Annotated in this window: 44 protein-coding genes and 17 pseudogenes; 37 read left to right on the top strand and 24 right to left on the bottom strand. The window is 59.9% G+C overall.

Annotated elements, in window-relative coordinates; genetic code table 11:
- Positions 1 to 426 precede the first annotated feature (426 nt).
- The 7 genes from glmS to panB all read right to left on the bottom strand — a co-directional run bounded on the left by glmS (position 427) and on the right by panB (position 7189).
- Entirely contained in the window at positions 427 to 2250 is a 1824-nt protein-coding gene (gene glmS / locus NKJ93_RS31590) for a glutamine--fructose-6-phosphate transaminase (isomerizing) (RefSeq protein WP_352503068.1), read from the bottom strand.
- A gap of 817 nt (positions 2251 to 3067) precedes the next feature.
- Positions 3068 to 3379 (bottom strand): DUF2285 domain-containing protein, encoded by a 312-nt coding sequence (locus tag NKJ93_RS31585; protein WP_245278728.1) that lies wholly within the window; start codon positions 3377 to 3379, stop codon positions 3068 to 3070.
- A gap of 157 nt (positions 3380 to 3536) precedes the next feature.
- Complete coding sequence (locus NKJ93_RS31580) at positions 3537 to 3911, bottom strand: transcriptional regulator domain-containing protein (RefSeq protein ID WP_352593242.1); 375 nt, start codon at positions 3909 to 3911, stop codon at positions 3537 to 3539.
- Entirely contained in the window at positions 3908 to 4558 is a 651-nt protein-coding gene (locus tag NKJ93_RS31575; RefSeq protein WP_352458529.1) for an acyl-homoserine-lactone synthase, read from the bottom strand. Before NKJ93_RS31575 ends, NKJ93_RS31580 begins: the two co-directional genes overlap by 4 nt.
- Positions 4559 to 4651: 93 nt before the next feature.
- Positions 4652 to 5377, bottom strand: coding sequence for a LuxR family transcriptional regulator (locus NKJ93_RS31570; RefSeq protein ID WP_352474702.1), 726 nt, complete (start codon positions 5375 to 5377; stop codon positions 4652 to 4654).
- A 94-nt stretch (positions 5378 to 5471) separates the two neighbouring features.
- Entirely contained in the window at positions 5472 to 6332 is an 861-nt protein-coding gene (gene panC, locus NKJ93_RS31565) for a pantoate--beta-alanine ligase (RefSeq protein WP_352593239.1), read from the bottom strand.
- Entirely contained in the window at positions 6329 to 7189 is an 861-nt protein-coding gene (gene panB / locus NKJ93_RS31560) for a 3-methyl-2-oxobutanoate hydroxymethyltransferase (RefSeq protein WP_352593236.1), read from the bottom strand. The genes panC and panB overlap by 4 nt, the downstream gene beginning before the upstream one ends.
- 173 nt (positions 7190 to 7362) lie before the next feature.
- On the opposite strand from panB, the gene NKJ93_RS31555 reads away from it, so the two are divergent.
- The 11 genes and pseudogenes from NKJ93_RS31555 to NKJ93_RS33710 form a co-directional block, all read left to right on the top strand.
- Positions 7363 to 8331: an NUDIX hydrolase gene (locus NKJ93_RS31555; protein ID WP_352593251.1), complete on the top strand. Its 969-nt coding sequence runs from the start codon at positions 7363 to 7365 to the stop codon at positions 8329 to 8331.
- A 67-nt stretch (positions 8332 to 8398) separates the two neighbouring features.
- On the top strand, positions 8399 to 9373 hold the full coding sequence (nadA, locus tag NKJ93_RS31550; protein WP_352508058.1) for a quinolinate synthase NadA: 975 nt from the start codon (positions 8399 to 8401) through the stop codon (positions 9371 to 9373).
- On the top strand, positions 9370 to 10911 hold the full coding sequence (locus NKJ93_RS31545; protein WP_352593233.1) for an L-aspartate oxidase: 1542 nt from the start codon (positions 9370 to 9372) through the stop codon (positions 10909 to 10911). Before nadA ends, NKJ93_RS31545 begins: the two co-directional genes overlap by 4 nt.
- The gene (gene nadC / locus NKJ93_RS31540) at positions 10911 to 11765 is read left to right on the top strand and encodes a carboxylating nicotinate-nucleotide diphosphorylase (RefSeq protein WP_352518027.1); all 855 of its coding nucleotides are present in this window, start codon (positions 10911 to 10913) and stop codon (positions 11763 to 11765) included. The genes NKJ93_RS31545 and nadC overlap by 1 nt, the downstream gene beginning before the upstream one ends.
- A 95-nt stretch (positions 11766 to 11860) precedes the next feature.
- Complete coding sequence (gene bioB / locus NKJ93_RS31535; protein ID WP_352492869.1) at positions 11861 to 12859, top strand: biotin synthase BioB; 999 nt, start codon at positions 11861 to 11863, stop codon at positions 12857 to 12859.
- Positions 12856 to 13995: an 8-amino-7-oxononanoate synthase gene (locus tag NKJ93_RS31530; RefSeq protein ID WP_352492860.1), complete on the top strand. Its 1140-nt coding sequence runs from the start codon at positions 12856 to 12858 to the stop codon at positions 13993 to 13995. The genes bioB and NKJ93_RS31530 overlap by 4 nt, the downstream gene beginning before the upstream one ends.
- Before the next feature lie 11 nt (positions 13996 to 14006).
- Entirely contained in the window at positions 14007 to 14642 is a 636-nt protein-coding gene (gene bioD, locus NKJ93_RS31525) for a dethiobiotin synthase (RefSeq protein ID WP_031194973.1), read from the top strand.
- A complete protein-coding gene (locus tag NKJ93_RS31520; RefSeq protein WP_352593230.1) occupies positions 14642 to 15907 on the top strand; it encodes an adenosylmethionine--8-amino-7-oxononanoate transaminase in 1266 nt (421 codons plus the stop codon). The genes bioD and NKJ93_RS31520 overlap by 1 nt, the downstream gene beginning before the upstream one ends.
- A complete protein-coding gene (gene bioZ, locus NKJ93_RS31515) occupies positions 15904 to 16887 on the top strand; it encodes a 3-oxopimeloyl-[acyl-carrier-protein] synthase BioZ (protein WP_352593227.1) in 984 nt (327 codons plus the stop codon). Before NKJ93_RS31520 ends, bioZ begins: the two co-directional genes overlap by 4 nt.
- A gap of 60 nt (positions 16888 to 16947) precedes the next feature.
- Positions 16948 to 17256: pseudogene (locus tag NKJ93_RS31510) on the top strand (aspartate 1-decarboxylase); the annotation flags it as partial.
- Between the two features lie 29 nt (positions 17257 to 17285).
- Positions 17286 to 17491 (top strand): annotated as a pseudogene (locus tag NKJ93_RS33710) (NrtR DNA-binding winged helix domain-containing protein); the annotation flags it as partial.
- A 728-nt stretch (positions 17492 to 18219) separates the two neighbouring features.
- On the opposite strand, the pseudogene NKJ93_RS31505 reads toward NKJ93_RS33710, so the two are convergent.
- Positions 18220 to 18909: pseudogene (locus NKJ93_RS31505) on the bottom strand (S46 family peptidase).
- A 4-nt stretch (positions 18910 to 18913) separates the two neighbouring features.
- Entirely contained in the window at positions 18914 to 19057 is a 144-nt protein-coding gene (locus NKJ93_RS31500; protein ID WP_245278729.1) for a S46 family peptidase, read from the bottom strand.
- A gap of 610 nt (positions 19058 to 19667) precedes the next feature.
- Between NKJ93_RS31500 and groES the strand changes: the two genes are divergently transcribed.
- From groES to NKJ93_RS31475, 5 genes and pseudogenes are all read left to right on the top strand, one after another.
- Positions 19668 to 19964, top strand: coding sequence for a co-chaperone GroES (groES, locus tag NKJ93_RS31495; protein WP_352453535.1), 297 nt, complete (start codon positions 19668 to 19670; stop codon positions 19962 to 19964).
- A gap of 65 nt (positions 19965 to 20029) precedes the next feature.
- Entirely contained in the window at positions 20030 to 21685 is a 1656-nt protein-coding gene (gene groL, locus NKJ93_RS31490) for a chaperonin GroEL (RefSeq protein WP_352593224.1), read from the top strand.
- A gap of 167 nt (positions 21686 to 21852) precedes the next feature.
- Positions 21853 to 22128 (top strand): annotated as a pseudogene (locus NKJ93_RS31485) (ABC transporter permease); the annotation flags it as partial.
- Positions 22125 to 22283 (top strand): hypothetical protein, encoded by a 159-nt coding sequence (locus NKJ93_RS31480; protein WP_352492851.1) that lies wholly within the window; start codon positions 22125 to 22127, stop codon positions 22281 to 22283. The pseudogene NKJ93_RS31485 and the gene NKJ93_RS31480, both read left to right, overlap by 4 nt.
- Positions 22284 to 23109: 826 nt before the next feature.
- Positions 23110 to 24192 carry an HPP family protein gene (locus NKJ93_RS31475; RefSeq protein WP_352593221.1) on the top strand — a complete coding sequence of 361 codons (1083 nt, stop codon included), beginning with the start codon at positions 23110 to 23112 and terminating at the stop codon, positions 24190 to 24192.
- 1053 nt (positions 24193 to 25245) lie between these two features.
- Here the strand turns inward: NKJ93_RS31475 and NKJ93_RS31470 are convergent.
- The 3 genes from NKJ93_RS31470 to NKJ93_RS31460 all read right to left on the bottom strand — a co-directional run bounded on the left by NKJ93_RS31470 (position 25246) and on the right by NKJ93_RS31460 (position 26754).
- Positions 25246 to 25884 (bottom strand): hypothetical protein, encoded by a 639-nt coding sequence (locus NKJ93_RS31470; protein ID WP_352593218.1) that lies wholly within the window; start codon positions 25882 to 25884, stop codon positions 25246 to 25248.
- A gap of 33 nt (positions 25885 to 25917) precedes the next feature.
- On the bottom strand, positions 25918 to 26448 hold the full coding sequence (locus tag NKJ93_RS31465) for a DUF7931 domain-containing protein (RefSeq protein WP_352593215.1): 531 nt from the start codon (positions 26446 to 26448) through the stop codon (positions 25918 to 25920).
- Positions 26449 to 26514: 66 nt separating this feature from the next.
- Positions 26515 to 26754 carry a DUF6471 domain-containing protein gene (locus NKJ93_RS31460; RefSeq protein ID WP_352593212.1) on the bottom strand — a complete coding sequence of 80 codons (240 nt, stop codon included), beginning with the start codon at positions 26752 to 26754 and terminating at the stop codon, positions 26515 to 26517.
- A gap of 102 nt (positions 26755 to 26856) precedes the next feature.
- On the opposite strand from NKJ93_RS31460, the pseudogene NKJ93_RS31455 reads away from it, so the two are divergent.
- A pseudogene (locus tag NKJ93_RS31455) lies at positions 26857 to 27531 on the top strand (IS1595 family transposase); the annotation flags it as partial.
- A 362-nt stretch (positions 27532 to 27893) separates the two neighbouring features.
- On the opposite strand, the pseudogene NKJ93_RS31450 reads toward NKJ93_RS31455, so the two are convergent.
- Positions 27894 to 28618: pseudogene (locus NKJ93_RS31450) on the bottom strand (IS110 family RNA-guided transposase); the annotation flags it as partial.
- A gap of 178 nt (positions 28619 to 28796) precedes the next feature.
- Here NKJ93_RS31450 and NKJ93_RS31445 point away from each other — a divergent pair.
- The 3 genes and pseudogenes from NKJ93_RS31445 to NKJ93_RS31435 all read left to right on the top strand — a co-directional run.
- Positions 28797 to 29814: pseudogene (locus NKJ93_RS31445) on the top strand (IS5 family transposase).
- Positions 29811 to 30155: a hypothetical protein gene (locus NKJ93_RS31440; RefSeq protein ID WP_352593209.1), complete on the top strand. Its 345-nt coding sequence runs from the start codon at positions 29811 to 29813 to the stop codon at positions 30153 to 30155. Before NKJ93_RS31445 ends, NKJ93_RS31440 begins: the two are co-directional and overlap by 4 nt.
- Positions 30156 to 30175: 20 nt before the next feature.
- Positions 30176 to 30445 (top strand): annotated as a pseudogene (locus NKJ93_RS31435) (transposase); the annotation flags it as partial.
- On the opposite strand, the gene NKJ93_RS31430 reads toward NKJ93_RS31435, so the two are convergent.
- Positions 30390 to 32156 (bottom strand): DNA methyltransferase, encoded by a 1767-nt coding sequence (locus NKJ93_RS31430; protein ID WP_352593206.1) that lies wholly within the window; start codon positions 32154 to 32156, stop codon positions 30390 to 30392. The pseudogene NKJ93_RS31435 and the gene NKJ93_RS31430 overlap by 56 nt on opposite strands.
- A 44-nt stretch (positions 32157 to 32200) precedes the next feature.
- The gene (locus NKJ93_RS31425; protein ID WP_352593203.1) at positions 32201 to 32593 is read right to left on the bottom strand and encodes a hypothetical protein; all 393 of its coding nucleotides are present in this window, start codon (positions 32591 to 32593) and stop codon (positions 32201 to 32203) included.
- Positions 32594 to 33247: 654 nt separating this feature from the next.
- Here NKJ93_RS31425 and NKJ93_RS31420 point away from each other — a divergent pair.
- Positions 33248 to 34903: an MFS transporter gene (locus NKJ93_RS31420; RefSeq protein ID WP_352593248.1), complete on the top strand. Its 1656-nt coding sequence runs from the start codon at positions 33248 to 33250 to the stop codon at positions 34901 to 34903.
- A gap of 32 nt (positions 34904 to 34935) precedes the next feature.
- A pseudogene (locus NKJ93_RS31415) lies at positions 34936 to 35483 on the top strand (ABC transporter transmembrane domain-containing protein); the annotation flags it as partial.
- Here NKJ93_RS31415 and NKJ93_RS31410 read toward each other — a convergent pair.
- Positions 35458 to 36057: a cold-shock protein gene (locus NKJ93_RS31410; protein WP_352593200.1), complete on the bottom strand. Its 600-nt coding sequence runs from the start codon at positions 36055 to 36057 to the stop codon at positions 35458 to 35460. The pseudogene NKJ93_RS31415 and the gene NKJ93_RS31410 overlap by 26 nt on opposite strands.
- A 279-nt stretch (positions 36058 to 36336) precedes the next feature.
- A pseudogene (locus NKJ93_RS31405) lies at positions 36337 to 36553 on the bottom strand (3-methyl-2-oxobutanoate hydroxymethyltransferase); the annotation flags it as partial.
- A 147-nt stretch (positions 36554 to 36700) separates the two neighbouring features.
- Here NKJ93_RS31405 and NKJ93_RS31400 point away from each other — a divergent pair.
- The gene (locus NKJ93_RS31400; RefSeq protein ID WP_352593197.1) at positions 36701 to 37663 is read left to right on the top strand and encodes an NUDIX hydrolase; all 963 of its coding nucleotides are present in this window, start codon (positions 36701 to 36703) and stop codon (positions 37661 to 37663) included.
- A gap of 4 nt (positions 37664 to 37667) precedes the next feature.
- Here the strand turns inward: NKJ93_RS31400 and NKJ93_RS33705 are convergent.
- Positions 37668 to 38036: pseudogene (locus tag NKJ93_RS33705) on the bottom strand (transposase); the annotation flags it as partial.
- A 119-nt stretch (positions 38037 to 38155) separates the two neighbouring features.
- Here NKJ93_RS33705 and NKJ93_RS31390 point away from each other — a divergent pair.
- A complete protein-coding gene (locus tag NKJ93_RS31390) occupies positions 38156 to 38440 on the top strand; it encodes a hypothetical protein (RefSeq protein ID WP_352593195.1) in 285 nt (94 codons plus the stop codon).
- Between the two features lie 171 nt (positions 38441 to 38611).
- Here NKJ93_RS31390 and NKJ93_RS31385 read toward each other — a convergent pair whose 3' ends face one another.
- Positions 38612 to 39298, bottom strand: coding sequence for an isopentenyl transferase family protein (locus NKJ93_RS31385; RefSeq protein WP_352593192.1), 687 nt, complete (start codon positions 39296 to 39298; stop codon positions 38612 to 38614).
- Positions 39299 to 40032: 734 nt separating this feature from the next.
- Here NKJ93_RS31385 and NKJ93_RS31380 point away from each other — a divergent pair.
- Positions 40033 to 40373, top strand: a pseudogene (locus NKJ93_RS31380) (PIN domain-containing protein); the annotation flags it as partial.
- Positions 40374 to 40600: 227 nt separating this feature from the next.
- On the opposite strand, the gene hemN reads toward NKJ93_RS31380, so the two are convergent.
- The gene (hemN, locus tag NKJ93_RS31375) at positions 40601 to 41941 is read right to left on the bottom strand and encodes an oxygen-independent coproporphyrinogen III oxidase (protein WP_352593189.1); all 1341 of its coding nucleotides are present in this window, start codon (positions 41939 to 41941) and stop codon (positions 40601 to 40603) included.
- 956 nt (positions 41942 to 42897) lie between these two features.
- On the opposite strand from hemN, the gene NKJ93_RS31370 reads away from it, so the two are divergent.
- The 7 genes and pseudogenes from NKJ93_RS31370 to NKJ93_RS31340 all read left to right on the top strand — a co-directional run bounded on the left by NKJ93_RS31370 (position 42898) and on the right by NKJ93_RS31340 (position 50454).
- Entirely contained in the window at positions 42898 to 44058 is a 1161-nt protein-coding gene (locus NKJ93_RS31370) for a porin (protein ID WP_352593186.1), read from the top strand.
- Positions 44059 to 44072: 14 nt separating this feature from the next.
- Positions 44073 to 44281, top strand: a pseudogene (locus NKJ93_RS31365) (bifunctional hydroxymethylpyrimidine kinase/phosphomethylpyrimidine kinase); the annotation flags it as partial.
- Between the two features lie 403 nt (positions 44282 to 44684).
- A complete protein-coding gene (locus NKJ93_RS31360; protein ID WP_352593183.1) occupies positions 44685 to 46217 on the top strand; it encodes a Fic family protein in 1533 nt (510 codons plus the stop codon).
- A gap of 174 nt (positions 46218 to 46391) precedes the next feature.
- Positions 46392 to 46985 carry a hypothetical protein gene (locus NKJ93_RS31355; RefSeq protein WP_352593180.1) on the top strand — a complete coding sequence of 198 codons (594 nt, stop codon included), beginning with the start codon at positions 46392 to 46394 and terminating at the stop codon, positions 46983 to 46985.
- Positions 46986 to 47536: 551 nt separating this feature from the next.
- Positions 47537 to 48122: pseudogene (gene glyA / locus NKJ93_RS31350) on the top strand (serine hydroxymethyltransferase); the annotation flags it as partial.
- A gap of 54 nt (positions 48123 to 48176) precedes the next feature.
- Complete coding sequence (metK, locus tag NKJ93_RS31345; protein ID WP_352593177.1) at positions 48177 to 49352, top strand: methionine adenosyltransferase; 1176 nt, start codon at positions 48177 to 48179, stop codon at positions 49350 to 49352.
- Positions 49353 to 49461: 109 nt separating this feature from the next.
- Positions 49462 to 50454 carry an adenosine kinase gene (locus tag NKJ93_RS31340; protein WP_352593174.1) on the top strand — a complete coding sequence of 331 codons (993 nt, stop codon included), beginning with the start codon at positions 49462 to 49464 and terminating at the stop codon, positions 50452 to 50454.
- A gap of 32 nt (positions 50455 to 50486) precedes the next feature.
- Here NKJ93_RS31340 and NKJ93_RS31335 read toward each other — a convergent pair whose 3' ends face one another.
- Both NKJ93_RS31335 and NKJ93_RS31330 read right to left on the bottom strand, forming a co-directional pair.
- The gene (locus NKJ93_RS31335) at positions 50487 to 51164 is read right to left on the bottom strand and encodes a transposase (RefSeq protein WP_245274818.1); all 678 of its coding nucleotides are present in this window, start codon (positions 51162 to 51164) and stop codon (positions 50487 to 50489) included.
- A gap of 204 nt (positions 51165 to 51368) precedes the next feature.
- Positions 51369 to 51639: pseudogene (locus NKJ93_RS31330) on the bottom strand (transposase); the annotation flags it as partial.
- 67 nt (positions 51640 to 51706) lie between these two features.
- Here NKJ93_RS31330 and NKJ93_RS33700 point away from each other — a divergent pair.
- The 5 genes and pseudogenes from NKJ93_RS33700 to NKJ93_RS31310 form a co-directional block, all read left to right on the top strand.
- Positions 51707 to 51799: pseudogene (locus NKJ93_RS33700) on the top strand (IS5/IS1182 family transposase); the annotation flags it as partial.
- A 269-nt stretch (positions 51800 to 52068) separates the two neighbouring features.
- Entirely contained in the window at positions 52069 to 52305 is a 237-nt protein-coding gene (locus NKJ93_RS31325; RefSeq protein ID WP_352593171.1) for a hypothetical protein, read from the top strand.
- Between the two features lie 446 nt (positions 52306 to 52751).
- Positions 52752 to 54011 carry a tyrosine--tRNA ligase gene (tyrS, locus tag NKJ93_RS31320; protein WP_352593168.1) on the top strand — a complete coding sequence of 420 codons (1260 nt, stop codon included), beginning with the start codon at positions 52752 to 52754 and terminating at the stop codon, positions 54009 to 54011.
- 230 nt (positions 54012 to 54241) lie between these two features.
- Positions 54242 to 55483 (top strand): annotated as a pseudogene (locus tag NKJ93_RS31315) (MFS transporter); the annotation flags it as partial.
- Positions 55484 to 55696: 213 nt separating this feature from the next.
- Positions 55697 to 56530 carry a helix-turn-helix transcriptional regulator gene (locus tag NKJ93_RS31310; RefSeq protein WP_352593165.1) on the top strand — a complete coding sequence of 278 codons (834 nt, stop codon included), beginning with the start codon at positions 55697 to 55699 and terminating at the stop codon, positions 56528 to 56530.
- Between the two features lie 316 nt (positions 56531 to 56846).
- Here the strand turns inward: NKJ93_RS31310 and NKJ93_RS31305 are convergent, their stop codons facing one another.
- Together NKJ93_RS31305 and NKJ93_RS31300 are read right to left on the bottom strand one after the other, a co-directional pair.
- The gene (locus tag NKJ93_RS31305; protein WP_023679681.1) at positions 56847 to 56978 is read right to left on the bottom strand and encodes a hypothetical protein; all 132 of its coding nucleotides are present in this window, start codon (positions 56976 to 56978) and stop codon (positions 56847 to 56849) included.
- Positions 56979 to 57144: 166 nt separating this feature from the next.
- On the bottom strand, positions 57145 to 57671 hold a 527-nt coding region (locus NKJ93_RS31300), incomplete at its 5' end, for an ATP-binding protein (RefSeq protein WP_352593162.1).

Here is a 57671-nt window from a genome sequence, read left to right as displayed (position 1 = left end):
TTCATAAACATCTCCAAGAAGATGGGAGCGCCTGACAAATCGGGAGATTTCCTCCCCGACCCTGGCGCACACCCAGCAAATCAAAAAAATGGACGTCCATTCGGCCGGACCGGCCTCATCCATGGAATGGGCCACTTGAAATTGGCAGCCGGGTCGGAATATGGCGGCTCACCTGCTTCTGATCAAGTTCTAAGAACCTGCCCGCCATGAGATGGCCTGATCGGCTGTAGCGCATTCGACCTGCGATCCTACACGACTCATTCTCCCCGATGGCTTTCTTGAACAGCAACTCGAACTCTCACTGACGCCTCCAGTGGCTATTCGCGGCACCGTCCACCCAGCCTCGCGGACGCTGATACCTTCGACCAATTTCCACCGCCGATGCAGCGAAGATGGACAAGCATCGCCACCTATAAAGGTTCACAATCATTCGACCGTGACCGATTTTGCGAGATTGCGCGGCTGGTCTACATCTGTGCCCATGAAGAGCGCCGTGTGGTAGGCAAGAAGCTGTATCGGCAGCGAGAAGATCATCGGCGCGATAATCTCGTCGACAGCCGGCAGCACGAGCGTGTGCATGGTGTCGAGTTTCGATGCGGCTGCCCCTTTTTCATCGGTGATGAGGATAATCCGCCCTCCACGGGCAGCCACTTCCTGCATGTTGGAGACGGTCTTGTCGAAAAAGCGATCATGGGGCGCGATGACGATCACTGGCATGTTGTCGTCTATCAATGCGATCGGACCGTGCTTCAATTCACCCGCCGCATAGCCCTCGGCATGGATGTAGGAAATCTCCTTGAGCTTCAGCGCACCTTCCATGGCTAGCGGGAAACTGGTGCCACGGCCGAGATACAGGACGTCACGACACTTTGACAGTTCGCGCGACAGGAACTCGATCTCCGGCTGGATGCAGTTGAGTACCTGGCCCATGACGCGCGGCACTTCGGCGAGGCTCCTGACGAGCGCCTGCAGCTCGTCTTCGGTTACGGTCCCGCGGGCTCTGGCGGCGCCGATGGCGAGTGCGGCTAGAACGGCAAGCTGGCAGGTAAACGCCTTGGTGGAGGCGACGCCGATCTCCGGTCCGGCAAGGATCGGGAAGACCGCATCGGCCTCCCGAGCGATGGTCGATTCGCAGGCATTGACGATAGCGCCAATTTTCAGCCCACGCTCCTTGCAGTACCTCAACGATGCGAGCGTATCAGCGGTTTCGCCGGACTGCGAAATGAAAAGAGCCGCCGACTGCGGCGACAACGGGATCTCGCGGTAACGGAATTCGGACGCAACGTCGATTTCAACTGTCAGGCGCGCATAGCGCTCGAACCAGTATTTTCCGATCAGTCCGGCGAGATAGGCGGTCCCGCAGGCCGAGATCGCCAAGCTCGGGATCCTGGCGAAATCGATGCCAGAAACCGTGTCGGCGCGATTCTCTATGATGTTGCTATAGTGACGGAGAGCATGGGCGATGACTTCGGGCTGCTCGTAGATTTCCTTCTCCATGAAGTGGCGATGAGTGCCCTTGTTGGCCAGATCGGCCGCGGCCGTGGAGGTATGGCGCGGACGCTCGACGGGATGGCCGTCGAAATCGAAGATATGGGCGCCCGAATTGCCGACAACGGCCCAGTCGCCCTCGATGAGATAGGTAATTTCATTGGTGAAGGGAGCGAGCGCGATCGCGTCGGAGCCCAGGAACATCTCGCCGTCGCCGTGACCGATCGCCAGCGGTGGTCCGTTGCGCGCCGCCATGATGGTCGACGGATCATCTTCGAAGAGGACGGCAAGCGCATAGGCGCCCCTGACGCGTTTCAGCATGGCACGCATCGCCTCTTGCCGCCTCATGCCCTCCCGGCGGTGTCTTGCCAAGAGATGCGCGACGACCTCGGTGTCGGTATCGGTCTGGAACTCGGCGCCAGCCGCCGCCAATTCGTCCTTCAGCTCGGTGAAATTCTCGATGATCCCGTTATGGACGACGGCGACACCGTCGGTAAAGTGCGGGTGCGCATTGCGTTCCGTCGAGGCCCCATGGGTTGCCCAACGCGTGTGGCCGATGCCGATGTTGCCGCTCAGCGGCTCTTCCTTCAGTCTCCTCTCGAGATTGACGAGCTTGCCCTCGGCGCGCCGGCGGTGCAAGGCACCTTCGGTGATCGTCGCAACGCCGGCGGAATCATAGCCGCGATATTCCAAACGCTTCAATGCGTCGACCAACCGATCCGACACCGGCTGTTGCCCAACGATGCCAACAATCCCGCACATGTTCGTCTTCCCATTCTTGCCGGCAGCTTCAGCCCACGCGAGACGGATACCCATCCGGCCGCTTTCATTGGGGGATCTTCTAGTAGTATTGGGTAATATTGGTATAATTGATTGTAGGGATAGCTATCATCCACCCCATGGATAAGCCGCGTTTGGGGCCCTGATCTAACTTCCTCGTTGCGCCTGACGTCCTCATGACCGAACGCAAGCCCACACCCCGCGGCACGAAGGAACAATCGGCCATGCGCGATCATCCCGGCCACGCACCTGACCACGAACCGCCGCCGCTCGTGGTCACGCGGTGATCGGCATGATCACACAGCACTGTAGTTAGGCAGCATCAGCGACGCATGGTCGGCATCATCATCATCGGCAACGTCGGCGCCGTCGGCATGATTCACGTGTTCGTCACGTTGATCATAATCATCGTCGCCGCCGATGTAGTTTCTGATTGCCTGCCGCTTTGACGCGGCTTTCGCCGGTAGAGCTTAGCCCGCGATGGCGTATCAATACGCTGTTAGTCGGCATGGCCGAAACCGAGAGTCAGGCGGCGCAGGCCACAGAGCACGTTCAGCGACCGTTTCAGTCAGCGCCGGCTTTGTCGGGGTTGGTAACGGTCATCAGGATTCTCGGGGCATGAAATGCACTATCACGAAAACGTTGGTTCTCAGTGCTTCGTCCGTATTACTCAAACCCGATTCCCGCAGCGGAAGAACTAGGCGCGTGTCACGTCTTGTACAAGGCACAATAGCAGTGAGAAATGGAGATTGATGCCTGCGCGTTTTCGAATAAGACAATCACCAAGCTGTCACCCGAATTACATCAGGAACTGTCTATAGCCGCCGCCCATCAGGTAGCGGCCACGTTGGATGGCGCGACGCACCTGATCGCGAAGATGGCTACCTGGATGAGACCAATCTTCTTCGACACGGCGTCTCCCGAACAGGGCAATGGCGATCTCCTGATGAGATGCTCCCGCAAGCGAGCCATCCAAAGCCTGGAGCACGATACGCAGACGCGCTCCGCGGGGTTCCGGCGGAAAGCAAGCAGCTGCCAGGCGGCCGCAACCATTGATGTCGTTCAGGAACTGAAGGGCAGCGACATGGAACTTCAGGTGCTGCGGCTGCACGATCGCGTCGACATATAGCCGCAACGGGCGGAGAACGGATGCACCGGAAAGGGCGATCTGCAGACTCCGGCAGTCCTCCCTCAGCAGCACGTGCTGCACGCCGGCAGGTGTCAGCAGGATGTCCTTGCAGCATGAGAGCGAAGGGAGATCAAGCGGTTCAAAATCGTGGTCGAGCCCAACCGGCTCCGCGGCCGCTCGTAGAATACGGGCGCAGTCGCGCGGATCCCAAAAGACCCTTGCCGACGTAGCGTCCGACTGTGGCGCGTCCGCGAAAAAGGAGGCTCCAGTGTCTTAGGATAGATGATCCTATCGTCAACTCGATTATCTTCAGGTCGGCCTGGGCTCCGACAATGCAGGCGGACGGTGCCATTTTGGCGTGGTCGCGCTGGAATTGTGGATTGCGCCGAAGAAACTCCCAGGCCCAGGCAGTGCGTGGCAATCGTCTGGCGTAGTGGTAAGCTTCGTGACGACGCCAGTCCGGCCAGCATACAAGACCGACCGTCGCTTCCTTGGGCAGACCAGCATCCTTCACGGCTCAGGTGTCCACAATGCCGACGGGCCTAGAACCGGTTGCCACAGTACCGGTCCGCTCAGACGTCCCCTGCTGCGGATGCGCAAAAGGCTCGCGCGGGAAATCTCGAGAAACCCGGCCACCGCCTCCGTTTTGCCGACGGACTTGGGTTGTCCGATGCGCGACAATGGCCACGTCGCGAGGCGAAGGATCCGTTCCATGCGCGTGTCCGTCACCGTTACTATCCGGGTCAGATCCTTGGCCAAGCCGAACTCGATCATGCCCGCGAAGAGCTCGTAGGTTGCCTGGGCCAGTCCGCCCGCTGCCTTGGGCGCCGACGGAGGAAGATCGAGCGCGAAACGACTGCTCTCCCATATGTCGGAGGTCGAGGGCACGACGTCAGCACCCAGCAGCACCGGGAACGTGTCGCGCAACATTGTGGGTCCGGTGCTGGGCAAAAGACGCACGCAACCGCGAATTCGCCAGTCGGATCCCTTGAGGAGCAGATAGACAGGCTTCAGACCATCAAACGGGTCTGTTTCCATCTGGTCTTCGGTATCAACTTCCCAATCGAGCCTTTCCTTGAACACCCTAAACCTGAGCCCGTGCATCTCTTTGAGCTCGCTTGCGAACTCGTCGTAAAGGTCTGGTGTTATCAGCTGCATCATGGTCGCCTCCGTGCGGGATGTGTTCCCGCCATCGAAGGGCAAAGCCGGCAGCGATGCAGCCTGTAGAGGTTTACAGCTATCGTGGCCGACGAATCAGGATCTCGCCTGGCCGGAGGCAGCCAGTCGTGCAACGGCCTGGTTGATCGTTCGAACGCCAAGCTTTGCCTTGGCGTTTTCCAGATGAAAGGTCACGGTGCGCTTTGAGACGCCGAGAAGCTGGCTGATAACCCAAGCCGACTTGCCGCGCGCCGCCCATTTCAGGCACTCGAACTCCCGCGGGGTGAGCGTTACACCATCCACCACGCGATCGTCGGCGAGCCTGCGCCGGACATGGATATGAAAGTTGATGGCCACCAGCTGCAATGCTTTTTCGTAACGTGTCAGTGACCGCAACAGAGGCGGGCGGGACTCGTCGGAAGCAAAGGTCAGGGCAGCAAACCGGCCGCGATGATCATGCATGGATATCGTCAGGCCGCCGCGGATGCCAAACTCAGCCGCACTCTCCAGAATTTGTTGCTGCGAATTCGGCAGACAGTGCCGAGCGCGATCCACACCCCAATCAAAGGTATCCCAGCCTTGCAGCCCGCGCAGGATGACCGGATCAAGACTGTGGTACCGCTGTTGCAGATAACGTGATGTCCAGGATGAAGGATAGTTTGAAATCAATTGCGGGGCGTCGCCGGGGGCCGACGGGTAAGTGAAATAGGCGAATAGCGGAAAATCGAAGCCGGCTGCAGCGGATGCCATTGCCTCACGGAGATCGGCAGCATCAACACTTGCAGACAGTTGCTCGACGAAGTTCTCAAACACGCGATGCATTTGCGCTTTGCGTAACCTCCGTGATCGCTCGATGCCAGGCAGAGACCTTGTTTTAAACGATCCCGGACGGATACAGCGCGTGCCGAGAACCCCGTTAACGTGTTGAAACCCGTGATATTCTGACGTTGTCTATGAGCCGTGTGCCGCCGAGCCAGGCCGCGACAAGCAAGCGTGCAGGTCGGTCAAGGCTTGTCATGGGTCGCAGATCTGCCTCGTCGCGAAGTTCCAGGTATTCGACCTCGCGATAGCCCGCAGCCAGAATTGCTGCGCGCGCTTCGGCAAGCGTTGGCAGGACGGGCGAGCCGCGGGCAAGCCGCTCAGCCGTCTCGAGCAAGACCGATGGTAGCTCGGGGGCAACAGCACGCTGTGCTTGCGAGAGCCGGACATTGCGCGATGATAGTGCAAGACCGTCGGCTTCGCGGACTGTCGGGCAAGGAACAATGGTGATTGGAATATCCAGGTCCCGGGCCATACGCCTGACTAGCTGAAGCTGCTGAAAGTCCTTTTCGCCAAAGAAGCCGAAGTCAGCGCTGGTCTGCAGGAAGAGCTTGGCGACGACGGTCGCCACGCCATCGAAATGTCCCGGCCGGAAGGCACCGCACAGGCCCTCGCTGACACCGGACACCGAAACGGTCGTGGCGAAGGCCGCCGGATACATCTCCTCTGCGTCCGGCGCATAAAGCAGGTGCGCGCCAAGCGGTGCCAGCTTGGCGGCATCCTCGTCCTCGGTGCTCGGATACGCGGCGAGATCGGCCTCGCTGTTGAATTGCTTCGGGTTGACGAAGAGCGTCACGATCACCCGGTCGGCCTTCACGAGTGCCGCGCGCACCAGGCTGAGATGGCCCTCATGGAGGACGCCCATCGTTGGCACGACGGCAATCCTCACGCCCTCGCGGCGCCATGCGGCGACGATTTGGCGAAGCTGGGCAACGCTCCTGACAATCGGCACGCTCACGCTGCTTCTCCGCTCTTGGTGGCGTCCCCGTCGGCGGGCTTGGGCGCATCGGCAAACACGTGCTCGGCGGCCGGAAACTGGCGCTCCTTCACTTCCCGCGCATAGGCCGCGATCGCAGCCGCAGCAGCCTCCCCCAGTTCAGCATAGCGCTTGACGAATTTGGGCCGGAAGTCGCCGAAGAGGCCCAGCATGTCGTCGACGACGAGAATCTGGCCGTCACAGGCGGCCGAGGCACCGATGCCAATGGTCGGGGTCGCCACCTCCCCGGTGATCCGGCGGGCGAGCGCCTCGGGAACCTTCTCCAGCACGACCGCAAAGGCGCCCGCTTCGCTCACCGCAAGCGCGTCGCGCCTGATGCGCTCGGCATCCCCGCCTCTGCCCTGCACGCGGTAGCCACCGATGGTGTTGATCGACTGCGGCGTCAAGCCGACATGGGCCATGACCGGCACGCCGCGCGCGGCGAGGAAGCCGATCGTCTCTGCCATCGTTTCGCCGCCTTCGAGCTTGACGGCCGCGCAGCCGGTCTCGGCCACGACGCGCGCGGCATTGCGGAAAGCCTGCTCGGGGCTTTCCTCGAAGCAACCGAACGGCAGGTCGACGACCATCAGCGCCTGCTCGAGGCCACGGCGCACGGCCTGGCCGTGAATGATCATCATCTCCAGCGTCACACCGAGCGTCGAGGGCAGGCCGTGGAGAACCATGCCGACGCTGTCGCCGACCAGCACCACATCGCAATGGGGATCGACAAGCCGGGCGACTGGCGTCGTGTAGGCGGTAAGGCAGACGAGCGGCGTCCCACCTTTGCGCGAACGAATATCCGGCGGTGTGATCGCCTTGGTGTCACCAAACGCACTCAATGGACCCTCCTTCCCCTACGTTACCAACCGCGGGTGTCGCGTTTGCCACATTTTTGTGCAAGTGCGAAGAGCTAAAAATGGTCGTGCAGCTGTGCGGTGTTGACGTGCGGACAGGCGCGCTTACACTTAAATCGATTCAGGCGCCCCCGAGCTGGCCAACCACTTTGGCGAACATGGACGATCAGGCAAAAGGACCCAGGAAAGACAGAGCCGCCGTCAAGGCCGACGAAGTCAAAGTGGACCTGATCGCCTTTGTCGTCGCCGTAAACGACAGTGAACCCTGTGTCCTCACCATCGGCCAGGCGGACACCCTGCCCTCCGGACCATTTGCGCTTGAGCACCGATCGCTGCAATCCGGTTTGAGGGGGTGGGTCGAGCAGCAGACCGGCCATCCGCTGGGGTATATTGAGCAACTCTACACCTTCGCGGATCGGGATCGCATCGGCGCCGAGCGCCAGCAGCGCGTCATCTCCATCAGCTATCTCGCATTGACCCGCAAGGAACAGGCAGCTGGCTCGCCCAAGTGCGGCTGGCAGAGCTGGTATGAATATTTTCCATGGGAGGACCACCGCTCCGGCACGCCTCCGGTCGTGCTGGACGTTCTGCGACCGCGCCTGATTGAATGGGCAGACGGCGTCAGCGACGCGGCCACGCGACGTGAACGCTGGCAGCGGGCGACGATAGCCTTCGGCTTCGACGACCGCCTTTGGAACGAGGAACTCACGCTTCAACGCTATGAGTTAGTCTACGAAGCAGGCCTGGTCCAAGAGGCCGGAAGCGGACGGGACGCGACGCTGCCTCCGCTGGTGCCCAGCAAGTCTATGGTCGCCGATCATCGCCGCATCGCGGCGACCGGCATTGCGCGGCTGCGCTCCAAGATCAAATACCGGCCGGTCGTCTTTGAGCTGATGCCGCCGGTCTTCACGCTTTTGCAGCTGCAGCGAACCGTGGAGGCGCTTGCCGGCAGGCTCGTGCGTAAGCCGAACTTTCGCCGGCTGATCGAGCAGCAGGAGCTGGTCGAAGAGACCGGAGAGGCAACCGCGGAGACCGGCGGCCGGCCAGCGAAGCTTTACCGGTTCCGCCACGCCGTTCTCGACGAGAGGGTCATCGCCGGGACAAAATTGCCGCTGGCGCGGGGTTGACATCGCTTATACTCACAGCAAGTATATGCTGGTTATTTTCACCTAGAGTATAAGCTGGGAGGGGTCGATGAGCGCCATGCTGCCTGCGACCGCGTTTCTCTACGAGCGCGTCCGACGAGTGATCCCGCCGATCGAATGGCCGGCTTTCGTCGAGGATATCGAGGCGATCCTTGCACTGAAGCGCGAGCGCAACGCCATCATCCTGGCGCACAACTATCAGACCCCCGAGATCTTCCATTGCGTGGCCGACATCGTCGGCGACAGCTTGGCACTGGCCCGCACGGCTGCGACGATCGAGGCGCAAGTCATCGTGCTGGCCGGCGTACATTTCATGGCCGAAACGGCCAAGCTGCTCAATCCGCAAAAGACGGTGCTCATTCCCGACCTGCGGGCAGGCTGTTCGTTGGCGGAATCGATCACGGCAGAAGACGTGCGCTTGATGCGCCAGCGTTATCCCGGCGTGCCGATCATCACTTATGTCAACACGTCGGCCGAAGTGAAAGCCGAGTCGGATATCTGCTGTACATCCGGCAACGCCAAGGCGGTCGTCCAATCCCTTGGCGTTCCCCAGGTGATCATGTTGCCGGACGAATATCTGGCCCAGAATATCGCCGCCCAGACCGATGTGCAGATCATCGCCTGGAAAGGGCATTGCGAGGTGCATGAGCGCTTTACACCGGCCGACATCCGCGAGTTGCGCGAAAGCCATCCCGGCGTAATCGTGCTCGCGCATCCCGAATGCCCGCCCGACGTCGTCGCTGAAGCAGATTTTTCCGGCTCGACCGCTGCCATGTCCGACTATGTCGAAAGGCAAAGGCCGGCACGTGTCGTGCTGATGACGGAATGTTCGATGAGCGACAACGTCGCGTTAGCGCACCCAGAGGTCGAGTTCATCCGGCCCTGCAATTTGTGCCCGCACATGAAGCGGATCACGCTTGCCAACATCCGCATGGCGCTCGAGCAGAACCACCATATCGTAACCATCGAACCCGGGATCGCCGGGCGCGCGCGGCTTGCGGTCGAACGGATGCTGGCAATTTGAGCGCCGATGTCCGCAGCTTCTTCGGGCGGCCCATCATCATCGGCGGCGGCATCGCCGGACTGATGACCGCGCTTCAACTGGCGCCGGAGCCGGTGCTGCTTCTGTCCAGGACGCTGCTGGGAGCTGACAATTCGAGCACGTGGGCACAGGGTGGTCTGGCTGCAAGTTTCGGCGAAGACGACGATCCGGAACTGCACCTGGCCGATACGCTTGCCGCCGGGGATGGTCTCTGCGAGACAGACGTGGCGAGCCGCATTCTCCAAGCCGCGCCCAAGGCGATAGAGGGGCTTGCGGGCTTTGGGGTTCCCTTCGACCGTACGCCGCAAGGATCACTGTGCCTCGGATTGGAGGCCGCACACAGCCGACGTCGCATCGTTCATGCGCATGGTGACGGCACCGGGCGTGAGATCATGCGTGCCCTGATCGCGGCTGTGCGTTCCACTCCGTCGATTGTTGTCGTGGAGGGCGCGGAAGCGCGCCGGCTGGCGGTGCGAGAGAATGCGATCCGAGGCGTCTGGGCGAGCGGTTCGATAGGACCTGTCTTCTTCGGCTCACGGCGGGTCGTCCTCGCCACCGGTGGGATCGGGGGACTGTTTCTCGACACCACGAATCCTTCGGGCAGTTGTGGACAGGGCCTGGCGCTTGCGGCCCGCGCTGGAGCTGTCCTTGCCGACCTCGAGTTCATCCAGTTCCACCCGACCGCGCTTGACGGCCCGGAACGCCCTATGGTGCTGCTCAGCGAGGCCGTCCGCGGCGAAGGTGCTGCCCTGATCGACGAAACCGGCCAAGCTTTTCTCCAGAGCGTGCCAGGGGCGGAACTCGCGCCTCGTGATGTCTTGGCGCGCGCCGTCTGGAACCATCTTGCCAACGGCCACCGTGTTTTTCTCGACGCGCGGCAACGGCCTGGCCCGGAATTTGCTCGACACTTCCCGACAATCGCATCAGCCTGTCGTGGAGCCGGCATCAATCCCGCGCGCGATCTCATCCCCATTCGTCCGGCCCAACACTACCACATGGGTGGCGTTGCCGTGGACGGCTCCGGTAGGACCTCCGTCAAGGGGCTGTGGGCCTGCGGCGAAGTCGCTTCGACAGGACTGCATGGCGCCAACAGGCTCGCCAGCAATTCCTTGACCGAGGCCGTCGTGTGCGCGCGCTGGGTCGCTGAAAGTGTCGCCGGAACGCCTGCTCGCAGAACAAAGCCTGCGTTTGCGGACGTTTACCCATCGCCCGCGCCGGCACCCGTGCGTGTTTTCCTGTCGCGCGCACTCGGCATCGTCCGGGATGGTGAAGGTTTGAAAGCAGCCGCACGTGCCTTATTGCCGCTCGCCGAAAGCAAGGACGCGGCCTCGGATCCGGCGGCTGTCGGGCTAATGATCGCGGTTGCCGCCCTGTTGCGCCAAGAAAGCCGCGGCGCTCATTACCGGACAGACTTTCCTCATCATGCGACTGTCGCCCGACGGTCCGAAATCACCCTCGAAGCCGCCTTGGCCGCTGCGCGGGAACTCGGACACTCGCCAAGCCTCGAAAGGGCAAAGTGATGACGTTCTCACCGCTTCCCACGATCATGCTTGAGCCGCTTGTAAGGGCAGCTCTTCTTGAAGACCTTGGCAGAGCCGGCGACTTGACCACGGAGGCCATCGTCCCGAAGGAACACCAAGCGGGAACCGTGCTGGCGGCGCGCCAGTCCGGAGTTGTCGCCGGCCTCGATCTGGCGATGCTCGCTTTCCGCTTGATTGATCCTGATGTCGAAATCTCGGTGGAGCGGGCAGACGGCTCCAATGTCATGGATGGAGAGGTCATTGCATCAGTGGTTGGCCCTGCCCGGGGCATTCTCACAGCCGAACGGACGGCACTCAATTTTTTGTGCCATCTGAGCGGCATCGCTACAGCAACGGCATCGATCGTCGCTGCGGTTCGTGGATATGGCGCGAAGATCGTCTGCACGCGCAAGACGACGCCCGGATTGAGGGCAGTCGAAAAGTATGCGGTGCGCGCGGGTGGCGGATCCAATCACCGTTTCGGCCTCGACGACGCAATTCTGATCAAGGACAACCACATCGCCATCGCAGGCGGCGTTCGCCCGGCGCTCGAGCGAGCACGAAGACGGGCCGGTCATCTCGTCAAGATCGAAGTCGAGGTCGATACGCTGGCCCAGTTGGAGGAGGTACTTGGCTTCGCTCCCGATGCGGTTCTGCTCGACAACATGTCCCTCGCCGATCTTCGCCGCGCCGTCGCAATCGTTGGCGGCCGTGCTATCACCGAGGCTTCTGGCGGGATCGCATCCGATACAGCGCGAGCGATTGCCGCGACCGGCGTTGATCTGATTTCGGTCGGCCGACTGACCCACAGCGCGCCGATCCTGGATATCGGCCTCGACTATTGGGGCTCATGATTGTCTGAGGAACGAACAGGATCGAATCAACTGTCCTTTCCGATCGTCGTCAATCAGACAGCAAAGCAAGGCAGAACCGGAGGAACAGCATGGACATGCAAACAGCCAGTCCAACGCAGACATCGCCACAGGCTCAATCCCCTGACCCTGGAGCGTGGACCCTGGAGAAGGCTCAGGCACTTCACGATGCCCCCTTCAACAATCTCCTCTTCCTCGCGCAAACCGTGCACCGCCAGAATTTCGATCCCAACAAGGTCCAGCTCAGCCGGCTGCTCAGCATCAAGACGGGCGGATGCCCGGAGGATTGCGGCTATTGTAGCCAGTCGGCGCATCACGAGACCGGCCTGAAGGCGTCGAAGCTGATGGAGGTCCGGCGCGTCGTCGCCGAGGCGACCAAGGCGCGTGACGCCGGCGCAACCCGCTATTGCATGGGCGCGGCCTGGCGAAACCCCAAGGCGCGCGACATGGATGCGGTGGTGGCGATGGTCGAAGGCGTCAAGGCGCTGGGCATGGAGACCTGCATGACCCTCGGCATGCTCGATCTTGAGCAAGCCGCTCGACTGAAGCAGGCTGGTCTCGACTTTTACAACCACAACATCGATACGTCGGAACGCTACTATAGCGAGATCATCAGCACACGCAGCTTTGCCGAGCGGCTCGAGACGCTCGAGCACGTTCGCCAATCCGGCATCAAGGTCTGCTGCGGCGGCATTGTCGGCATGGGCGAGGAGCCGGTGGACCGGATCGGCATGCTGGTGACGCTGGCCAACCTGCCGGAACATCCGCAAAGCGTTCCGATCAATATGCTGATCCCGATCCCCGGCACCCCGCTTGCCGACGCCAAGCCCATCGAGCCGATCGAATTCGTGCGCGTGATCGCGCTGGCGCGCATCATGATGCCGAAATCGCATATCCGTCTTTCCGCCGGCCGTACGGCCATGACCGACGAGATGCAGGCGCTGTGCTTTTTTGCCGGCGCCAACTCGATCTTCGTCGGCGACACGCTGCTGACGGCGGACAATCCCGGTGAGGACAGGGATACCCTGCTGTTCCGGCGCCTTGGCATCGAGCCGATGGAACTCGAGGCGCAATGAACGGGGCACCGCTTGCCCGCTATGAGGCGACCTTGCAGGGACTGGCGCGCAAGGACCGGCTGCGGACGCTGAAGCCGTGCGCCGGGCGCGACTTCTCGTCGAACGACTATCTCGGGCTTGCCGCCTCCAAAAGACTTGGCGAAGCGGTTGCGGCGGCGATTGCGCGTGGCACGCCGGTTGGCGCCACCGGGTCGCGGCTGTTGCGCGGCAATGCGCCGGAACACGAGCAGCTCGAGGCAGACGCGGCGGCATTCTTTGGAGCCGACCGCGCGCTGTTCTTCGGCAGCGGCTACATCGCCAATTTCGCTCTGCTGACGGCGCTGCCGCAGAAGGGCGACCTTTTGGTCCTCGATGAGCTCGCCCATGCCAGCATGCATGAGGGTGCGCAGGCCGGGCGCGCACAGTTCGTGCTGGCCGCGCACAACGACGCCAACGCTGTCGAGGATGCGATCACGCGTTGGCGCGCCGAAGGCGGCATGGGATGCGTCTGGATTGCGGTGGAAAGCCTATACAGCATGGATGGCGACTGCGCGCCTTTGGAGAGCCTGGCCGCGCTTGCCGATCGGCACAACGCATTCATCGTCATTGACGAGGCGCACGCGACCGGCGTCTGGGGACCGGACGGCCGGGGGCTGGCCGCCGCTTTCGAGGGCCGCGACAACATCGTCGCGCTCCACACCTGCGGCAAGGCGCTCGGCGCATCTGGTGGGCTCGTGACCGGGCCGAGGACACTGTGCCAGTATCTGATCAACCGTTGCCGGCCATTTATCTACGCCACCGCGCCATCGCCGCTGATGGCGGTCGCGGCGCGCGAAGCGCTCGCAATGCTCGCCGACGAGCCTATGCGGCGTTTTCAGCTGCATGAACGCGTCGCCCTCGCAGGCCGCCAATTGGTCGATCGCTGCGGCGTGATACCAAGTGGCTCTCAGATCCAGCCTTTGGTGATCGGCGATGTCAGGCGCACCATGGCAGTGGCGGCGCGCCTGCAGGCCCGCGGCTTCGACATACGCGGCATTCGTCCGCCGACCGTGCCCGAGGGCACGTCGCGGCTGCGCATCTCACTGACGCTCAATATCGGCGAAGCCGACATTTCCGCCATGGTCGAGGCGCTCGTCGAGGTGTTGGCCCAGACATGACCGGAGGCGACATGACCAAGCGCATCGTCATCACCGGAACAGACACCGGAATTGGCAAGACGGTGTTTTCGGCCGGGCTTGCCGGCCTGCTTGACGGTTTCTACTGGAAGCCGGTGCAATCGGGCCTCGACGGCGAGACCGACAGCGAGGCGGTTGCACGGCTTGCCGGGCTTCCGTCGGGGCGCGTGCTGCCGGAAGCCTACCGCTTGAAGAGCCCGCTTTCGCCGCATCGTTCGGCCGAAATCGACGACGTTTCGATCGAGGCTGCCGATCTTTCGTTTCCGGTCCTGCCGACACCGCTCGTCATCGAAGGCGCGGGCGGGCTGATGGTGCCGCTGAACCGCCGGACAAGGTTCATCGACATATTCGAGCAATGGCAGTTGCCGGTCATTCTGTGCGCCCGCACCGCGCTCGGAACAATCAATCACACCCTGCTGTCGATCGAGGCCCTGCGGGCGCGCGCTATCCCGTTGGCTGGCATCGCCTTCATCGGCGATGAGATGACCGATACGCAACGGACGATCGTGGAATTCGGCGACGTGCCGCAACTCGGCAGGCTGCCGCACCTCGATCCGCTGACGGACAAAACGCTGAGACAAGCGATGATTGCCGGCTTCGACCTCGCTTTGATTGCCGGAGGCGGATGATGCCGCAATCCCGTGTGTGGCATCCCTTCACCCAGCACGCGCTCGAGCCGGCAATCCCTGAAATCGTCCTGACTGAAGGCGCGTATCTCCACAAAGCCAATGGCGCGCGCATTCTGGACGCCATTTCCTCCTGGTGGGTCGTCACCCATGGCCACCGCCATCCCCGCATTATAAAGGCGATCGAGACGACCGCCTCGAGCCTCGACCAGATCATCTTCGCAGGTTTCACGCACGAGCCTGCCGAATGCTTGGCCAAGGCGCTTGTCGGGCTCGCTCCCGCCGGACTCGACTGGGTGTTCTATTCCGACAGCGGCTCGACCAGCGTCGAAGTCGCGCTGAAGATGGCGCTCGGCTATTTCCGCAACATCGGCGCGCCGCGCTCGCGCATCGTCGTCATGGAGCACAGCTATCATGGCGACACGATCGGCACGATGAGCGTCGGTGCCCGCGGTGTGTTCAACGCCGCCTACGAACCCTTGCTGTTCGAGGTCGACACCATTCCCTTCCCTGCCGCCGGGCGCGAACAGGAAACGCTAGATCGTTTCGAGGCCCTCAGCCGCGACCAGCGCGCCGGCGCGCTGATCGTCGAGCCGCTGGTGCTTGGCGCCGGCGGCATGCTGATGTATCCGGCATCGGTTCTGTCCGAATTGAAGAGGATCACTGAGGCCTCGGGCACGCTGCTGATCGCCGACGAGGTGATGACCGGGTGGGGGCGTACCGGAACCATGTTCGCCTGCGAGCAGGCGAACATCTCTCCGGACATGCTGTGCACCTCGAAGGGCCTGACCGGTGGCGCAATCCCGCTGGCCGCCACGCTTGCCACGGATGCCATCTTCCACGCTCATTATTCGGCGGATCGCAAGAATACGTTTTTCCACTCGAGTTCCTACACGGCCAATCCGATTGCCTGCGCGGCAGCACTCGCCAATGTCGAGATCTGGCGTGACGAGCCGGTGGCCGAGCGGATTGCCACCCTGAGCGCGAGGCAGGCCGCCGGCCTTCGGCGCTTTCGCGACAATGCCAACTTCACCGACAGCCGGGCGATCGGCACGATCCTGGCTCTCGACCTGCGCGCCGGCTCTGCCGGCTATCTGGCCGAGATTGGACCTAAGCTGCGCGCGTTCTTCCTCGACCGTGGGCTGCTTGTGCGCCCGCTCGGCAATGTCCTTTATCTCCTGCCGCCCTATTGCATCACCGGCGACGAGCTCGATCGGCTCCATGACGCTATCGAGGAGGCCGGCGAACGTTTCGGTTCGAGGCCATGAGCAGGTCGTCGCGCCTTCTCGGGTTTGGCCATCATGCGCCTGGGCGAAAGGTGGCGAATGCCGAAATCGAGAACAATCTCGGCCTCGAACCGGGCTGGATCGAGCGGCGTACTGGAATCCGGTCGCGCTTCTGGGCAACGGACGAAGACACGCTGTCTGGTCTTGCTGCCCAGGCCGGCGCCATGGCGCTGGCCAGCGCCGGCATTGCGCGCCACGACATCGGTCTGCTGCTGCTTGCCACCTCGACGCCCGATCACCTCCTGCCGCCCAGCGCGCCCCTGGTCGCACATCGGCTGGGGCTCGGCCGCGCCGGCGCGATCGATCTCACCGGCGCCTGCGCCGGCTTCATCTATGCGCTGATGTTTGCGGACGGGTTCACCCGCCTGCACGGCAAAGCGAGCCTTGTTATCGCCGCCAATATCCTCAGCCGCCGCATCAATCCCTCTGAGCGCGCCAGCGCCGTGCTGTTTGCCGATGCCGCCGGCGCCCTCGTGATCGGTCCGTGCGAGGATACTGATCGGGGGATTCTCGGTGCCTCCGTGGATTCGGACGGCTCGCGATACGGGCTGATCCAGATTCCCGCAGGAGGAAGCAACAAGCCGTTCCACGGTGACCTCGACCTCGCGCAAACGCGAATGACGATAACCGACGGCCGCGAAGTATTCGCCAAAGCCGTCGAGATGATGACCGATTGCTCGATAAGCGCGCTAGCCGCTGCCGGAGTGCGACCACAGGATGTCGACCGGTTCGTGCCGCATCAGGCCAATGCTCGCATTTTCGATGCTGTCGGGAGTAACCTCGGCATAGCGGATCAAGCAATTGTCAAGACGATTGCCGAATACGGCAACTCTTCGGCCGCGACGATCCCGCTCTCACTGTCGCTCGCCAATCAAGCGGAGCCGTTTCGGCCGGGCAAGAAAATACTCCTGGCGGCGGCAGGTGCGGGACTCAGCGGCGGGGCGCTCGTCGTCGGGATTTAGCCCAGCGAAGCTGCTCAACATCAGGACTGACTTTGTGAGATGAATAGGACAACGGGACCAATGCGAAAAATAGTCGCCGGCAAGCTGCACGGCATCCACGTCACCGAAGCAAACCTCAACTACCACGGTTCGATAACGCTCGACCCTGACCACTGCGAAGAAGCCGGGATCCTGCCAATGGATTCGTGGAGACATGGAGCAAGACTTCCGGCGCGCGAATCTCGACCTATGTCATCCTCGGCGAGCGCGGCTCTCGATGCTGCATCCTCAACGGCGCGGCCGCCCGGACCTGCCAGCCCACTCCATCCATCTGGACGAAGCGCGCATTCCTCTCTGAAGCCGCGGATCGTTACGTTCGTCATCAACAATGTCGTTGGCTTCTCGCCGATGGCAATGCGCTGACGCGCACGGCGTTGACGACTACATCGGCAGGGGCGCTTCAGCAGAACTTTCGCCGTTTGATGGAGCAGCAGGAACTGGTGGAGGAGACCGGCGAAGTGCTTTTGACACCGGCGGTCGGCCGGCGAAGCTTTATCGCTTCCGCCACCATGTCCTCGACGAAACGGCGGTCGCCCGGACAAAATTGCCGCTGGCGCGGGCTTGACATCCTTTATACTCAACGTAGAAATATACCCTTATAATCAATTCGATTATAACGAGAAATTCATTCGCACCGTCCGAACCCACGGTCTCGCTCGGGAAGCCCGTATGAGTGGATCGAAGTGATCTTGGAAATGAAACGCCCGAGGACGGGCTTTCAACCTTTGTCGTGAAGGAGGTGCCGCGCGAGTGGGCCAATGCCTTGCGGCAACGGTGAAGGATGTATACCGCCAGTAAACGCATGCGTCAAAGTCGCTATCGAATGTACACTTAGTCTAAATGTGCGATACGTTCGATTTGTGCAAGTAACACTTGGAGAAGTGTCGCATAAAAGAAACGTTTAATTATATAAAGCAGGCAAGCTAAACTTTAAACTTGCACAAATGAGTGTAGGGCGCCCTGTTCCATGGCGCCTTTTTTAAGGATTATCATTAGACTCTCTCCCGGGGGAACTGTGGGTGAAGAAACAACGCATCGTCCTGCTGGCAGCTGTTTTGGCGTCTGCCTTTGGCTTTTTTTTGCTGATCCTGATCCTGCAGATGGTCAGTTTTTTGGTTGACTAGGCACGCGCAAGCGGGATGTATCGCGCAGAGACACGCGGAAGTTTTTTTCGCCAGCGAAACCCCGACGACCTGATGGGGAGTCGCGCCAGCAGGGTGGGAGCCACGTCCAGTGCCACCGACCATGCGAGATGCCGATTGTTGGCGCGTCTGTCAGTTCGCGCGGCCATATTCATTCTGGTGCCGATCTGTTGCCTTTTCTGCTTTTCCCATGCGTTTTAGGCCGAGCCAATTTGTGAAGCGGGCGGTCAATGGATCTGCGCCTCGCGATTGCCTGCTGTTGCCTTTTGATCTGGGCGGCATAATCCGAGAGCGAACGCTGCAACCGCGATTCGAATTGCGCGAAGTTGAACCGGACTTCATCCGCCGTCAGGAACTGGTGGGTTGCGCTGGGAAAGCCGGCGACCATCACAAGGTCGCCTTCCTTGACGCCTGCACAGGCTATGGGTAGCCAACTCTCCGGCCGGTAAGGCACATTGTCGCGCGCATATGGCCGGGAGGAACCATCAGGAGCGACATAGGCGCGATAAAAGCCGAAGTCGCCTCTGTGGCGCGGCCACATCCAATTGTCCGTTTCGCCGCCGAAGTTACCGATGCCGAGCGCGGGCGCATAGACAAGGCGCACGTCCTCGATTTCGAGCTTCTGCTGGAGATAGTAGGAGGCGCCGCCATAATAGGCCCCTACGTCGCAGCGGCGATTGGGCTATCCTTCACATGCGGCGATCAGGGCCTTGCGGTTCGTGGCGAGCCGCTCATAGCGGGCAAACCCATTCAGCTTGTCCGAGACGCCCTTGAGCATTTCGGCGGTCACATCCCGCATGTCCTCGATCACATGGATTCGGCTGCCTGGCGCCGCGGGCAATTCTTCACCCAGGGCTCTTCGCCAGAAAGCCGTCTGTGAGATAGTCCTGGCCCTCCTTGCTGCGGTATTGGATGGATTCGAACACGCAGTGATGATTGGTTGCGACCAGCCCTTGTGGACTGACGAACGAGGCGGAGCATCCGCCCAGTGATACGATCGCGTTGAGCGGGTCAGCGTCCAGACGGCCGCATGGCCGCGCCCACTTCCGCAGTCTGGCCCGGCATCCACATACCTTCGTCCGCCGACGTAGCCGTGACCGTCCAGAGCAAGGCGATGGCAGTTGCTTTGGCCAAACATTTCAAATTCGAGTTCATGCTGACTGTCGCTCTCATCTTGCCTCCTGTTCTCCGCAGATTGGATTGGTGACTATCGGGATGGCCGGAGTCCTGGCGCCCGCGCGGCGGCCAACACCGTAAACACCGAGTGGACCCGTTAACCGCAAAAGTCCTGATGGCGCTCACCTCTCATATTTGTCGCGCGCAACGTTTGCGGATCATCCGCTGCACCAATCGTGCCAAATGAATAAAGCCTTCAGTTACAAATGGTGAGCCGCCCCGTCCATGTCCGATCTCCGACGTCTTTCACGTAAAGGGCTCGGTGCTTCCACGCTCGTTTGCTCTTCGCCCGTCCCTCTTCCGTCTTGACTAGCAGGAGCCTACGGCCTATCTCACTGCCGCGTTAGCACTCGCTTCTGGTGAGTGCTAACCACGCTCCGGCAACGGAGAACCGTTCAACATCCGCACCAGGGAAATCCAAAAATGGCAAAGTCGAATTTCCGGCCGCTGCATGACCGCGTGGTCGTTCGCCGCGTCGAGTCCGAAGCGAAGACCGCCGGCGGGATCATCATCCCCGATACGGCTAAGGAAAAGCCGCAGGAAGGCGAGATCATCGCCATCGGTTCCGGCGCCCGTGACGAGGTCGGCAAGCTCGTCCCGCTGGACGTCAAGGCCGGCGACCGCATCCTGTTCGGCAAGTGGTCGGGCACCGAAGTCAAGCTCAATGGCGAAGACCTTCTGATCATGAAGGAAGCGGACATCATGGGCGTCATCGGCTGACACGCCGCCGCCTTTCATCCGCACCATCCAATCTGAATTTCGGGCGAAATGCCCAGGAGTAAAAAATGGCTGCCAAAGACGTAAAATTCTCCCGCGACGCTCGTGAGCGCATGCTGCGCGGCGTCAACATCCTCGCCGACGCGGTGAAGGTCACGCTCGGCCCCAAGGGCCGCAACGTCGTCATCGACAAGTCGTTCGGCGCACCGCGCATCACCAAGGACGGCGTCACCGTCGCCAAGGAAATCGAGCTTGAGGACAAGTTCGAGAACATGGGCGCGCAGATGGTCCGCGAAGTTGCTTCGAAGACCAACGACATCGCCGGCGACGGCACCACGACCGCGACCGTTCTGGCACAGTCGATCGTCCAGGAAGGCCACAAGTCGGTTGCCGCCGGCATGAACCCGATGGACCTCAAGCGCGGCATCGACCTCGCCGTCGCCGACGTCGTCGCGACGCTGATCAAGAACGCCAAGAAGATCAAGACCTCGGAAGAGGTTGCCCAGGTCGGCACCATCGCCGGCAATGGCGACGTGTCGGTCGGCTCGATGATCGCGGAAGCGATGCAGAAGGTCGGCAATGAGGGCGTCATCACCGTCGAGGAAGCAAAGACCGCCGAGACCGAGCTTGAAGTCGTTGAAGGCATGCAGTTCGACCGCGGCTATCTCTCGCCCTACTTCGTCACCAACGCCGAAAAGATGGTTGCGGATCTGGAAGACGCCTACATTCTTCTCCACGAGAAGAAGCTCTCCAACCTGCAAGCCATGCTGCCGATCCTCGAGGCTGTCGTGCAGACCTCGAAGCCGCTGGTCATCATCTCGGAAGACGTCGAAGGCGAGGCCCTGGCCACGCTGGTCGTCAACAAGCTGCGTGGCGGCCTGAAGATCGCCGCCGTCAAGGCGCCTGGCTTCGGTGATCGCCGCAAGGCCATGCTGGAAGACATCGCCATCCTCACCGGTGGCCAGGTCATTTCCGAAGACCTCGGCATCAAGCTCGAGAATGTCGGCCTGAACATGCTCGGCCGCGCCAAGAAGGTGTCGATCTCCAAGGAGAACACCACCATCGTCGACGGCGCCGGCAAGAAGGCCGAAATCCAGGGCCGCGTCGCCCAGATCAAGCAGCAGATCGAGGAGACCACCTCGGACTACGACAAGGAGAAGCTGCAGGAACGTCTCGCCAAGCTGGCGGGCGGCGTTGCCGTCATCCGCGTCGGCGGTGCGACCGAGATCGAAGTCAAGGAAAAGAAGGACCGCGTCGATGACGCCCTCAACGCGACCCGCGCGGCCGTCGAAGAAGGCATCGTTCCCGGCGGCGGCGTCGCCCTGCTGCGCGCTTCGCTGGCCATCACCGTCACTGGCGCCAACTCCGACCAGACCGCCGGCATCGCCATCGTGCGTCGCGCGCTGCAGGCTCCGGCCCGTCAGATCGCGGCCAACGCCGGTGCGGAAGCATCGATCGTTGCCGGCAAGATCCTTGAGAACAAGGGGGCAACCTTCGGCTACAACGCCCAGACCGGCGAATATGGCGACATGATCGCCATGGGTATCGTCGATCCGGTCAAGGTTGTGCGCACGGCTCTGCAGGACGCGGCCTCGGTCGCCGGCCTGCTGGTCACCACCGAAGCCATGATCGCGGAGGCTCCGAAGAAGGAGTCGGCTGGCGGCGGCATGCCGGCTGGTATGCCCGGCGGTGGCATGGGCGGCATGGGCGGTATGGATTTCTAATCCAGCCCCCTATCAACCTACAGCGGAAAGGGCGGCAGCAATGCCGCCCTTTTTTGTGTGCCGAGCATGATCGACAGCTTTAGACGTGCAAGTCCTCTACCCAGCCTGATGGCAGCGAAGCGCAACGGCGTCGTCGTGAGACGGGGTCTGGCCGTGTCCTTTCGTTCAGCCGCTGGTCGAAACTCGTGCTGCCTTCCGCCGTGCCGTCGATCTTTACAGGGCTGCGAGAAGGCCTTGCCAACGGCTGGCAGACCCTGGTTGCGGTAGAACTCATCGCATCGTTCGAAAGGCTCCGATACCTGATCGCCTATGGTCGTCAGCTCTTTCAATTGGAACTCGTTCTTTCGGCCATGATCGTGGTCGGCCTGACCGGATTGGGACCCACGGCCTGCTCACGCTTGCCTAAAACCATCTGCAACGCTGGCGTCCGGAGACCCAGATGAGCCTGATCACGATTACAGGTCTGGATAGGCTGTCGCACGGCGCTTCCATCGCACCGCCGCCCTTCCGCTTCATCGGCCGACATCTGCGGCCGCTTGCGGAGCCGATGGCGCTGCTCGCGATTTTGGGAGTTGCTCGCCCATGCCGGCGCTGCTGACCCACGTTTCTACCGCGGCTGGAAGAGGTGGTGGCCGCGGCATGGCAGAGTTCAGCCGAGGTGGCCTTGGCTCCAATCCTCTGGCGAGCCTGGAACCCTGATCGGTTTCGTGTGTGGCAGTGTGGCGGAAACGCGTTTGGTCTGGTGATCGGATTTTCCCGCCTCATCGAACGCCTGAGAGGCTCGTGGTCGCGGTTGTATTAGCGCTATTACGTGACCTGATCACGTTGACGATGCCAGCACCTTCATTGGCCACTTTCTGGACCATGTACGTCACATCAGGCTCCCCCGCCCGATCGACACGAGCCGGCTCTGTAACCAAGCCGCCGTCATATAGCGGTTCCACGAACGGCACTGGCGGCAGTCGTCTTCTCAGCGGCTACAGGTGGACGTTTCAGCATGACGCCAACGAATCCGATGGTGGCAAGGACAGGCAGACCAAGCACCGCGTATAAGCTGTACTCCGCTGGAGTTCGCCTCGGAAGTGGAGCGACAAGGGCCTGATTTGTCTTGCCATGCCGACATTGTCAGCACGCTTTTCGAAGCCTCTGAATTCCTTAGTGTCCATCCCAGCTCGACCTCCGACCATCCCCATTTCCGGCTGCCCGCGGCACGGCAGCCCTTGGCCTCTAGCTGCGCTCGAGCGGATCAGCGTGCCGTCTGCCTTCTCTGGCCGATCAAAATGTCTGCACCCATTTGGCAATGGCCGTTTCGCGCAAAAGTATTCCCCCGTGAGCCGACTTTCCGAATTGGCTTAACTTCCAAATCTGTGGCTTTGCCTGCATTGCGGAGCGCGGAGTTCCGACCACTCGCCCAAGGGTATGCCATGGCGTTTCGTCTCTTTGTTCCGATCCTTGCCGGTGCAACGCTGCGCGAGCGGCTGCTCGCCTGCATCGGGGCCATGATCGGCATCGTATTGACTGGCGTGATCAGTGCGCTGGCGAACGGGTCTGGCCCACATGTCGCACTGCTAGTTGCTCCAATGGGAGCATCGGCCGTGCTGCTCTTTGCCGTGCCTTCAAGCCCGCTGGCGCAACCTTGGTCGATTATCGGTGGCAATACGATTTCGGCGCTGGTCGGGGTGATCGTGGCGCATTTCGTGCGTGAACCCGTTCTTGCTACCGGCATCGCGGTGGCGCTGGCCATCGCCGCCATGTCGTTCACGCGCTGCCTGCATCCGCCGGGTGGCGCCGCCGCCTTAACTGCGGTGTTCGGCGGACCGGCCGTCTTCAGTTCCGGCTTGCTGTTTCCCTTCGTTCCGGTAGCGCTGAACTCGATCGTGCTGGTCGCACTCGGCTACGGCATCCATAAACTGTCGCGGCGCAACTATCCACATGTGGCGGCCCCCGCCCTTAAAAGCGCGCATGGAACCATCGATCCGCCGGCGCGGGAGCGGGTCGGCTTCCAGCCCGAGGATATCGATGCCGCGCTCGGCGCGCTGGAGGAAACCTTCGATATCGACCGCAACGATCTTGAGCGGCTGCTGCGGCAGGTCGAGTTGCAGGCGATGGTGCGCTCCCACCGCACCCTGCTGTGCGAGGACATCATGTCGCGCGATGTGATTTCGGTCGATGAACATGCGCCTGCCGACCAGGCGCGTCATTTGCTGCTCGATCACAACATCCGGACGCTGCCGGTGACCGACGCCGACGGCGGGCTGGTCGGTGTAGTTGGCCTGCGCGAGCTGACGAAGGCGACCGACGCGGTGAGGGCTGTGATGTCGAAGGCTGGCACCGCCTCTCCCGATACGCCGGCGATGAGCCTGCTGCCGGTGCTCACCGACGGCCGCAGCCATGCCGTGGTCATCGTCGATGCCGAGCGACGCATTATTGGGCTGATCACCCAGACCGACCTGCTGGCAGCGGCAGCGCGCGTGCACATGGCGGACACAACGCTGGCAGCGGCATAAAATAGTGATCCGGACTTGCTCAATCCGGGAACCCGATGGGGCGCCAATAGGATAGTGGTATTAAGTGCGGCCTTCCGCCTAAGACAATTCCTTTTTACGAGTAGATCAACCCTGAAACGCGACCGCGTGCTCAGGCATCTGGTTCACGTAGGCCAAGTACGACTGCAACAACGGAACACTCTTCAACCTTGCCGGTGGCCAGAGCCAGTCCGCTATGTCGACCAAAGGCGCGGACTACAAATGGAACCATCTGGTGGACGGCTCCTCTGCAACGATGGTAGCGCGGTTCGCATGTCCAAGGCTGGCTTGAAGCTCTACGTCGCGGGTTGAATGATCCTTGGCAAGGGTCGCGGCTCAGACGCCGAGGACGCGGTTCGCAATTCCATGCAGGTGGTCCTTTCCTTTGGTTCCTGCATTTCGCCTATGGTGAGGCGCCGCCGACTCCCGTCATGCATCACGCCGACGACCGCCGCTTCCTCGCCGCGCCAAGGGTTTGACTAGGCCGACGATAGACCCTGAGATAAGCAATTCCGAAACGATGTGGCTTCCTTGCGCGAAGTCGGCTCTGTCGAACAGCGATGTCAACATGATCCTGAGTTCCGAGGGTTCGCCGCGCATCAATCCTATAACCTTGATGACGTTCCTGACTAGGAGGATGAGGCTGCTCCAACACGTCCACCGTGTTAGGAATTGCCATTGCACGACTTGATCTCGGACTTCTTCGTCGCGCGTCGCCAATTTCCAGCCCAATACCGCGCCTACGCTTGGTACCCGAACCACGCGGCCTATCGCCCTCATGCCCACTTCGAGGACCCTCCAGGATCGGGCCTGTTCGGATAGGTGTGGGAGGCCGAAGCATCAGAGGGAACGGCCAGACGCTACCATGAGGATGCGCCATCTGCCGAAGAGCCGTACCGTTACCTTCGTCACTGTGCGGAACGCGGGGCGACCGTCGCTTCAGCCATCCGGCTTTGGGTGTCATTTCTCCCCTGGCGGAGTCCACCGCCCCCGACAAAAGCCCGGTCTTATGTAGCAAACGCACCAAGCGAGAAATTACGCAGCGGGCTGTACGGTAGTAGCCGTGCCCGTGGCAGCGTCGACCGCCTTGGATGCCGCCGCAGTGGTGGCTGCGGCTTCCATAAGTGCTGCCTTACCAAGAGACGTGACTTGGTATCGCAGAAACCTTCGCGCTGCGAGTTGCACCCACGCGCCCGCCCAAGCCATCAACATAGGCCATACAAATGCCAAGACTGAGAGTAAGAAGTAGAAGCTGATGGAATTGGCATCTTTGCAAAGAAACCATCCAATGATCCCAGCACTGTGAGCCGTTCCAAGGATTAACATAAACGCAACAAATACAGTTAAAACAATTGATAGAAGCTTTCCAAGCCTCCAGAAGAAAAACACGTTGAACAATATGCCCCACACACTAGGTGGGGTATTTATCCATCGTGTTTCGGGAATCAGGATACGATTTTTATCAATCGTCTTTACGTCTGCAATGGCTCTTAGCTGTCCATACCAGATAGTATCCTTTACAGCGTCAGTTGCGCTGGCCTCCACCGCTGCAAGCGACTCGCTGACGCTGTCGCTAATACGAGTGATGTAGGCAAATACCGCAAGATTGAGATATGCAAGGTTTAGCCCCAGCGCCGCCCCGAGAACGGGCTCCAGCTGGGGCAACATAGACACACAGGACGCCGGCTCACCCAAATTGGTCTTTGCCTACGCCGCGACAGTCGCGGCGCGAAGGTTCATTGGAGCACTGGTCTGCCAAACACGATCAAAGAGGCGGATCAGGTCATTGGTTAAAGGAGATTCGCCGAACAGCGCTATTGCCGCTGTTTCAGTGTTGTCCTTCTCAAAACGAAGTCCTTTGTTGTCCATGATCGCAAAATTCATCTGGATTGGCGCCCTAAGGTGCTGTGGTACAACCCGGATTTGCAAGTTTGGATGACCTACCAAACTGTGAAAAAACGGGTGGTTGCTGGTATCCAGATTATGCGGCTCCTCGATCAGAACCTCAGCTTTGCGGTTTGGCAGGCCCAGGAAGAGGTTCGCGTGAGCTACGGTGTCCGGCGCCCCGTAAATTCGGGGGTCGAAGGTTCTGCTGAGGATTCGAATGCACGAGGACGCCCGAGCGAACATACGCTCTATGATGATAGAAGCGTGGATGTGTGAGCCATTCAGAACAACCTCACCGCTCATCTCTCGGATCAGCCGATCTATTTTTGCGCGGTAAACTTCGTCAGACATCGCCACAGCCCATCACATGAATTCGCCTAAATGTAGGCGACCCCCCAGCATCATGCTGGAAATATACTACTCCAAAATTATAGAGGAGCAACCTATGACGGAAAGGGCCTGCAAAAAAAACGCTGCCGTAAACCCGCCTCGACTGATTTTGTTGTTCAAATTGCGCTCGGTCTCATGAACACCGATGGCTGACAGCTTTTCGGCGAGTTGGGCATAGGTGACCCCCTTTCGCTTCAATTCCGCCTTCAACAGGTTCTTGGCCTTCGTCTCATACTCGACGGTTGCCGGGTCGTCCTTCCGTGCCATGTGCCGCCTCAAAAAATACCATCATATCCGGTGATATAAACCCTTGCATTTGGCGGTGCAAGCCGTCATATACGGTGAACAAAATCACCGGATATGATGACAATGGCCCAGCACTTCCTACTTTCCGCCGAAAGCCGCTCGCTCTCCCTCAAAGAAATTTACAAGGGTGGCGAGGAAAAGGCTTACGACACGTTCAAGGTCCTTCGCTGGGCTTCGACGCAAGGTGAGCCTGTTTGTCCGAAATGCGGATGCCTGGACCACTACGACATTCCGACCCGTCGCAAGTTCAAGTGCGCCGCCTGCGGTGCGCAGTTCTCCGTCACGTCCGGTACGATCTTCGCTTCGCGCAAGCTGGCATTTGTCGATCTGTTGGCCGCGATCTGCCTGTTCGTCAACGGCGCAAAGGGCATGTCGGCTGTCCAGTTCTCCCGCGATCTGGACGTTCAGTACAAGACTGCCTTCGTGCTTGGCCACAAGCTGCGCGAAGCCCTGTCGGCTGAAACCAAGAACGAAACGCTTGAAGGCGAAGTCGAAATAGACGGTGCATTTTTCGGAGGCGTCGTGCGCCCTGAGAACCGCGTAGAGGACCGCAAGGACCGTCGCATGAAGGAACATCAGTCAGACCGTCGTCGCGTCGTCATCGCCCTGCGCGAGCGCGCCGGCCGTACCTTGACGTTCATCCGCCATCGCGAAGCCGAGGGCGTTGAGATCGCCCGCGCGCGCATGCTGGCCGGCACCAAGCTGTTCGCAGACGAGGCCAGCCATTGGGACGCTCTAGCAGGCTTCTCTGATTGGGGTCGTTGAGGTCAAGCTCCTCCTGATAATTTTCCGGACCATGTCGCCCGCGGGTCACTCGCTTCTCTTCGCGGTCGGCGTTAGGCCGCCGCATGATGGGGTCAGTAGAGCGAGGCGTCTCAATCTGTTGAACGACCTTAGGAGAGTTCGTCCCAGGATCGTGCCTGCTAACGAGATCGCCTTGCCCGTCGTCCCCACGGGAACGATCCGGCTCACGCCCTTTCGGGCGGAATCAACTCCTCCTTCGTTGGTCCGTTGTGCCTATTTCATGGCCGATACGGAGCCGGGTGCCTTGCCGAAGCGGAATTCTGTCGCATCGCTCCACATGCGATGCAGGATGACAGCGATCGGCGAAAGCGGTCCGGCTGATCGACCGTGGCACGAAAGGCGAGCGCGGTGATGGGTCCCACACCGGGCACGGACATGAGGCGCCGGCAGACTTGCTCCTTGCGGGCGATATTGAAGACCTGCTTTGTCAGTCGCCCGAACTCGCGCAACATCGTTGCCACGATCGCCAGAAGCGGCTCGACAAGCGCCATGATGACCGTATCTGCGCCAATCAGTTCGCGCACGCGATGGGCGAAAGCTGCGCGGCCTGGAGTGCCGAGCTTGATGCCGGCCTCCCGCAGAATCGCCCTGACGACATTTTCGATCGTCCGCATTTATTGAGGACCGTGCGTCGCGCAACGAGGAGGGATCGCCAGAGCCGACACTGCTGGCTCTTCACATGCACCTGCCGATACCAGCCGGTGCGCATGATCTGCGCCAAGGCGCGGGCGTCGTTGCGATCGGTTTTGTTCGGCATCGTTTTCATCGCCGCGTTGGCCTGCCGGGTCTCGATGCAGATCGCCGGCAATCCTTCGGCGCGAATACCGTCATAAAGCCAGGCTGTCAGCGAACAGGCTTCGAGCCCGATGCGCTCCAGCGGCAGATCGATTTTCCGCAAGGCTTCATAAAGCGCCCTCGGCTCACTCGCCGCCCGCCCTTCCTTCACGATCCGGCCGCTCTCGTCGACGACACAGATCGCGGTCTCTTCCAAAGACACGTCAAGTCCGGCAAAATACTTCATGGCTGCTCCTCCTGATGTTTGTGGCGATCTACATCGACCACGTTCTCACATCTCGACAGGAGCAGCCGCCCTCAATTTGGCTCGGGCGAGACCCCAATCACCCCATCTGTTGAAAAAGGCCCTCGCCACCGGACCGCAGCGATGATTCACTGGCTCCGAAGGGATTCGGAGGCGACGAGTGCGCGGCGGCGACGATCGAACTGGCGAACTGTTCAGCTACGTGAACCTTGAAGTCCGGGTTCGGCCAATCATCCATTGCGGGCGATCCGGACGGTCGTGGCTGAAGCCCTGTCGACGCTAGATCGTGAGTTCGCGGCGCTGTATTCGCCGATGGAGCGGTTGGAATACGACCTCCTGTTCCGCTGGTTCGTCGGCATCGGCGTCGACGACGCAGCCTGGGACCATTCGGTGTTCTCCAAAAACCGTGACCGGCTGCTGGAGGGCGATATCGCGGCGAAGTTCCTGGCGGCCGTGCTGGCGCAGCCCAAAGTCAAGAAGCTCCTGTCCACGGATCACTTCTCGGTCGACGGCACGCTGATCGAGGCCTGGGCTTCGATGAAGAGCGTCAAGCCGAAGGGCGGTTCGGGCGAAGATGACTCAGGCGAGCCGCCGGCAGACGGCGGCGGACGCAATGCGGAAGCGGACTTCCACGGCGAGAGGCGATCGAACGAGACGCACACCTCGACTACCACCCCGACGGCAGGCTCTACCGCAAAGGGCGGGGCAAGGAGGCCAGGCTTTGCTTCATGGGACATAGGTTGATGGAGAACCGCCATGGCCTGCTGGTCGATGCCTGTCTGACGCTGGCCGACGGGCATGCCGAGCGAGTGGCGGCCCTGCACATGATCGAACCTCGCGCCGACCGGCCGCAGGCGATCACGCTCGGCGCCGACAAGGCCTATGACGCGGAGGACTTCGTCAACGAGTTGCGCTCGATGAAGGTGACACCCCACGTAGCGCAGAACACGAACGGCCGTCGTTCGGCGATCGATCGCCGCACCACGCGCCACGGTGGCTATGCCGTCAGCCAGCGCATCAGAAAGCGCATCGAAGAGGCGTTCGGCTGGATCAAAACCGTCGCTGGGCAGGAGAAGACCAAATTGCGCGGCCGCGACCGCGTTGGGTGGGCCTTCACCTTCGCGGCCGCCGCCTACAATCTGGTGCGGCTGCCCAAGCTCTTGGCGGCGTCGAAATGACCGTGCCCGCGGGTTGCCAACTGATCGGCCGCTGGCGGATCATCGAAGCCGATCTGTGGGATCGCGGTTACCTGAACCTCGATGGACCCGCAACGATCACCATCGGAGCCGACAACAACGGCGAGATCGCCTTTGGCGCCCTGCAAGCCGGTCTCGATCTGAGCTACAGCCCCTCGATAGTTCACTTCACATGGGGCGGATGTGACGAGATGGATGAAGTCACAGGCGATGGCCATGCCGAATTGCTCGACGACGGCTCGATCGAGATCACGTTCGCCTACCACAACGGCGACGAGGCCATCCTCAAGGCAATACGGCAGACTTCTTCAACAACCTGCTAGAGGTTGATTACGCTTCGACCCGCATCAACCACTCGGAAAGCTACAGCGACGGCCACGGCAAGCACACCAACATGGTGGAAAGCTATTTCAGCCGCCTTCGCCGCATGGTCGCTGGCCAGCACCACCACGTTTCGCACCGCTACCTGTGTCAGTACGCCAATCACGCCGCATGGCTGGAAGATCATCGCCGCCGGTCAAATGGCGGCAATGCCTTCGCCCTGCTTGGCGGCGCGCTCAACCACCCAGTTTCGCGGATATGGGCTGGCTACTGGCAGCGGGCGTCGGTCTAAGTGACCCGCGCACGACGCGCGGGTTGAGGTGTACATTTTGACCGGCTTGAGGGAGTTCTTTTGTGAACACCAATGGCAACTCTGGCGCATTTGGATCTGGCCTCTTGCCGGTTCCGGTGCGAGATGGCTTCGAAAAGGCAGCGTAGGGAAGGGTCTCTATTGGAGGTAACTGTGGTCGCTGGTTCTGGAACCATTCGTCTATCGCCATAATTTGGATTCTAGGAATTGACCCATGCACAGTCTTAGCAAAGCCGGCGACGACGGCTTCCTTGAGCATTTCCCGAGTCGGCGCATTCAGACAGATAAACAAACCCATCTCTGCCTGCTCGCGCTCAATGACGCCGCGAAACTCCCGCACCATAGCCGGATTAACATTCTTTCCCGCCTTAACTGAGGTAAGCAATCTTCCGTATGATCGGCCGGGGCCATTAGGGAAAAACAATTCTCCATCAATGCCTCGGTCGGCACCTTTCTTCACTTCCTTCAGAAGATGAACACCTAACAGATAATTTGCCCACCACTGGAACTGGAACGGATCGTTCTTCGCCAAGTCGGCTGCAGTTTCGTAGTCGGCTGGGATGCCGATTGATCTTGGAACACGCAACGCGCCGAAGTGCTCGCCAAGCCGCTCTTCGATCACGTGGATAGCGTGAATTGATACATCGATACCAATCCAACGGCGACCTAGGGTCTCAGATGCGTGAACTGTGGTTCCGCAACCGCAAAATGGATCAAGGACTAAATCGCCCTCATTCGACGACGCCTTGATGATCCTTTCCAGCAACGCGAGAGGCTTCTGGGTCGGGTAGCCAATTCGCTCTGCTGACTGTGGGTTAAGCGAACTGATGTCAGTCCAGCAATTGCCAACTGGGGCGCCAGTATCATCATCCATCCTAAGCTTGCGGTATGGCTTGCCATTGGAGGTCCAGCCAAGATCGCCTCGCATGTCGATAGCTGCCAGTTTGTCCTCTTCCATTCGCCAGCCCCACGGACTTGGGTCATAATCTTTGTACACGTAGCTGAGGTTTTCTCGCGCCCCCATACTCGGTGAGCGAACTACCGGACCATCCGTAAACGAGCCCAAATTGTCGACTCTGTCATACTTTTCAAGTAATTCCTCTTTTGAAAGAGGTCGCTTAATTCTCTCTATACGGAGAACTGCGTCGTCGCTTTTTGCATAGAATAGTATGGAATCCGTGTCTGGGCTATACCGCTTTGCTTGATGCTGTGAACCTTTTGGGTTTCTGGATCGACGCCACGTTACTTCATTTCGATAGTTTGCAACGCCAAAAATTGCATCAAGTATTATTTTTAGGTAATGGCTAGCGGTCGGATCACAATGCAGGTACATGCACCCAGTGGGCTTTAGCGCGCGATGAAGTTCCACCAAACGAATAGCCATCATGACCAAATAGGCCATCATATCGCTATCGCCCAGCGCTGCGCGAAGCGCTCGAACGATGGCGCCGGTCTCGCCGCCGACCCTCGTCAAGAGATGCTCGTATGCGCGCTCTGCCTCGTAACCCCATATCCAAAAATCTAAAAATGCCCCCACTTGAGCGCTGCTGACATCTTCACGGGGGCTTTTAAATAGAACGTTGTATCGCGCATTGCTGTTGAAAGGCGGGTCGAGATAAATAAGATCGACGCTGCCGGGCTCGACATATTTTCGAGTGACATCAAGATTATCGCCAAAATAAAGCTTGTTCATCGCCGCCACCTTTGCCACGCCGTTTTCAGAATAAACCACGAAGGTTAATTAAGATGAATCGCGCTCAACCAAGCTTTTCGGCGCTGCCAATTCTTTGTGCCTTGGTGCCGGATCGGCTCGACAAGGGACACGCCCCAGCCCTTCGCCTGCACGATGCGGCGCGCCGTCTCTTTGTTCGTCGCGCTGCCTTCCGCCTCGTGCTTCACGATCAGCCTGTAAAGTTCGCCCTTGCGGAAGCGGTTTGGCTTTCGCCGTAAAGGCGTGATCAGCGCCGGGTCGCCCTGATAGCCAAGGATGAGCAGTACGGCGTCAATGTGCTGAAGCTGGTCGGCCAGGTTCGCACCCTTGAACCGAATCGCGCCGGAAATCTCCGCACGCTTCGCGACCAGCGTGTTTATCGCGTGCTCATATCGGGTGGAGCGGACAATTGGGGGCAACTCTTGGCATCCCCGGATTCTAGGGGAAACGAGCTACCGCGTGCTTGGTCTATGTTGGTGCGTTTTGCTACATAAGACCGCAAAAGCCTGACCTTTGCCAGTCTTCTACGGGCAAGCGTTCGCGCCAAAAGTTCAAAGCCGCGTCCATAACATTCAACAATGAAAGCCAGCCTCATCAAATCGAGCAGAAAGTCGTCGATGGCACGTGTGAGCGCGTCAGACTTTTGTTCAAGCTGAAGCAGCAAGGCGCGCGCCTCTTCGATCGCGGCCCGGCAACCGTCTGCGTTTATCAGGAATCAATCCTGTCTAAGATCTGCAAGCCCTCACCTCGCCCCAAGCCAGACTCAGCGCATCGAACGCCGTTGGAGAGAGTTTCCGACGAAAGAACATCGTCGCGTTTCGCGAAAAGGCATCGCTCGGCAAAGTGCCCGTTGATGAAGCATGCTGCGTCAAACGACAAGCAAGAATCCGGGCTCCACCCCGTGATGTCTTCGAAGGCGGGGTGAGCCGGCTCGGGCATGCGTCTCGGCCGCAACCCTTAATCACGAGGAACTGTGCCGCAAGGCAAACAGTTTCTCTCTATTCTTCTAGCCGCCACGGTTCAGCCTAGATTACATGGGAAACGGCAATAACGGAAAAGCAAAGGTTGGCAAAATGAGTAGGGTGGCTGGATCAAATGATGATTTGGCTGCACCAACGACCTTTGCGCCACTTTTGCAGCCCACCTTTCGTTCGATCTGGCTCGCCACGCAAGTCTCGAGCCTCGGCTGGTTGATGCAGACTGTTGCCATCAGTTGGCTGATGGCTACCATCTCGACTTCCGATCTGATGGTTGCGCTGGTGCAGGCTTCATCGAACCTGCCCGCTTTCATTTTGTCCGTGTTCGCCGGGGTTCTCGCTGACAATTTCAGCCGTCGCAGGGTTATGTTCGCGGGCCGCTGCCTTATGGTGATAGCATCTGCGATGCTGACCGCTGTTGTAGCGCTGGGCTTTCTCGACCCATGGATGATTCTCGGCTTCAGCTTTTTAATCGCATGCGGCGGCGCTCTCAACGATCCCGCCTGGCAGGCGTCGGTTGGCGATATGGTGGACCGGCGCGATGTTCCCGCTGCCGTTACCCTGCTTTCCGTTGGCTTCAACACCGTACGGACCGTCGGCCCGGCGCTCGGCGGCATCGTGGTTGCCTACTTCGGGCTTTTGGCCGCTTTTACCGTGACCACCCTCACCTATTTGGTACCCTTGGCCACCATATGGCGCTGCAAGTGGAAGGTCCGCTCGTCGCCTCTTCCGCGCGAGTCGATGAGGAGGGCCATCTATGACGGGCTGCGCTTCACGGCGATGTCATCGGAAATCAAAGCGGCGATCGCACGCGGAACCCTCTTTGGCCTGGCGAGCATCGCCATACTCGCGCTGCTGCCGCTGATTGTCCGCGACCAGTTGGGAGGAGGCCCGCTCGCCTATGGCACGCTCATGGCAGGTTTCGGAACAGGCGCGGTCTTCGCCGGCCTCTCCAACAGCCTGTTCAGACGGAGCTTGTCGCAAGAAAAGCTGATGAGGCTCTCCTGCGCCGCCTGCGCGGCGTGCTCCCTCTCCCTGGCGCTTACCTCTTCGATCGGCGTGGCGGCAATTGCACTTGCTTTGGGCGGCGCAGGCTGGGTCACTGCCTGGTCCGGGGTTGGCGTGAGCGTGCAGCTGGCAAGCCCGCGCTGGGTCGTGGGGCGCACGATCTCCATCTACTATGCATTGATAGACGGCGGCATAGCGGCCGGCAGCTGGGTGTGGGGCACCGTTTCCCAGAACCATTCGCTGACCTGGGCGCTAGAGGGTTCCGCTGCGGCCCTGCTGCTCGTTGCTGCAGCCGGCGTTCTGTTTCCTCTTCGGGAGCGCCGCGAGTCCGAGCCCGATCCTTTGGAGGAATTCGACGCCCCAGCTGTCGCTCTCAGTTTGAAGCCGAGAAGCGGCCCGATCGTGGTCAAGATCGAATATCTGATAGCCGAGAGAAATGTCGAGGCCTTCCTCGACCTCATGCGGCAGCGGCGTCATGTACACAGCCGCGTCGGTGCTCGGAACTGGACGCTCCAGCGCAACCTTCAGAAGCCTATGCAGTGGACAGAAACGTTCCGAACGCCGACCTGGACCGACTACCTTCGCCTCAATCATCGTCTCACGGAAGTAGACAAGGAACTGGACGAGCGTGTCTTCCAGTTACACGCGGGAGAGAAAGCGCCTCAAATGACGCTTTCGATTGAGCGGCCGACAAGCTCGGCCCGGAAACCCGACCAGTCAATCCTTCACCTTCCCCGTCATTGAAGCCTGACCTTCCCATATCTGGGCATCAGCGATCGTTAAAGATCCGGGTGATGGATGAGAATCTCGGCGGCATCCGTGTCGTGCGTGCCTTCGCCGCGCAGCCGCACGAGCTGGAAAAGTTCGACCGCGCCAAGCAGGACGCGCCTTGATCTCGCCAATGAGCGCGTTGACATCCGTGTCGGCAACCAGCGCCATGAATTTCTCGTTCCTGACCGCCATGGGCCTGGTGCTCTGGTTCGGTGGCCAGAAAGTGATCGCAGGTCAAATCAGCGTCGGCACGCTGGCCCTCTTGCTCACCTTCATGACCATTCTGCAGATGCCGGTGCGCCAGCTCGGACTGCTGGTCAACTCGTTCGCGCGCGCCTCGACCTGCGGCACGCGGCTGTTCGAGTTGCTCGACGCCGAACTTGACACCGAGGACGCGCCGGGCGCCCGGGATCTCGTCGTCACCGACGGCGTGCTGCGCTTCGACAATGTCGGTTTCTGCTACGCGGGCTCGGGCGGCCGCCCTACGCTCTCCGGCATCTCCTCCGAGGCGAGCAATGCATCGCCGTCTAGGCAAGGCGAATGCTCCGGACTTCCCAGCCTTTCTTGCCTTGCCCGCATTCGACAAACACCTTCTGTCCCGCCACCAGCACGCTGAGCCCTGAGCGCGTCAGGGCGCTGGCATGAACGAAGACGTCCTTCTCACCGTTGTCAGGAGCAATGAAGCCGAAGCCCTTTTCGGGTTTGTACCACTTGACCGTGCCCCCGCTCTCCAGCTGCGCACCGGTTTCATCGAAGGTCCCTCCAGCGACGCGCGTATGTGACGGAGTTTTCGCGCGGTGATCGCCGATCTCCAGCACCTGCGCGACTTGATGACCTTTTGGACTTTTTTCGACCGTGATCTTGAGAGGCGTTCCCGCGGCAACATCCCGGCTTCCGGCCGCCTCTAACACTCGCACGTGCAGATAGGCCTCCGTGCCGTCAGACAGTTTGACGAAGCCAAAGCCCTTGCTGACTGTGAACCACAATACCTCCGCATCGACAGGATCTGCCGTCACGGTCGGCGGGCGCTGAAAATAGCTTGGCTCGGAAGTCCGTTCCGAAAAGGAAACGGGGTCATCGTCATAGCGATGCCGGCGTGGCTCGCGATGGTCTCGATATTTGCCCATGATCATCTCGACTGGCATGGATGGCGCACTGCGCTACCGTCAAGGTAATCTCAATCGGGCGACGCGTTTCTGTCAAAAAGGCCGTGAAGGCCGCAGCTGTGCCCGGCCTATCGGCCGAACCCTTTGAAACTAGATTCATTTCCCCTGAAACAATAGTGCCGGCGAGTCGATTTACTGACTCGCATAGGTTGTGTTGGAGCGAGAGTGCGATGATGCTGGCGCGGGCGCACTGGAAGGGCTTTATCAGGCATTGCGGAAAGCCTGCTCCGGGTTTCTTCAAAAGGAACCGAACGGCGGGTCGACGACCATTTGCGCCGGCTCCAGGCCACGGGGCAGGCCTGACCGTGCATGATCATCATCTCCAGCGTCACGCCCAGCGTCGACGCCAAGCCGTGGAGAACCATGCCGCGCTGTCGCCGACGAGAACAACGTCGCAATGTCGATCGACGAGCTTTGAATCGGCGCACTCAATGGGCCTCCTTCCCCAAGCACGGATGTCGCGTTGGCACTTTTTGTGCAGCTGCGAAGAGCTAAAATCGCCACGACGGGTGGTGTTGACGCGCCGACAATTATCAGACAAAAACGGAATTCAATCGGTTCAGCGGCCTACGCGGCAGGGCTCTGCTCAACAACCTCGGGGACCATGGACGAACGCGCAAAAGGGATTAGGAAAGGCGGAGCTGGAGGCAAGGCCAACGACGTCAATGCGGACTTAATCGCCGTTGTGGTCGCCATGGACAGCAGCGCCCCCTGCGTTCTGACCATCCCGCAGGCAAACGCCCTGCCCTCGGGCCCGTTCGAGCTTGCTCACCGTTCGCTGCAGTCGGGCCTCAGGGGATGGGTGGAACAACAGACCGGCCAGCCGCTCGGCTATATCGAACAGCTCTACACCTTCGCCGATCGCGACAGGGTTGGCGCTGACGACCGCGTGGTCTCTATCAGCTATCTGGCGCTCACCCACCAAGACGAAGCTGGCGACCCGGCCGGGCGACACTGGGGAAGCTGGTACGACTATTTCCCGTGGGAGGATCACCGCTCCGGCACACCGGCGGTCGTGTTGGACGAATTGCGGCCGCGCCTGATGGAATGGGCGGATGGCACTGACGACAGTACGATACGCCTCGACCGACGACGGCGGGCGGCGATCGCCTTCGGCTTTGACGACCGCCATTGGAACGAGGAACTCGCGCTTCAACGTTATGAGCTGCTCTACGAAGCCGCCCTGGTGGAGGAAGCAATACGCGCCGGACATTCCGCTGCGCCCACCTGGGTCTCGGGCAGATCGATGATCGCCGATCATCGTCGCATCCTGGCGACCGGCATTGCGCGGCTGCGCTCCAAGATCAAATATCGGCCGGTCGTATTCGAACTGATGCCGCCGGTCTTCACGCTTTTGCAGCTGCAGCGCACCGTGGAGGCGCTTGCCGGCAGGCTCGTGCGTAAGCCGAACTTTCGCCGGCTGATCGAGCAGCAGGAGCTGGTCGAGGAGACCGGTGAGACAACCGCGGAAACCGGCGGCCGGCCGGCGCAACTTTATCGCTTCCGTCACGCCGTTCTCGACGAGAGGGTGATAGCCGGAACAAAATTGCCGCTCTCGCGGGCTTGACCCGCCTTGCGCCAGCAGCCCTGACGATGTCGCGGACGGCTTGGCCCTTGTGAGAACCGGGATTGTCGAGAATGACGATGTCGCCCGGCTTCAGTGTTTTGTTGAGTTCGGTTTCGACATAGACGCGAAAGGCCTGCGTATTGATGGGTCCGTCAATGACCCAAGGCGCCTCCACCCGATCATGCCGCAGCGCGGTGATGAAGGTCATCGTCTTCCAATGGCCATATGGTGCGTGGGCCATCAGCCGCTTGCCGCGCACACCCCAGCCGCGCAACGGCGCCATGTTGGTCTTGACCCATGTTTCATCCAGGGAGACCAGGCGCGTAGGGTCAATGCGGGTCTGATAGCGCATCCATTGCGCACGCCCGCGCATCAGCTTTGGCTTGAGCTGCTCGGCCGGCAGAACGGTTTTTTTGAAGCTCTTGCCCTCGCGGTGCAGGAAGCGACCGACGCTCGCAGGAGACCACGTTCAGCCAGTGCCGCCGTCAATTGATGAAGCGTCATGTTGGCATCTCGCTCAACCTCGCCCAGGACGAAAGCACGGTGCTCCCCGTCCATCAGATAGGTCCGATGACCACCCATCTTGCCGGGTGCCGCACTGCCACGGCGACGCTTGCGGCCTCGGGCGTTTCCTGGGCGAAGGCGGTGGCGATGAAAGCCGAGACGACGCCACAGACTGGGCTGGCGGATAGTAGTTCGCGAGTCAGCCACGGTAGCGGTCGCTACGAAGCGCGCGGCACTTTGTCATCGGTACATTCCGTCCCATGCCTGAAATGAGCAGTGCAGCCATGTCGCCTCCTCCGCAGTCACCGTGGCGAAAGCAATCCTTCCGCTGCCACACGGACCTAATGTCGCCTGGCACTAGACTAGCTTGCTTCAGCAAACCACTTAGCGCAATTCTCAGGAGCTACCGTGCCCGCATCGCAGGCGAGGTCCGGGGAGGCTTGCTCACTCAGTTTGCCATTCTGGAAAGTCGCGTTCTTGCCAACGCGCATATTCGAGATATTCTCTCGCAATCGCCTCTACAAGATCTTGTTGGAGCTCTTTGCGAAGGCACGGCATTTCGCTGATTGCCAAGCTGTGCTCTCTCGCAAAATGAATGGCGCAACGATATCCGTCAACGTCTTCCAAAGTGGGACGGACTGCATCTTCCTTCCACTGATCGGCAAGTTCCTGCAGCAATGAAGGTTGTCCTTCTCTTGTGACAAACATGTCTGTGACCCGACGCTTGGCTCTCTCCAGAAAGGCGTTCGAGTTGCCGAGCCGCAACCGCCTTACATGCCACCGAAAAGCGCCATCCCAATGCTGAGTTCGCGCCATTAAATTGAGAAGGGAGATCGAACCGCCTTCGAGGATGAGCCCCGGCTGGGAACTACGCTCATCCACTTGCATTATCAGCTTACGATGGGCGGTCTCGGCGTCGATGATGCCCGCGGTTAGCGGGCGCGAATCCAAGTAGATCCGCTGGGTAGATTGCAGTTCGGAATCCGAGGGACGCCCGCTGCCGGTGGCGATTTGAGGACAGCATTGTACACGATCCAGCGCAATGACCGGCCATCCGGTCTCTCGTGCAATTTGGATTGCCGCGTCTGTTTTGCCGCTGCAGGTCGGCCCGTAAATCAAATAGATTAGCATGTGTATGCCGCATAGTTTATCGGAACTAACCGCCCCCCAAGCACAAGATACTCGGTAGGCTTTCACCGGACTTGTCGCAAACATTTTGACAAGCGGCGATTATGCCCTGAAACGACGCCATTTTCGAACTTTGTGAAGTCCGAAAGGGCGCAAGCAGCCCGTTCTGGTCGTTCAGTCCAGTCACCAACGCCTCTGTTTGACGTTTGACGACGGTCCACTTTGCACATCTCATGCCGACTGTGACGCAACGCGGCACCGCAGGATGGTGACCTCGTTGTCTCCGGCAAAAGATCCTTGCGCGTCTTGGGTTAATCGAGGCGGCGGCGCACGGGCGCCTTATTGTCTCGGAACATGGCCAGGAAGGCGGCTGATCAACAAAAGTGGAAAACGGTGTCCCGACGACCTCACCGATTTGTGAGGCGACCGAGGATCTGCCCGACATCGTCGATCTCGTCCTCGAGGTGGGCCGTGTGCCGGCCGCGCCGCCAAAGCCTCCTCCCCTGCCGGTCCGGCTGGAAGCCTCGTCGAAACGGCACAGGAGTACACCAAAGCCGCCAGCGCGCAAACACACAGACCGCCGGCGCCAAGGATTTGGCGCTTTTTGCGTGGCGTCCGCTCCGATCTTCCGGAAGGGGAGCTGACTGCTGTTTTTTGGGCACTCGCTGCGCATCGCCGCTGCGCAACGCCGAACTGGACATCGAGCGGCTACGCGATGAACCGCATGGTCTGCCATTGTGAGGCTCTTGCTCGACACTAATGGCCTCTCCGAGGTGACGAGGCCGAGCCCTGACGCGCGCGTGCTGGAATGGATGACGGGCTCGATGAAGACCGCTCGTTTATCAGCGTTGTGTCGATCGCCGAGATCCGGCGCGGCGCTGCCCTCATGGACAAAGGTCGGAAACGTGACGCACTGGCCGGATGGCTCGCCCGGGACCTGCCGCAGCGCTTCGAGCCGAGAGTCCTGCCCGTGGACGAACTGGTTGTCCTGGCCTGGGGCGACCTGACGGGCCTCGCGAAGCGGCGTGGCCGCGGTCTGTCATCGATGGACGGGCTGATTGCAGCCACCGCGATTTCCTGACCCATCACATGGCGGGGATATTCATGCGCTGACGGCGAAACACCCAGATGCCCCGCACCTACCACGATCAATATGGAAACGCCTCGGTGGCAGCCACGAGGTCGATGTCATTGAAGATGAGATGAAATAGGCGGATCAGCTCTGCTTTTCGCATCCTTGACGCGCGCTTCATGACAGGCCTCGGCCGAGGGCGTCGAGTTTAGCTTCCGGTTGGATGCTTGCCCTCACCTGTGGCTATGCTTACGGCCATCCCGATCGAGAAAAGCATCGAACGCGGCAGCGACAGCGCGAATTACAAAGCGATGCTCCCGCCGTACGCGGACAAAACCGTTTTCGAAGTCCACTATCCCGTCCTCGGCCAGCATCGCCAAGCGTTCAGCTGAATCGAGAAGACGGATCGGATCAGATCCGTGGGCGGCACAGATTGCCTGCACATCGGCCTCGAGATCGCACATTAGTCGCTCGATAATTGCGGCTCGCACGCGGTCGTCGTCGGTGAGGCGATAGCCCTTTGACGTCGCCAGACGGCCAGCTGCGATGTGCTGGATGTAGGAATCCCGTGTAACTTCGTTTTGGACGTACCCCTCGCCGACGCGGCCGATAGCCGACGCGCCGAAACCGATCAGGGTTCTGCAGGTGGTGGCCGAGTAGCCCAGCGAGTTACGCCGCAGGCGACCAGTTTTCTGTGCTAGCGCGAGCTCGTCGTCCGGCAAGGCGAAATGGTCGAGCCCGATCTCGCGGTAGCCGGCGGCAATCAGCGTCGCGGCCACGGCCGCATACTGTTCGGCGCGGGCAGCGCTGCCCGGAAGAACTGCCTCCTCGATGAGGCGCTGATTCTTTATAAGCGACGGGATGTGCGCATAGCCGAACACCGCAAGCCGGTCGGGGCGCATTGCGACCCCCGCCCTCGCGGTCTCGACGCAGGACTGCACCGTTTGATGCGGGAGACCGAAGATGAGGTCGAAGTTGATGCGGCTTACTCCATGCCGGCGCAGCATTTCCACGGCAGCCGACGTCTGCGCCTCACTCTGAACCCGGTTGATTGCTTTTTGAACAATGGGATCGAAGCTCTGCACGCCGAGACTCACACGGTTCACGCCGGCTGCTCCTAAGGCCTCGGCCATCTCGGCCGTGAACGTGCGCGGATCAATCTCGACGGCAACCGTAGCTGTTTTCGTGAGAGCGAAGCGGCGTCGCAGGAACTCCATCAGAGCCAGGAACTCGGCTGGTCCTATGAGAGACGGCGTTCCGCCGCCGAAATGCATGTCGCTCACGGGCAGCGTCTGCGGCGCTCGCTCCGAGACCAAACGGATCTCGTCACGCAGGGCCGCCAGATAGTTGAGGATCGGCGCATCATGGCGGGTGATGGTGGTGGGGAAGCCACAATACCAGCACGCTGATCGGCAGAACGGAACGTGGAAATAGAGCGACACCGGATCGTCAGCCGGCAGGTTCCTGAGCCATTCCTCATAGGCCTCGGCGCCGACCGCCCCAGAGAACTCCGACACGGTCGGATAGATAGTGTACCAAGGCAGGCCGGCCTCGCGATATTTTGTGGTCTGCAACAGTTACCGTCCCATGCTGATAACCACCAATCTTACCCCTGCGCTCGCCTGTGTCTTTGCGCTATGTCAGTCCGTTCCGCTTTGAGCTCGAAACTTGTATTTCTCAGCAATAGCGGCCGTTCAGTCTTGGCTGGACGGTCAGCGACTGGCCATGGCTGTTCCCGCCGCGACCCTCACGCGCACCGTTTGGTTCCACCATCCCTTCCCTTCAGCCTGGGCCTGGTCGAGTAGATTCTGCTGAGCGCGGCTGCCTCGTTGTGTGAATTGCTGGCAAGAAGCACTAGCTGTGGCGCGCCGTCTATCGGGACGAGAGGCTGCTCGACGCGACCGTCAGGTCGGCCGCAATGCCAAGGCCGGCGCGCCTACTGACTCCGTGGTGGAGGCAAGGCTGCACGTCAGCGCGTGATTACCGATCATCGCGCTCGCCAAAATGACGGCGTCGTACCGAGCGGTGCCGCCGCATGATGTCTCAACGTCGGGGCTCACAGCAAACAAAGCTGTCGCCATTGAACGAAACTGTCGCGAAGCGAACAGACGAACCGTAGCCGAAATGTTTGCCGTTCGTGCTTGGGTTGATCCGCAAGGCAAAAGGAAGGAAGAGCGAACCAAGGTCCGCCGGCACACTTGAGCTTCAAGCCGCAGCTGCGTCGTCAGGATGGCACGTCATTTGCAGTAGAAGCCTTTGTGACGGCCCGCCCACAACTAGCGGAGATGACGGGGATGATTTGTACAGAAATGTTGGATGGCGTCGTTTCGGCGATTATTATATTTGTAATAACAATCGCATATTTGTAACAATAACTCCCAATCATATTCTCAATTTCTGATGAATATCTGGCGTGACGAGCGCATCAAACTGCTCAAATTCAACTCAATGCGCATCGTTATCGACTGTTTCCTTAGCAAGAGTTCATCACTGACGTCCATTCCTTTTACTCTTTGAACGGAGATCAACAATGAACATTAGGAGCCTCCTCCTCGGCTCAACTGCGGCACTGATTGCCGTTTCCGACGCTCGCGCCGTGACCGCCGTTGCCGAGCCTGACCCGACTGAGTACGTTAAAGTCTGCGACGTCTACGGCTCGGGCTACGTCTACATTTCAGGCACTGAGACCTGCGTGCGCATCGGCGGCTATGTCCGTTACGACGTCGGCTTGGGCCATGTCGGATTGGTTGATCACGCAAGAACCTCGGATGTGAGGACTGGTGAGCATCAGGGCACATGGCAAAACAACACGCGCTTCACATTGAAAACTTGGACCGGCCAGGAGACCGAACTCGGCACGTTGAAGACCTACACCGAAACCCGCATGAACTTCGGCAACCGCCACACTTCGGTTTCGGACAGTTCTCGGTCCTATGCCTTCAACGGAGACAGCACCTTGACTTTCGCCTGGATTCAGCTTGGTGGCCTCCGAGTTGGTAAGGACTGGTCGGCCTTCGACATGTTTATTGGCGGCGCGGGTGACGTACTCAACCAGACGCCGGTTCCGTACGGCGCTTTCGATACCAATGTGGTTCAGTACTACTTCGACGCCGGGAACGGCTTTTCGGCCGTGGTTTCGCTCGAAGAAGGCTCGGGCGTGGTCGGCACAATCGACAGCTACGCACCGCACGTAGTCGGCGGCTTGAAATACACACATGGCTGGGGCGCGATCACCGGCGTTGCCGCTTATGATAGCAACTACGAATCGGTGGCCGCCAAGGTCCGTGTCGACATCAATGTCACCAACGAACTGTTGCTGTTCGGAATGCTCGGCTACGGTTCCAACGGCAAGCTCAACGACGACTCCACGAACGCCATCGACGCTCATGGTCGCGGCTTCTATAAGAGTTGGGGCGGGAACTGGGCTTTCTGGGCTGGCGCCACTTACAAGCTCAACGAGACAACTTCGTTCAACCTTCAGCTCTCCGGTGATCAGCTCAAGAACCATGGTGTCGCTGCAAACGTCGCCTATGCGTTTCTTCCAGATTTCACAGTTACGGCGGAACTCGACTATGGCCGATACGGTAACTTCGCCGTCGGCAAGGTGGACGGCGCTTCCAACATGAATTGGACCAACGCCAACAAGAAGAGCAGTGTCGGCGGAATCCTGCGTTTCGAACGCTCATTCTAACGGATGAAAGGGCGCTGAGGCAGGCATCGCATGTACTTGTCGTCGGCGGATCAGACTCCAGTGGGGGTGCCGAATCGCGCGCGATATCGAGACGCTCTCCTCCATGGGCGTGCGCAGCTGCCTTGCCGTCACTGCGGTGACGGTGCAAACACACGACAGCGTCACGGACATCCTTCATCTGCAACCCGGTCTGGTGGCCGATCAGATGCGTGCAGCGATCTCGCGGGCGTCGCGGCGTAGTGAGCGCGGGCGCGGCCGTGATGATCGTGGCGGGAGGGAGAGGTAAGGAGCGTCTTTCCTTTGAGAATTCGCGTTTACGGGTACCCACGATGCACAACGGGCGAGTTTTTCAAAGAGGCGCGTCCTCCTTCGAAGCGCTTCGGAGGGCCAGGCTCTAGGCTCGCCCCGAGCCCCTGCGTAGCCTGCGGGGGAGCTGGGTCTCGGCCCATCCGGGTAACGATCCTTCGCGCGGCTATGGAAACGATCGCATTTGCCGATTATCGCATAAAAAACTTGTTATCGCACGACTTAAAAAACTTGCAACTCCACAACATCATTGACTTGTCGCCTATCAGCACTATATACTTGTAATCGCACAGCTCTAAAAAAGTTGCAAAGGCACGGCCATGGCCAAGCCCCATGAAAAACTCGCTGTATCACTGGCCGTCCTCAAAGAGCTGCAGGAGGGTGGGCGGCGCATATTCAAATCAGATGAGCTGACCCGCGTCCACCGGGAGCGGCTGCTGCAGAACGGGTTCCTCCGCGATGTTACCAAAGGCTGGCTCATGTCGACCGGCCCGCAGGCACAGCAGCAAGACACCACCCCCTGGTCCGCGAGCTTCTGGGAGTTCTGCTCCCTTTACTGCAATGACCGGTTCGGCAAGGACTGGTTCCTGTCACCGGAGCAGTCGCTGCTTCTGCACGCGGAAGCGCCCACTATTCCGCCTCAGGTGGTGGTGAACACCCCCAAAGGCACGAATAACAAAATCGACCTGCTGTTCGGCACTTCGCTCTATGACCTCAAGGTCAAGGAGATGCCGGCCGAACTGACAGAGAAAAACGGCCAGCGCGTGTTCACTGTCGAGGCCGCCCTTACCCGGGTGCCGGAAGCGTTCTTCCAGCGCGCCCCTATCGAGATGCAGATCGCCATGGCGTCGGTGCGCGACGTATCAACCGTTCTGGCCCTGCTGCTTGATGGCGGCCATTCCGCCGTGGCGGGACGGCTTGCGGGGGCCTTCCGTCGCGTAGGACGCGACTCCTTTGCCGATGAAATCGTGGCCGCCTTCAAAGCCGCCGGCTATGACGTGCGCGAATCCGATCCGTTCGCGGGACAAATTGGAGTGACAACTATTGCGGCGGGCGTACCGCCGTTGGTCGCCCGCCTGCGCGCGATCTGGCAATCGCAGCGCGAAGCCATCATCGAGATATTCCCGAAGGCACCCGGACTTCCGTCCGACAAAGACGCCTATATGAAGTTCGTCGAGGATATCTACGAAAGCGACGCCTACCATTCGCTGTCGATAGAAGGGTACAGCGTCACCCCGGAACTCATCGACCGGGTGCGCGAGGGGAGCTGGAATCCGGAGATTGATGAAGAGGACCGCAAGAACCGAGATGCACTTGCCGCGCGTGGCTACTACCTCGCATTCCAGAAGGTCAAAGACTCTGTTGCCGCGATCATCAACGGCAAGCCAGCCGGCGCGTTGACGCGGGACACTCACCGGGAGTGGTACCGGGAGCTGTTCGCGCCGTCAGTGACCGCCGGCATCCTCAAAGCCAGCGCGCTTGCGGGATATCGCAATCACCCTGTGTACCTGCGCGGCTCGCAGCACGTGCCGCCGCGTACCGAAGCGGTGGCCGATGGTATGAATGAGCTGTTCGACCTGCTGGAGGCGGAGAAGGAGGCCTCCGTGCGTGCCGTGCTGGGGCATTGGCTTGTGGGCTATGTGCACCCCTATCCGGACGGCAACGGACGAATGGCGCGGTTCCTCATGAACGCGATGCTGGCTTCAGGCGGTTACCCCTGGACAGTCGTCAGAGTCGATGACCGGAAGGCCTACCTCGCAGGGCTGGAGGAGGCGAGCGGCAATATGAATGTGAAAACGTTCGCCGCCTTTCTCGGCGAACGGGTGAAGTGGTCTATGGAGAAGGCGGCGTGAGGTCGGTGGTGTGCCATGTTTAACTTGCTTTCTCGGGCCACGGCGAGTGGTGGGAAACGCCGCCGTTCACGTCAACCATTGACCGGTTCAAGGAATCTAGCGGCGCCGAGGCCGAGGCTATCGACCTCGCGCCCTGAAACATTGCGCCGGCTGGAGGAAATCCCGGCGCTTTTGATGTACGAAGTCGGGGCGGGAGGCCCGCACGCGCGCGTGGTCCGGCACAGCCGCATACGCAATATCGTTCGGCGCGGACACGAACTGGCCTTCACCTTCGAGCCCGATCCTGCGGCTCCTTGTATTGCAAACATCAGCGATTTCGACCGCTCTTATAATGGAGCAACCGTAGCACGGCAGTCCATTTTCGTCTCACCAGGGGATATTGGGCCCTTGCCAGACGACAAAGCGCACAGCCTTGCCTATAAACCTGGACTGGCAACTCGATATTTTTGCTCGAAACCCAAGCCCACCAAAGTTCAAACATTTGATGATCTCGCTGCGCTCTTCAGGGAGCAGTTCGCCGAGAAGCGTTTTGCGGAAGTCGGCGAGGCGCCGAGTGAGATGCGCGAAAACGTACTTGAGCTTGCTTCGCCGTCAATGCGGCAAGCCGAACAGCTCATTGCTGAACGGGTCGGCGCGAGACGCATTCAGATTCTAGACGGCGCAGCCAGACCGCCTGAGGAAGAGCGCGCAGTCACTGACATTCTCGTAGCGCGGGAAATTGCGCGTGTCGATCTTGGCGTCGACCTGCTGGTGGCCCAACCACGCTAACGACATCATACCGCTGATTAGCCCAGCTTTTGTCTAGGCCACAGTTATGAGACTACGGACCACTTGGCCAGGAAGAAGATCGGATTGAAAGCGAACCTTCCTTGTCATCTTTGCATCACGGTCAGTCTGCACGAGATTGACCGCTGCAAGCCGGGAGCACGAGCGGGCTGGGCAAACGTTGCAACAGATCCATCAAGGAAATTCATAGACTCTTAGCAACTCCGGTTCGCTGTGAATGCTAGGCTTATTGCAACGTCTGAAGTCAGCGGGGTCCAAACCGTGGCGCCGCTTATTCTCCGACCCGCCGAACTGCGTGCAATTTCGGCTAAAGGCAATGGCAAGAAGAGCGCCCATCTTGTTTGTTCGACACAGCCATATCGGCTCAAAACAGTATCTTCACAGCCACCGACATTGTCCGGTCGATGGACAACCAACCATATAATTTGGTTCGAAAGCCGCAACATCTGTGGAGAACGCGAAATGACAAATTCAGCAGGACGAGTGCCCAGGCTTTCCAAGTGGCTTGGTCCTGACCAATGTTGACACTCGTCATTTTGTCAAGGAATGAAGATCGTTATCAAGCGCAGTATCATTCGAAGGGCAAATGCAATTTCGCCAGACGAATAGATCGCGCTGTCTTCCCTCAACTGCAAGGCGGCCCCCATATGAATGTTATCGCGGCGCTAGCTGTCGCTTTGAGGGAAGCCGCAGACCCGTCCTTCCGCAGTTTCGGCCAACAGATTGTCAAAAATGCCAAGGCTCTGGCCCACGCGCTTCTGGACCGAGGTTATGACCTGGTCACCGGGGGCACTGACAATCACATGCTGATCCTTGATCTTCGCGATCGACCACTATCAGGCAAGGCCTATGCCGAGCGGTTAGCGAAGGCAGGCATCATTACGAACTTTAATATGGTGCCGGGGGACCCGCGCCATCCTGAGGTCACAAGCGGAATTCGCCTGGGGTCGCCAGCAGTGACGTCAATGGGCTTGCGCGATGTGGAAACCGTGCAAATTGCTGGCCTCATCGACTCCGTCCTCCGGCGAGCCAGAAGACGAAGATCTCCATGCCTGCGTGCGAAGAGACATTGCCTACTTGTGCGCTGCGTTCGAGGTCCCGGGCCTCACCGACAGGTAAGGTGGGCTAAGCAAAATGCCCCATACAACTCCAACACCCGAAGCGAGGCATTTCATGGCTAGGCAGTTCGTGTTCTCTTCCGAATCGGTTGGCGCGGGACACCCGGATAAGTTGGCCGACAACATCTCGGATGCCATCCTCGATGCCATCCTCCGCACCGATCCCAAGGCGCGCGTCGCCTGTGAAGCGTTGGTAAAATCAGGGATGGTCGTTCTGGCTGGCGAGATTACCAGCGATGCGCAGGTGAATTATAGCCAAGTTGCGCGCGATACGATTCTCGATATTGGATACGACGACGAGGCCGTCGGCTTTGACGGCCGGCGTTGCTCCGTCGTCCATGCACTCACCGAGCAGTCGCCCGACATCAGCCAGGGCGTTGACGAGGGACGAGGGCAGGACCTCCAACAGGGAGCGGGAGATCAGGGCCTCATGTTCGGCTACGCATGCCGCGAAACCGATACTCTGATGCCTTTGCCGATCCAGCTCGCTCATCGCTTGACGAAACAACAGGCAGATGTCCGGAAAGCACGACAGCTTGGCTGGTTGCGTCCTGACATGAAATCCCAAGTCTCAGTGCGCTATGAGGGGTTGCGCCCGGTCGCCCTGGATACCATCGTCGTATCGACCCAACATGACGAGCAGGTCTCGCAAGAGACGGTCCGCCAGGGCGTCATTGAGCAAATCATAAAGCCTGTCCTGCCGACCCACCTGGAGACGGAAGGCATCAGAATTCTGGTCAACCCGACGGGGAGGTTCGTAGTCGGCGGGCCGCGCGGCGACTGCGGTCTCACTGGACGCAAGATCATCGTCGATTCCTATGGTGGGATGGGTCGTCACGGCGGCGGCGCCTTTTCGGGCAAGGACCCGTCCAAGGTTGACCGCTCAGCTGCCTATGCGGCCCGGTATGTCGCAAAGAATATCGTCGCTAGCGGACTTGCGGACGTCTGCGAGGTGCAGCTTGCTTACGCAATCGGCGTGGCCAGTCCGGTTTCCGTCATGGTCAACACGTTCGGAACAGCGAGGGTTGAGGAAAGAAGGATCGAGCGCCTCATTCTTGAGTTGTTCGATCTCAGACCGAAGGGCATTATCAAGATGCTTGATCTCTTACGCCCTATATACCGCAAGACCGCGACCTATGGCCATTTCGGCCGTGAAGAGCCTGATTTCACCTGGGAGAAGACAGACAGGGCCGACGAATTGCGTCGCGAGGCAGGACTTGCCGCCCCGTGAGGGCTGGCGCCGAACGGATTGGCAAGCGCAAAGCCCATTCCCACTGGCCAGACCCGCCCGCGCCCGGCGTGGCAGAAAGCCGGTGGGTTTTTGGCGGAGACATGAATTGATGCCGGACTATGACGTGCTTTGTATCGGAAATGCCATCGTCGACATCATCGCCCAGTGTGACGAGGCGTTCCTGGAGACCAACGGCATCATCAAGGGCGCGATGAATTTGATCGACACGAGGCGCGCCGAACTGCTCTACAGCCGCATGGGCCCGGCCATTGAAGCCTCGGGCGGCAGCGCCGGCAACACGGCGGCGGGCGTCGCCTCCTTCGGCGGCCGCGCCGCTTTCTTCGGCAAGGTCTCCAACGACGCGCTCGGCGAAATCTACGCGCATGACATCCATGCCCAGGGCGTCGCCTTCGACACCAGGCCGCTTAACGGCGAACCGCCGACAGCGCGCTCGATGATCTTCGTCACGCCGGACGGCGAGCGCTCGATGAACACCTATCTCGGCGCCTGCGTCGAACTCGGCCCGGAGGACGTCGAGGCCGACAAGGCGTCGGGCGCCGCCGTCACTTATTTCGAGGGCTATCTGTGGGACCCGCCGCGCGCCAAGGAGGCGATCCGGCAGACGGCGAAGCTCGCCCATGCCGCCGGGCGCGAAGTGTCGATGACATTGTCGGACTCGTTCTGCGTCGATCGCTACCGCGACGAATTCCTCGATCTGATGCGCTCCGGCACCGTCGACATCGTCTTTGCCAACAGCCACGAGATCAAGTCGCTCTACCAGACCGCGTCCTTCGACGAGGCGCTGGCCCAGATCCGCAAGGATTGCAAGATCGCCGCCGTCACCCGCTCGGAAAAGGGCTCGGTGATCGTACGCGGCGACGAGACCGTGACCATCAATGCGACCAGGATCCGCGAGCTGGTCGACACGACAGGCGCCGGCGACCTCTACGCCGCCGGCTTCCTCTACGGCTACACGCAAGGCCGCAGCCTGAAGCAGTGCGGCGATCTCGGCTCGCTGGCGGCCGGGCTGGTCATCCAGCAAATCGGCCCAAGACCACGCCAGAATTTGCGCAGCGAGGCCGAGCAGGCGGGATTGCTGTAGGTGGCGAGCCAAGAACCAGCTGCCCAGCCTCCTTAATCCAGCCCGAGCCTTTTCTTCAGTTCCGCATTCTCCTTGCGGAGACGATCGGCAAGCAGGCTCTTTAGCCGCTTGTTTTCTTCCTCGAGCGCGACGAGATCCTTCAGCCCGTCACTGTCCGCCGCCGGCGCCGCCGCCTTCTTCCAAAGATAATATGTCTGTTCCGAGATGCCGGCTTGCTTCACCGCGCTCTTGAGAGTAGCGCCGCCGCCGATCGAGGTCTCGATCTGCGCCAGCTTCTGGGCACGATCCTTCGCGGAGTAGCTCTTTCGGCCTGTTCGCGCTGACGGCGGTGCTTCAGTGGTCGCGGATATCGGCTTGGCGCCCTCCTTGCGGGCAGGCGCGCTCGCCTCAGCTTCTGGCTTCCTCGACCGCCGCGCTCTCGTCTTCGGTTTTGGCGTTTCCGCTTTGTCTGCCGGTGCGCTAGGAACTACTGCTGACTCGGTTTCCAGGGGATTGGCCATGAAATGCTCCACTCGCGGTTTTTGCAAAGGTTCAGCATCAAGGGCCACTACAGTAGAGTCAACAAGCTGACGATTTAACGGCTCGACTTCCTTTGTTGTCTCGGCCATCGCCGCGGCGATGTCGAAATTGCCCCAGATGGAACGTGCGGATTTTTGATAATTGCGCTTTTGTTTGACTTCCACGGTGAATGGTCGCGTCTGCCGCCTCATAGTTCCTTCCTGAATAGGAGAATGAAGTCGCCGCTCGAATTTTTGGCGCTTGCTGCTTAGCGCGGAGCATTATCGTATAGCCGCTCAACGGGCAAGTGATGCCGGTCTTCGATGGCTGACCCATCTGGGGAGATTTGAGCGGCTTCGCGCGTCCTGCGCATGCCTGTAAGAGCCTGACTCGAAACTCGACGCACGACGTGGAGCTGCCATGCGGCGAAGCATGAGGCGGATCGAGGCGATGAAGATCCATGCCTCGGCGCTGGCGATGGTCGCCTCGAAGTCTTTGGCGAGCCGGCGACAACGTCCCAGCCAGGCGAAAGTTCGCTCGAGGACCCATCGTCGTGGCAGCACGCCGACTGCCTTCCTGGATGTCGGCCGTGTGCACCGTCAGCCCGACCAAGTGTCCCTCGGTGGCAGTAATGATATGGCGCTTGCGGCCTTTGACCTTCTTGCCGACGTCGTAACCACGCAAACCGGCAACGTCGGCGAACAGATGCCGCAACCAGGGAGAAAGCCGTCGAATGGAGGCGATGACGCCGCTTGGTCGCGAGGCGAACCCGAGCGCCGGTGTCATCGACAGCCAATCGGCAAAGACCACGGACGTTGTCGCTGCCCCGCGCGGCAATATCGCCGGCGGGTGGTCTCCGTCCAACCCATGTCGTTATCCCGTTCAAGTCTAGACAACCCAAGCGAATCACAACGGACGGGGCCACTCAACCGCTTCCACCCCCAAAACCGAGTTTCGGGTCAGGCTCTAAGGGCAAACACCATGCCATTGTGGGTGGTGGTTTGCGTGGCGAGACACGCCTGGTAAGGACCCTCGTGGTGCCGGTACGGCCCCTGAATATCGTGGTCGCAATTGGGGTGGTAATGGTTTGGCGGGATTTGCTGACGCGAGAAAACGGTGTCGCTGCCGCCGCCGCAAACCTTCCTCGATGAAATCGCCGCCACTGCAGCCCTTTTCGCCTGCTTCACACGAATTGCAGGCGTAGGTTTCAGGATTCACGCCGTTTTTGCCGGTGGCGCAATACGGCGTCGGAAAATTACCCACATTGAACTGACCTTGAACATCGGCAAAGGCGATGCAGGCCTTCTTCCCTGTCTTGAACCAGCAACTGATCGCGTGCAGTCATCCGGATAAGCCGCCCCGCCGGAGGCCAAGCTGACTTGGTGACACACGAACGCATTATTGTCTTCCGGTCTGGCGGCAACAGTATCAGCAGGACGGCAAAGCTGACCGGCTGCAGCGAAGCGCAGGTGAAGCGCGCTGGGCTCGACATCAGAAGGAAAGCGGGAAGCAGGAAATGTTGTCGCAAAAGTTGAGTTCTGCGAGGTGCAAAAGTCAGTTGCAAATCGTCGCGACAGAGGCTCGGCAGCTCCCCGAAGTAGCCATTTCAGATTGCTTGCAGGTGCGGATAAAGTCCTTTATGCATCGGCACATGATCAAGTCCGCGCTCATCGCTGCAATCTATTATGCGACGCTTCCATAAGGAGCGGCGCGTTTCGATCATGCCTTGAAACAAGCCGCCGTCAGGCGGCTTGTTTCATTGAGAGGACCTCCTGGCGGCAATACCAGGAGGATTCCCTATGGCACTTCCCGATTTATCAACCGGTCATTCCAAACCATATTCGGCGGCTTTGAAGACGCTCATTGAGCGCGGCTATGTAAATCAAGGGACCGACCTGCCGGGTGTCGATGCCGCCTTTGAAGCAGGCATCGTACCCGCTTACGCTGGTTTCGATGCGACGCCTGACAGTCTTCATGTCGGCCATCTTCTTCTGATCATGGCGCTTCGTCATCTTCAGCAGACTGGCCATAAACCCATCGTTCTCATTGGGGGTGGGACCACCCGCATCGGCGATCCCAGCTTCCGTTCGGACGCGCGGCCGATGCTGACGGACGAGCGGATCGCCGCCAACATTGAAGGGATCAGAAAGGTCTTTGGCCGTCTCCTTGTCTTCGGAGACGGCCCGACGGATGCCGTGATGGTGAACAATGCCGACTGGCTGGACAGCATTCGTTGGATCGACATGCTGAGAGACGTCGGCAGGCATTTCTCCGTCAATCGGATGCTCTCTTTCGACAGTGTGAAGTCGCGGCTGGAAAAGCAGGAGAATCTGAGCTTCTTAGAATTCAACTACATGATCCTCCAAGCGTTCGACTTCCTTGAGCTAACCCGCCGGACCGGTTGCCGTTTGCAGATGGGTGGAGCCGACCAGTGGGGGAACATCATCAATGGCATCGACTTGATACGGCGGACGGATGGAAAGGAAGTCTTCGGAGTGACTACGCCGCTTCTGAAGACTCCTTCAGGTGTCAAGATGGGTAAGACGGCTGCCGGAGCTGTGTGGCTCAACGAAGATCGCCTTTCGCCATACGATTACTGGCAATTCTGGCGTAACACGGAAGACGCTGATGTCGTTCGGTTTCTGAAGCTTTTCACCGATCTGCCGATGAACGAGATCGAGCGATTTGGACAGGCTGAAGGAACCGAGCTAAACGCCGTCAAAGAACGTCTCGCCAACGAAGCTACGGCCCTGGCACATGGAACTAACGCCGCCAAACAGGCGGAGGCCACGGCTAGCCAAGCATTTGGGCAGGGCGAAGCCGCAGAGGGGCTACCGACGCTTCATCTAAATGACGCCGAGGGGTTGGCCGGAGTAGCCCTTGTGGATTTGCTGGTACGCGCCGGATTGACCTCCTCCAAAGGGGAAGCGCGAAGGGCGATCTCGGGACGAGGTGTGCGGATCAACGGCAACGTTGTCGAGGTTGATACAATGATATCTTCCCAAGACCTCCCGATCCGGCTTTCGCTCGGCCGGAAGCGCCACACTGTTGTAAAGTAGGGTTTCAGCAAATGCTGTCGCAGAAATTCTGCCCGCTTAGCGGATATTGCAGACATTCGCGTCGAGTTCCCTGAGGAATGTCGAGAGACACTCCTCAGGGGGTAGTTAAGGCCGCCAAGTTTTCTGGGTTAGCAGGCGCGCCACTGTGGCAGCTTGGCTTGTATGGCGAGGCCATGGTTGAGTGAGGCGAACCAAATCCAGCCCCGCGGTCGATCCCGAAGCTTCCCACAATGGCGAAGAGAACATCTTCACTGGTTCCTTTTCAGCACAAGACCTTCCGTTCGCTATGGTCGGCTGCACTCATTTCGAACCTTGGCACCCTAGTGGAAGGTGCGGCGGCAGCTTGGCTGATGACGAGCATCGCCACCTCCCATGGAATGGTGGCGCTCGTCCAGTCATCGACCACCCTCCCCTACATGATCTTCTCGCTCGCGGCGGGAGCGCTCGCGGACAAGTTTGACCGTCGCCGGATCATGTTGACTGCGCAACTGCTGATGGTCTGCGTATCCGCCTTCCTGGCGTTCCTGACCTATGCGGGGAATGACACCCTGGACCCTTCTGGGTCTCACCTTCCTAATCGGCTGTGGTTGGGCATTGCACGATCCCTCTTGGCAAGCCTCCATGGGAGATATCCTGCCTCGCGAACACCTGCCAAGCGGGGTTGCGCTCAACGGCATGAGCTACAATCTCATGCGCAGCATCGGGCCGGCGATTGGCGGCATAATCGTGGCCACAGCCGGTGCGGCCTTCGCGTTCCTCTTCAACGTCCTTTGCTACTTCGCTCTGATCGCTGCGCTGTTGCGATGGAAAGCCGAACGGGCACGACAAGCGCTGCCGCGGGAGGCTTTCGGCAGTGCGATGGCGGCGGGCTTCCGTTACGTGCTCTTGTCGCCGAACCTTCTCAAGGTGATGTGCCGGAGTTTCATTTTCGGCCTCACCGCCGTTGTCATTTTGGCTCTCCTGCCGTTGGTCGCTCGCGAACAGATCAAAGGGACCGCAGTCACCTACGGCGTGATGCTCGGCTTCTTCGGCTTGGGAGCGATTTGCGGTGCGCTCCTCATCGGGCGGGTTCGAGAAGTTCTCTCCAACGAATGGGTCATTCGCGGTGCGTTCTTTGTATTGGCGATCAGCTGCTTCTTTCGGGCATGGAGCGAGCACGTTGGGCTGAGCTGTCTCAACCTCATGCCACCGCGCCCTCTCTCTATCAGACGGCCACATACGGCGGCATGGCGGCGGGAAGCTGGCTTTGGGGCGAACTGGCGGATGTCCAAGGTGTTTCGGGAGCCTTGCTCGTCCGCCAGCTGGTTCTTGTGATTGGGGGACTGATGGGCATCCTTCTGCGTCAGCCGCATTTTGAAACGCTCAATCTGGATCCGACCAACAAGTTCAGCGAACCGACGCTGCAACTTGACCTGCGGCCACGAATCGGTCCGATCATGGTGATGGTCGACTATCGTGTCGATCAGAGAGATCCAGACTCGCCCACAATAATTATCTGAATTTCAGCAGTAATTTTTGATCGCCCATTCGTGCTGTGTACCAGCCCTGTGTCTTACGCAAGTGGTCACGAACGGCTGCCGGAGCCTCGAAGACGCCCTAAAAACACATGCTGCGATTTCTGAACACGCTTGACGTGTTAGATTAAATTCATCCACAATGCGTGTGTTGAACACGCGAGGTGAGTTATGAACATGAAAGAGCTTAGGGTTCGACTGGGCATGACTCAAAAAGATTTGGCAGAGCAGATGGCAACGACGCAACAGACTGTGGCCCGTTGGGAAACAGGCAAAACGCAGTTGAACGTCGAGCAGATCAAGGACCTTTGTCTCACGTTGAAATGCACGGTCGAGGAGCTGCTGGGCTGGAAGATTGATGTCGAGGAGTGGCGCACGAGCCCGTTTGCAATTGCCGATGCCGAAACGCGATACGGCACGCTCAGAATCAAGACGGCTGTTGGCAGCCGCCAATATCCTATCGATGAAAAGGCGCGTGAATCGATTTTACGTCAGTTGAAGGAACTTCATAATCTTCGTAGAAATAACACAAGCAGGCCATGGCTGTATTGTTGGAGCCTTGACAACAAAATACTCTTGATAAATCCCCAATATGTCCGCACCATTGAGCTTATCGGTGACGATGTAGAGGAGATGCCAGAGTATTATCATCCAGAAATCTATCGGGCTTTGGATGACTGGGATAAGGGTGAGGTTTCAGGAAAGCTGAAGAAAGAATGCGATGCCATCATCGCAGAGATGGGTGATCAGGACGCCGTGCGCATGGCCTCCTATGTTCGCGTCACATATGACGACGGAGAAGATGAGTGGAACTTCTTGGATGAAGAAACCGCTACGACTTTCTTCGGATTGGAAGCTGCGACCTTTGACGTTCCCCAGTGTAGTTTCGCCGAAGTGGAGGAAGAAGGTTACTACCGAGCGCGATACGCCAACCTTGATCGCGTCGCGGTGATGGAGGTTCCAAGCGACCGTTATCACAGATTGACCGCGCCCGAGGAAGCTTAGAACCATCCACGAAGGGCGCATGTTACATCTCGACCTTGCGTGGTGGTTTTCAGTACGAGATGACGTTAAGCGTAGGTAGTGGCAGGTAAGAGTGCTCGACCAGAAGCTCAACTGCCTCCTCAATATCGCTGCCGATGTGCCGCAGGACACGTCCACGGGAGCGTGGATAGGCGTGAAGTTCCTGCACTCCACGGTCCGCTCTCCCATCGCCGGTGTGTGCCCGACGCCATCTTGTGGACGAGCTTGGCCGCCTGCACCCGGTTGTATTCCGGCTTGCGGTCCGCCTGGGCGGTCCGCCGCGATGGCTATCTCCATGTCAATCGGCGCCGAACTTTGACTGCCCGCTGCTTTTGATGAATTTGGCGAGGTCCCGCGCATAATCACTCTTGGTCTTCTCCTTGAGGCCCTGTGTCGCGAACTTGTGGTCCAGCAGGGCAAACAGGTCCAAGTCCCCTTCCGCCTGTGGCGCTGGCTTGCCCTCACCGCCCTCGGCTTCCCAATTGGGGACCGCTTCTGCGCGCTGCACCGTGGCGATTGTCCGCCCAAGACGCATCTGTCAATGCCGCTCGAATTTTCCCCAAAAGTGCCGAAGTAAAATTCCCCAGTTTCGCTGCTCAGACTGTCGCGGAGGGGTGTCCATTTTTCGGTGGCCGGCCGCGCGGCCGCGATGGTGGATTTAATGTCGGCGGCGTGATGGAGGCTTTTGATCGCAAGTGTTCGGGCATGAGCTCGGCGTGCTGGCGGAGCCGATAACTCGATCCTTCGATCTGGACGACGACCGCATGGTGAAGCAGGCGATCGAGAAGTGCGGTTGCGACGACAGGGTCGCCGAAGACCTCGCCCCATTCGGCGAAGCCGCGATTTGAGGTGAGAATCATTGCGCCCTTCTCGTAGCGGGCGTTGACGAGTTGGAAGAACAGATTGCCGCCACCGTGGACGACGGGCAAGTAGCCGATCTCATCGACAACGAGCAGAGCAGGCCGGCAGAAGAAGCGGATGCGTTCGTGCAGGCGGCCTTCGCGTTCGGCCCTTGCCAGCGCGGCGATGAGTTCGGCCAGCGTGCAGAAATAGACGCTCTTTCCAGCCTTCACAGCCTCGACGGCAAGCGCAATGGCCAGATGGCTCTTGCCTGTGCCGGGCG

It is taken from the genome of Mesorhizobium sp. M0028, from assembly GCF_040323855.1.
Classification (GTDB): Bacteria; Pseudomonadota; Alphaproteobacteria; order Rhizobiales; family Rhizobiaceae; genus Mesorhizobium.
This window is presented reverse-complemented; position numbering and strand designations above follow the sequence as displayed.

Bases quoted from the DNA above. Each gene is read 5' to 3' on its own strand.
- nadC (WP_352518027.1), top strand. From the start codon at position 10,911: ATGACGTTCTCACCGCTTCCCACGATCATGCTTGAGCCGCTTGTAAGG.
- NKJ93_RS31400 (WP_352593197.1), top strand. From the start codon at position 36,701: ATGGACGAACGCGCAAAAGGGATTAGGAAAGGCGGAGCTGGAGGCAAG.
- NKJ93_RS31530 (WP_352492860.1), top strand. From the start codon at position 12,856: ATGAACGGGGCACCGCTTGCCCGCTATGAGGCGACCTTGCAGGGACTG.
- NKJ93_RS31370 (WP_352593186.1), top strand. From the start codon at position 42,898: ATGAACATTAGGAGCCTCCTCCTCGGCTCAACTGCGGCACTGATTGCC.
- bioB (WP_352492869.1), top strand. From the start codon at position 11,861: ATGCAAACAGCCAGTCCAACGCAGACATCGCCACAGGCTCAATCCCCT.
- NKJ93_RS31420 (WP_352593248.1), top strand. From the start codon at position 33,248: ATGAGTAGGGTGGCTGGATCAAATGATGATTTGGCTGCACCAACGACC.
- NKJ93_RS31555 (WP_352593251.1), top strand. From the start codon at position 7,363: ATGGACGATCAGGCAAAAGGACCCAGGAAAGACAGAGCCGCCGTCAAG.
- bioD (WP_031194973.1), top strand. From the start codon at position 14,007: ATGACCAAGCGCATCGTCATCACCGGAACAGACACCGGAATTGGCAAG.
- NKJ93_RS31570 (WP_352474702.1), bottom strand. From the start codon at position 5,377: ATGCATCGCGTGTTTGAGAACTTCGTCGAGCAACTGTCTGCAAGTGTT.
- nadA (WP_352508058.1), top strand. From the start codon at position 8,399: ATGAGCGCCATGCTGCCTGCGACCGCGTTTCTCTACGAGCGCGTCCGA.
- NKJ93_RS31480 (WP_352492851.1), top strand. From the start codon at position 22,125: ATGAGCCTGATCACGATTACAGGTCTGGATAGGCTGTCGCACGGCGCT.
- NKJ93_RS31335 (WP_245274818.1), bottom strand. From the start codon at position 51,164: ATGAGGCGGCAGACGCGACCATTCACCGTGGAAGTCAAACAAAAGCGC.
- NKJ93_RS31460 (WP_352593212.1), bottom strand. From the start codon at position 26,754: ATGGCACGGAAGGACGACCCGGCAACCGTCGAGTATGAGACGAAGGCC.
- tyrS (WP_352593168.1), top strand. From the start codon at position 52,752: ATGGCACTTCCCGATTTATCAACCGGTCATTCCAAACCATATTCGGCG.
- NKJ93_RS31465 (WP_352593215.1), bottom strand. From the start codon at position 26,448: ATGTCTGACGAAGTTTACCGCGCAAAAATAGATCGGCTGATCCGAGAG.
- NKJ93_RS31430 (WP_352593206.1), bottom strand. From the start codon at position 32,156: ATGAACAAGCTTTATTTTGGCGATAATCTTGATGTCACTCGAAAATAT.
- NKJ93_RS31410 (WP_352593200.1), bottom strand. From the start codon at position 36,057: ATGGGCAAATATCGAGACCATCGCGAGCCACGCCGGCATCGCTATGAC.
- NKJ93_RS31390 (WP_352593195.1), top strand. From the start codon at position 38,156: ATGAAGCGTCATGTTGGCATCTCGCTCAACCTCGCCCAGGACGAAAGC.
- NKJ93_RS31575 (WP_352458529.1), bottom strand. From the start codon at position 4,558: ATGATGCAGCTGATAACACCAGACCTTTACGACGAGTTCGCAAGCGAG.
- NKJ93_RS31475 (WP_352593221.1), top strand. From the start codon at position 23,110: ATGGCGTTTCGTCTCTTTGTTCCGATCCTTGCCGGTGCAACGCTGCGC.
- NKJ93_RS31385 (WP_352593192.1), bottom strand. From the start codon at position 39,298: ATGCTAATCTATTTGATTTACGGGCCGACCTGCAGCGGCAAAACAGAC.
- bioZ (WP_352593227.1), top strand. From the start codon at position 15,904: ATGAGCAGGTCGTCGCGCCTTCTCGGGTTTGGCCATCATGCGCCTGGG.
- groES (WP_352453535.1), top strand. From the start codon at position 19,668: ATGGCAAAGTCGAATTTCCGGCCGCTGCATGACCGCGTGGTCGTTCGC.
- NKJ93_RS31360 (WP_352593183.1), top strand. From the start codon at position 44,685: ATGGCCAAGCCCCATGAAAAACTCGCTGTATCACTGGCCGTCCTCAAA.
- metK (WP_352593177.1), top strand. From the start codon at position 48,177: ATGGCTAGGCAGTTCGTGTTCTCTTCCGAATCGGTTGGCGCGGGACAC.
- NKJ93_RS31310 (WP_352593165.1), top strand. From the start codon at position 55,697: ATGAACATGAAAGAGCTTAGGGTTCGACTGGGCATGACTCAAAAAGAT.
- NKJ93_RS31520 (WP_352593230.1), top strand. From the start codon at position 14,642: ATGCCGCAATCCCGTGTGTGGCATCCCTTCACCCAGCACGCGCTCGAG.
- groL (WP_352593224.1), top strand. From the start codon at position 20,030: ATGGCTGCCAAAGACGTAAAATTCTCCCGCGACGCTCGTGAGCGCATG.
- NKJ93_RS31340 (WP_352593174.1), top strand. From the start codon at position 49,462: ATGCCGGACTATGACGTGCTTTGTATCGGAAATGCCATCGTCGACATC.
- glmS (WP_352503068.1), bottom strand. From the start codon at position 2,250: ATGTGCGGGATTGTTGGCATCGTTGGGCAACAGCCGGTGTCGGATCGG.
- NKJ93_RS31440 (WP_352593209.1), top strand. From the start codon at position 29,811: ATGACCGTGCCCGCGGGTTGCCAACTGATCGGCCGCTGGCGGATCATC.
- NKJ93_RS31355 (WP_352593180.1), top strand. From the start codon at position 46,392: ATGTACGAAGTCGGGGCGGGAGGCCCGCACGCGCGCGTGGTCCGGCAC.